The organism is Streptomyces sp. NPDC042002 (assembly GCF_055588305.1).
In genome coordinates, this window is record NZ_JBVJCT010000013.1 from 1 (window position 1) to 57671 (window position 57671).

Genomic DNA, 57671 nt, shown 5'->3' on the forward strand with positions numbered 1-57671 from the left:
CCCCCACGCGCACCACCACGAGGCAAGAACGACTCCAGCCGATCCCACTCCGCATTCGTCAGATCCCCACGACCCATACCACCAGCGTGACCTCAACACCCCAGCCCCGTCAGGAGATCCGAGAAACAGCGCCTAGCACCGCCGGCACGGCAACCTGTCCATAGGAACGCCGCCGAACCCGCCCGGGTTACCGCGGTCACGACCACAACCGTGCGCCGCACCGCGACCTGACGGCCCTTCGGCATTCCGCCGACCTCCACGCGACCGTCAGCGCGTTGCGGGTCTGCGACGTGGTGCTCTGGATGCATCACCGTACGGATCATCAACAGAGAAGCTGCATCGGGACCTGAAGTCCGTCGGTCGCACTTGAGAGAGCCTGCCGCCCGGAGGGCAGATGGCTCCGAGCGTCCGGTAAAAAACACCCTGTGACCTGCGGTGTACCAAAGTGCCAACTATCTCTCTGATTCCGGGCGTCGGCCTGCTGCAGCTACTTGGCATCAACACAGGTCACGAACGTTCCCTGGTGCCAACTATCGATCCTGGTCACACGAATGTGACGAGGCATTCCAGTTGGCACATAGGCTGGATAAATGGCATCGGCTCGGGCGGTCGGGGGTTGGTTGTGGGCGGCGGAAGCACCGGTGGGCCCGCCATTTCGGAGTACGCGGTCACGACGGCCGCAGCGTCGAACCGCCACCGTCGACGGCCGTCCGGGTCCTCGGCCAGATGGTCGGCGACTTCGTCGGCCACCGCTTCCGCCGAGGCGTACGGCCACGCGCGCTCGATCCGTACGCGCATCCTCGGATCCCGCGAACGAGGAGATCGTCATCGTCCGGCGAGCCTGCTCGTGCAGCCCTTCAGGGGCCAGGCCGACCGACGGATCCAGGAGCGCCAGCCTTCCCACGCGCTCTGGCGCCGTGCGGCAGAGCTGAAGGGCAACCAGTCCTCCGAAGGAATGTCCCACCAGATCGACCTGGGGAACGGCCAGGTCGTCCAGCACGGCCGGCACATCCGCCACATGACGTTCCAGACTCCACGGCGGGCGCCAGTCGGAGCGGCCGTGCCCGCGCAGACCGGGGGGCAACGACGTACGTGTCGGGCAAGTGCTGTTCGGCGAGCCGTCGCCACCGCGCGCCGTGTCCCCCGATTCCGTGAAGGGCCAACAGCGGGGTGCCCGCTGGAACGCCATAGCGATGCGTGTGCAGACGTCCCAAGACCATTGCCGCACCCTGACGGGCTGACCCGCGATCGATCTTGGGCGTGTTGCCCTGCGGTTCGGCTCGGTGGTGGTTCAGCAGGCCGTGGTGCGGACGTAGCGTACTCACCGACCAAGATCAATCGCACGTCGGCCCAATAGGGTCGGAGGCATGACGACACCCCTTGCCGGCAGCGCCTTCGACTCGCTCCGCCTCGACGCCGTGCCCGACCAGGAGGCGCTGCGCCGGGTCTACGAACTCCCCGGCGACGCGGCCGTGCGCAAGCAGATGACCGAACTCACCGAACAGACCCAGCGGTTGATCGGATGCTCATCGCTGGTCCTGGTCGCCAGCGCGGACGCCGAGGGCAACTGTGACGTTTCCCCGCGCGGCGGCCCCGCCGGGTTCGTCGCCGTCCTGGACGCACAGACGGTGGCGATACCGGACGCGACCGGCAACAAGCGTCTGGACACCCTGCAGAATGTCGTCGCTACCGGACGGGCCGGGCTGCTGTTCCTCATCCCGGGGCGCACCACGACGCTCAGGGTGAACGGCCGGGCCTGCGTCTCCACCCACCCGGAGCTGCTGTCGCAGCTGACCGCCGTGGGCAAGCCGCCGGCCAGTGCCCTGGTGGTCGGGATCGAGGAGGTCTACCCGCACTGCCCCAAGTCGCTCCTGCGCAGCGCGGCCTGGAAGCCGGAGCAGTGGTTGTCGGCGGACGCCCAGCCGACCTCTGCCGAGGTGACGCTGGCCCAGCTGCGGATGCCGAAGCTGACGATCGCCGACATCGAGCAGGCGGAGGCGGACTCGCTGAAGTACCGGTACGAGTAATGGGCCGACCAGCGGCTGCTGAATCACCAACCCCGCCGAACCCTCGGACCAGCCGTCCCGGGACCAATCGCGGGGCGTCCTGTAATTGACCTTCTGCGCACCCCGGTTGACCGGTGCATCGGGGCCGCCCGGATACGGTCCTGCGGAGGTGATGCCGTCACGGTCGCGCGGCTTCCCCTCCGCCGACGGAGCTACGGCCACAGCATGTGGCGTTCCCACGAGCTGTGGCGATCAGAGCGTTCGTAGCGCAGCCGGGTGTGGAGACGGTCCTTGTCCGCCTGCCAGAACTCGACCGTGCCTGGAACGAGAGTGCACAGGGTCCACTCGGGGCTGATCAGAGCGGGATCCGACTCGATGCGGGCCAGCGCCGGATGGAAGGCGCGGTCGCGCTCTTCGGAGCTCTCCAGGCGCTCGCTCTGGCGGCCCAGCAGCACTTCGGCGCGAGCGGAGGGCGCCCTGGCCAGCAGATCGGCGGCGCTCTGCTCGGGGGACTCGCGCTCCACTGTGCCCCGTACCCGCACTTGGCGGCCCAGGAGAGGCCAGTAGAAGGTGAGCGCCGCACTGGGCTGACCGGCCAGCTGGCGGCCCTTGGGGCTGCCGGCGTGCACGGCGAACTGCCAGCCATGGGCATCGACGTTCTTGAGGATGAGAACCCGGGCATCGGGGCTGCCGTCCTCGGCGACGGTCGACAGTGTCATGGCATGGGCATCGGGCACACCTGCGGCAACAGCCTCCCTCAGCCAGCCGACGAACAACTCGACGGGCTCAGCCGGGGCGTCGGCCGGATCGAAGTCCGCGAGCGGACCCGCGAACACCTCCAGACTCCGCAGCCACTCCCGCACGCTCCCGGTCTCCCGAGCATCATCGTTCGCGTCCATTGCGCCCCCATGATCGTCAGTACCTCGGACCGGAATCCCCTCGACCCTATAGAGCCGGGGTCCGTGAAACAGCCCCGCAATTGACTGACCGGCCTGGATCGTCAGACTGCCGCAGCTACAGCTGGACCCTGCAATCAACACAGGGAGGAGCTCTGTGACGTGAAGCCGCTCTCCGTCGAAGGATTTCGGTTGCTGGAGATCAATGCCTGCTCCTACGGTCGGCTCCATGGCGGATGACGAACTCACGCGCGCGACACGGTTGCTGGACGCCCAGGCGAAGGCCGCACTGCTCTTCGCGGAGATCGAGGAGCGCGGGCTCGTGGTGCCCGGCGCAGGCGAACGGGAGGTCAGCGACCGGATCCGGGACCTGGCGAACGAGATGTTCGGCACGACCAAGCACTGGCACAAGCGGATCGTACGGTCGGGGCCGAACACGCTCCTGCCGTACAAGGAGAACCCGCCGGACCGGGTGATCGGCGCGGACGACATCGCGTTCGCCGACTTCGGGCCCATCTTCGAGGAGTACGAGGCCGACTTCGGCCGGACCTTCGTCCTCGGCGGCGACCCGGTCAAGCACCGCCTGCGCGACGACCTGCCCCGGGTCTTCGCGGCGGGCCGGCGCTTCTTCGAGGCCGACCCGGACGTCACCGGCAAGCGGCTGTACGACGAGGTCGAACGGCTCGCCACGGAAGCCGGATGGGAACTGGGCGGCTGGCACGCCGGGCACCTGGTCGGTGAGTTCCCGCACGAGACGATCGACGGTGCACGGGTCGAGTCCTATGTCGTGCCGGACAACGACACCCCGCTGCGGCGCACCGACAAGGCCGGGCGCCGCAGCCACTGGATCCTGGAGGTCCATCTCGTCGACCGCGGCCGCGGGTTCGGCGGCTTCTACGAGGAGTTGCTCGACCTCGGCTGATCCGTCACGCCCGCTTGGTGCAGGGCGAGCCATACCCGGTCGCGGGTCAGCGGGAGTTGAGTGAAGCGGACGCCGGTCGCGTCCCGCAGGGCGTTGGCGAAGGCGGGGGCGACCGGGTTGAAAGGGCTCTCGCTCATCGACTTGGCGCCGAGCGGCCCGATCGCGTCCGCCGTTTCCATGAAGTGGACCTCGGTGCGCGGGATGTCGGCGTACTGGGGGAGCCGGTAGCGGCGGAACGCGGCTGTCCCGACCGCTCCTTGCTCATCGATGCGTACGTTCTCGAAGAGGGTGGCGCCGAGCGCCTGGGCGACGCCTCCCTCGACCTGGCCCCGGCACTGCATCGGGTTCATGACCTTTCCGGCGTCGGCCGCGTGGACGCTGCGCAGGATGCGGATCTCGCCGGTGCCGGGGTCGACGGCGAGACGGAACCACTGTGCGTTGAAGGCGACCGAGCGGGGAGTGCCGCCGAAGTGCCCGTCGGCGATGAAGGAGACCCCGACCGCGCGCGCTGCCTGGTACAGCTCCTTGAGGGGGAGACGGCCGCCGGGGTGGAGCACCGCCTCCTCCGCGAGGCGACATTTTGTGCGTGGTAGGCGCAGGTGGGCCGCGGCGAAGTCGAGGAGCAGGTCGGCGAGGGCGCGAGAGGCCCGCAGGGTGGCCTTGCCCGCGACGACCACACCCGTGGAGGCGAAGGCGCCGGTGTCGTGCTTGACGACGTCGGTGTCCGACTGGCGGACGGTGATCCGGTCGACGGTGGTGGCGAGTTCACCCGCCGCGATCTGGCGGTGCACGGTGGTGGTGCCGTTGCCGAACTCCGCGGTGCCGACGGCGAGATCGAAGCTGCCGTCGGGGAGGAGGGAGGCCTTGGCGTCGGCGATGTGTCCGCCGGGCGGACCGGTGGCGATCATCGCGAGGGCGGCACCCTCGCCTACCAGCCAGCCGTCCGGGACGGGTTCGGCCACCGGGTCTACGGGCTCCGCCGGCGCGCGGCGGACGATGTCCAGGCACTGGTCGAGTCCGTAACTGGCGATGTGGAGGTCTTCCTCCTCGCCGCTCGCCGTGACCATCGGCTCTCCCGGTCCGATGATGTTCATCGCCTTGAACTTCATTGGCTCCAGGCCGAGTCGGCGGGCGAGTTCGTCGAGGGCGGACTCCGTGGCGAACATGACCTGGCCGAGCCCGTAGCCGCGGAAGGCGCCCGCCGGGACGGTGTGCGTGTAGACGGAGAAGGCGTCGACCTTCTTGTTCGGGGCGCGGTAGACGGCCATGGACTCGCCGACGCTGTGGAACATGACCGCCGGACCGTGATTGCCGTACGCGCCCGTGTTGGACACGACCCGCAGCTGAACGGCGGTGAGGGTGCCGTCGCGGAGGGCGCCGAGCTTCACGCGGATCGTGAAGGGATGCCGGGTGGTCGCCCCGTAGAACTGCTCGGCTCGCGTGTATTCCAGCTTCACCGGGCGGCGCAGCCGCAGCACCGCGAGCGCCACGATGTCCTCGACGAGCATCTCCTGCTTGCCGCCGAAGCCTCCGCCGACCCGGCCCGCGACGACCCGGACCTTGTCCTGCGGCAGGTCGTACAGCGCGCACAGGGCGCGGCGGGTGAGGAACGGGGTCTGGGTGCTGGAGCGGACGTTGAGCCGGTCGTCCTCGTCGAGCCAGGCCACGGCGCCGTGCGTCTCCAGGCTGGCGTGCTGGACGCGCTGGGTGCGGTAGGTGCCCTCGTACACCTCGTCGGCCTGCGCGAATCCCGCCTCGACGTCGCCGATCTCGCCGTGCGCCTCTCCTACGACGTTGTCGCGGGGGCGCGAGATCCGGGCCGTGGCCGCGTCCTTGTCGTGCACGACGGGTGCGCCCGGCCGCATCGCCTCCTCCGGATCGACGACGGCCGGCAGTACGTCGTACGTCACCTCGATACGACGGCAGCCCTCCTCTGCGGCGGCCTCGCTGTCCGCGACGACGGCGGCGACGCGCTGGCCGATGTAGCGGACGGTGTCGTCGAGGACGCGGGTGTCGTCCGGGTCCTCGGTGGGGTGTTCGTGGCGGGCGGTGGAGAAGTGCCGTTCGGGTGCGTCGTGGTGGGTCAGGACGGCGTGTACGCCGGGGACGCGCAGGGCGGCGGAGACGTCGATGGCGGTGATGCGGGCGTGGGCGTGCGGGGAGCGCAGCAGCTTCATGTGCAGCAGGCCGGGGACGTCGAGGTCGAAGGTGTAGCGGGCGGTGCCCGTGACCACCTGGGGTCCGGCCGGGGCGGGCAGGTTGCGGCCGACGGACTCGCCGGCGCCGGGCGCCTCCACGTGGCAGACCCCGCGCACCGCGTCCTCGATGGCCCGGTACCCGGTGCAGCGGCACAGGTTTCCCTTGAACGCCCTGGGCAGGTCTGCGAGTTGGTCCTGGTCGAGTGCCGCGGTCGTCATCAGGAATCCGGCCGTGCAGAATCCGCACTGGAAACCCTGCGCGTCGAGGAACTTCTGTTGCACGGGGTGGAGTTCGCCGTCGGGCGCGGCCAGCCCCTCGACCGTGGTGACGCTGCGGCCGTCGGCGCGGAAGGCCGGGTACAGGCAGCTGTGCACCGGCTCGCCGTCCACATGGACCGTGCAGGCACCGCAGTCGCCCGCGTCGCACCCCTTCTTCACCCCGAACCAGCCGCGCTCGCGCAGATAGGTACGCAGACACTGCCCAGGCCGGGGCTCCTCCTCGAAGGACCTGCCGTTGACCTCGACCTTCATCGTGCGGCCTCTTCGAGCTCCCGGCGGATCTCCTCCGCGAACCGGTAGGTCATGTGCCGCCGCCACTCGGGCAGTCCGTGGATGTCGTCGAACCACTCGTCGTCGGCGACAGCGGAGGCGATGGCCGCCCGCAGGGTGTCCGCCGTCGGCGGCAGGGGGAACCACAACCGCACCGGTCGTACGGTCGAAGCGGTGACGGTGACCGCCAGCGAGCCGTCGAGGGGGTCGAGCGTGCCGATGACCAGCACCCCTGAGCGGCCCAGCCCGTACAGCGACGCCTGCCGGAACGCCGTACGGCAGCCGAGCGCGCGGGCGGGCAGGCTGACGGACCGCAGCAGTTCGCCGTCGGCCAGGTCCTTGCGGCCCGCGCCGGTCACGAAGTCCGCGACGCGAACCCGGCGCCGTACACCGTCCTGGGCCATCAGCAGACACTCGCCGTCCAGCGCGGCGGTGAGGGAGATCATCGGTCCGGCCGGGAGGGCGTTGCAGAGGTTCCCTCCCACGGTGGCCATGTTCCAGATCTTGAACGAGGCGAGGAAGGCCCGGCAGCACTGCTCGAACAGTGGCGCCGCCTCTCTGGTGAGGTCCTTCGCGAAACGGGAGAGCTGGGCGATCGTGCAGGTGGCGGCGATCTCCAGCGAGCCGTCGGCGTGGAGCTCCACCGGTGTCCAGCCGGTCCGACCCAGGTCCACCAGGCGCCGCAGGTGCGGCTGTGGCTCGGAGAAGAGGTACGTGCCGCCGCCGAGCCAGGCGTCGCCCGGCCGCCAGGGCGCCGACACGCGAGCGTCCCGTGTCTCCACCACCGTGTTCAGGTCCATGACCGTCAGTGAAGCAAGGCGACAGGTGCCGGGACGACTGGTTCACCACACGGAAACGCCAACTTATCCGGCCCGAACCATGGAGTATCAACCAAGAGGCATATCGACCGTCTGGTCTTGCATTTACCATGCAATGACTCGTATCCACCTGGTGAATGCGAGATGCCGGGCGCGCGCCCCGTGCCCGGCAACCGCACAGGGAGCCAGAGCGCACATGCACGTTGAACACCTCCTGAGAGACGAGACGCTCGGCCTGCGCCTGCTGTGGGCCGAGGACCCACTGCTGCGGCGGGAGATCAACGGCGTGACCGTCACCGACCTGGAGGACCCCGCCCGCTTCGTCCGCCCGGGAGAGGCCGTACTCAGCGGACTCGTGTGGTGGACCCCGGAAGGGGCCGGGGACAAGGCCGAGCGCTTCGTCTCCGCACTCAAGGAGGCCGATGCCGCCGTGCTGCTGGCCGGTGAGGAGACGCACGGCGCCGTGCCCGACAGCCTGGTCGAGGCATGCGCACGACACGGCATACCGATAGCGGGCGTGCCGGACCACGTCATGTTCCGCACCATCACGGACACGGTGTACCTGCGCCACTGGGGCGAGTTGAGCCGCCACCACGCCCTTCCCGAGGTGGTGCGCGGAACGCTCACCCGGCTCCTCGCGCGGGACGCGGGCCCCGACGCCATCCTCGCGGCCGCCGTCGCCCACCTCGACCGGGCCGTCGCGTACGTCTTCACGTCTTCGGGGCGGACCGTCGCGGCCACAAAGGGCGCCTCACCGGTCCGGGCCGACGAGGCCGTGGCGCTGATCGAGGCGGGCACCGTGCCGGTCGAGGCCGACGCCGTCTCCCCGTACGAGCGCTGGCACCTTCACCTGCCCGACCTGGACGCCGTACCGCCCCGGATGCTCCACGAGGTGGCGGCGATCCTGGGCCGCTGCCAGGAGTCACAGGCCCGGCGCCGGGCCGAAACCGACCAGGCCTCCGACGAACTCGGCGCACTGCTCGCCCGGACTGGGGAGGGCGATGCAGCCGTGGCAGCCGGCCTGCGCGCCTGCGGGCTCCCGGCGGAGGGCCCGTACCGGGTGATCGTCGCCGATACCGGAGCCCGGCGGGCGGGACCGGCGGAGGGGGCGCTCGCCGAAGTGGTGGCCCACTTGGGGCCGGTGCCCGCCGCGGTGGGGCGTCTCCCGGAGGGCACCGCGTTCGCGGTTGTCCTCGATGCCCACGCTGTGGCGCTGGGGGAGGCCTGGTCGCTCGTCGCCGCCTGCGAGCCGTCCCTGCCCCTGCCCGGCGGTGCCGCAGCGCCCGCCGCCGAACCGCCCGACCTGGCCGGGGCGCTGGCCGAGGCCCGATACGCCCTCGCCTCCGCCCGCAGCGCGGCCCCGGACACCTCGCACCTCACCGACGCTCGGACCCTCACCAGTGTCGGCGAGCTCCTGTCCGGAGTTCCGGCGGAGGTCCGCACCGTCTACTGCAGGTCCGTCCTCGGCTCACTGCTCGACACCGGAAACACCTCTTCAGCCCCCTTGTTGGAGACGCTGAGGGCCTTCCTCTCCTGCGACGGATCCTGGACGCGCACGGCCGAGGTCCTGCACCTGCACGTCAACACGGTCCACTACCGCGTCCAGCGCATCGAGCACTTCACCGGCCGCGACCTGTCCCGCCTCGCCGACCGTTTCGACCTGTGGACCGCCCTGCTGTGCCACGACAACCTGCCACCGTCGGATACGAACCTGCCCGCCGCGCGCCCTCGACGTGCACGCTCGTCGAGCTGAACCTCACGCACCGGGCGGAGCGGGAGTGAGCGGCCCGTGGCACGGTGGCAATCGCGGGTGCCGCACCCGGTAAAAGAGCGGCGCCAGGCTCTCGCCATGACCGTTCTCGCGCCCGCTGCCCTGTCCGTAGCCGCGCTCGCCTCTCGCCGAGACGTGCCGTGGGCGAGCGCACGCGAACTCGCCCACGCGGCGCCGAATCCGCTGCCAGCCCGGCACGTTCCACTCACGCAGGCCGCGGGGCTGACCCTGGCCGATGTCCTGCGCACCCCCCAGCCGATGCCGGGGTTCGAGACCGCCGCCATGGACGGCTACGCGGTCGGTCCCGGGATCGGACCCTGGCGGGTTCGGGGCGCGGTGCGGGCGGGCGGCGCCTGGACGGGCGGCCCGCTGGGCGCGGGCGACGCGGTAGCGATCTCCACCGGGGCACAGGTCCCGGCCGGTGCGCGAGCGGTGGTTCCGCTGGAGCAGACCGAACGGACCGGCGCACTCGTCTGCGGACCGGCTCCCGCCGACGGCAAGCACATTCGCCGCACCGGCGAGGACGCCCCGGCCGGCGCGTTCCTGGCCCCGGCCGGCACCCGAATCGGGCCCGCGCTCCTCGGACTGGCGGCCGCCTGCGGTCAGGACGCCCTGTCCGTACGACCCCGCCCCCGCGTACGGGTTCTGGTCACCGGCGACGAACTGACCCACACCGGCCGCCCCGCACCGGGCCGGGTGCGCGACGCACTGGGCCCGCTGCTGCCACCCCTCATCCAGACCCTGGGCGGTGAGACCACCGGCGTCCACCACGTCCCGGACCGGCCCCACGGATCCCTGGCCGCCGCCGTGCACACCCTGTCGCACGACGACACGGACGTGACCGTGGTGACCGGCTCCACCTCCGTCGGCGCCACCGATCAACTGCGGCTGCTGCTGGCGGAGGCGGGAGCCCGGTGGGTGGTCGACGCGGTCGCCTGCCGCCCCGGACACCCGCAGCTGCTGGCCCAACTCCCGGACGGTCACTGGATTCTGGGCCTCTCCGGTAACCCGTACGCCGCACTGACCGCCGCCCACACCCTGCTCGCCCCGCTGCTGGCCGGCCTCACCGGACGCACCCTGCCGGTCCTGCCCCGCATCCCGTTGACCGGGGACGTCCGCACCGCCCCCGGCCGCACGCGCCTGATCCCGGTCACCTGGGACGGCGCCACCGCCCGCCCCGCCGGTGGCCACCGACCCGCTTTCCTGCACGGGGCGGCGCTGGCGGACGCACTCGCGGCCGTCGCGGCCGACTGGCGGCCCGGGCAGCCGGTGCCGCTGATTCTGCTCACGGGGTGAGGCATGACGTGCGCGCCATAATCGATCTATGGGAATCGTGACGGCGTTGTACCGGTATCCGGTGAAGTCGATGCTGGGCGAGTCCGTGATCGCCGTGGCGGTCACGGAGGGTGGGCTGTCCGGGGACCGGGCGTACGCCGTGCTCGACCGGACGGGCGCGGTGGGCAGTGCCAAACACCCAAGGAAGTGGGGGGTGTTGCTGCGCTGCCGGAGTCGGATGGACGATTCCGGCGTGGTCCGGGTCGTGCTGCCCGACGGGACCGACCTTCCGGTCGAAGAACCTGACCTGGACGTGCGGATGTCCAAGCTGCTGGGCCGTCAGGTGTCCCTCTCGGCCGTCGTACCGGAGCACAGCAGGCTGGAGCGCGCCGTGCCCGAGTACGAAGGCGGTGTCCCCGAGGCCGCGCGGGAGTCGGCATCCGTCGATACGACCGGGGAGAGCATCACGTCGGGCAGCGTCGCCCCGGGGACGTTCTTCGACTTCGGCAAGGTCCATCTCGTCACCACCGCATCCCTGGACCGGATGCGCACCGTGTATCCCGCCGGGGACTTCGACGCGCGCCGCTTCCGGCCGAACCTGGTCGTGAACACCCACGGAGGGCCAGGCTTCCCGGAAGACGCCTGGCTGGGGTCCCGCTTGCGTGTGGGGGAGGCACTGTTCCGGGTTGTGGTGCCCACACCGCGCTGCGTGATACCCACCCTCGGCCATGACGAACTGCCGCCGGACCCCGGCATCATGCGTGCGGTGGCCCGCGATCACCGCGTCCCGGTGTTCGACCTGGGCCGACTGTCGTGTCTGGGTGTGTACTTGGACGTCGTGGAAGCAGGGACGGTCCGCGTGGGCGACTCGATCACGTCGCAGGAGGCGTCGTGACCGCGCGCTGAGAACGTGAGTCCACGACTGCGTCCCGTCGATCGGCCCGCGCCGATGGATTCGGGATGGGGCGCGGGTGTCTGACAGAACGACGATTCCGTCGCTTCGTTCGACACCGTAGGCCGTGCGTTGGTTCGGCTTCGGCTTCGGCTCGCGTTCCGGGTCCTTGTGTCGGCCGCCACGCTCGGCCCGATGTCGTCCGGGGTGGGGCTGGAGGCTGGGCGGCCCGAACCCGTCCATGCTGAAGACGGTGCCGGGTCTGACACGCCTCGTGACCTGCGGTGTACCAAAGTGCCGACTAACTTGCTGATTCCGTGTCTCCTCTTGCTGGCACTACTTGGCATCAGCGCGGGTCACAGACGTTGGCTAGTGCCACCCATCGAGCCTGGTCACAGCGAATCCGGGCCGCGAGGTACACGACACGGGCGGCGTACGCCGGGCATGACCCGGTTTGCCCGGTTACCGTGACGTGACCTTGATGATCTGTCTCCCCGGCCTCGCACCTGATCACGACGGGCCGGGAGGGCGACCATGTGACCGGCCCGGACACCGGGCGACCCTTGAGGAGAGCCTTGTGATGACCCGTGCCGCGCGCCGGACCCGTCGTACTCGCCGGACTCTGCAGGCGGTCGGTGCGGGAGCCGCCGCGCTGCTGGCCCTCGGCGCCTGCTCCTCGTCCTCCTCCTCTTCCTCTTCTTCCTCCGGCGCTTCGACGAAGGCGGCCGCTCCCGCGTCGGCGTCCTCCGCCACGAAGCTGTCCGGCACGGTGACCGTGTTCGCCGCCGCCTCGCTCCAGGAGACGTTCACGAAACTCGGCAAGGAGTTCGAGAAGGAGCACCCGGGTACGAAGGTGACCTTCAGCTTCGGCGGCAGCGACTCCCTCGCCGCGAGCATCACCGGCGGCGCCCCGGCGGAGGTGTTCGCCGCCGCCAGCCCCAAGACGATGAAGATCGTCACGGACGCGGGGGATGCCTCCGGGACCCCGGCCACCTTCGCGCGCAACCAGCTGGAGATCGCCGCGCTGCCGGGCAACCCCGACAAGATCGCCTCCCTGGACGACCTCACGAAGCCCGGCCTCAAGGTCGTGCTGTGCGACAAGGAGGTGCCGTGCGGCGCCGCCACGCAGAAGGTCCTGGACGCGGGCGGCGTCAAGCTGACCCCGGTCTCCTACGAGCAGGACGTGAAGGCCGCCCTGAACAAGGTGGTGCTGAAGGAGGCCGACGCGTCCATCGTCTACAAGACCGACGTGAAGGCGGCGGGCGACAAGGTGTCCGGCGTGGAGTTCCCCGAGTCCAAGGACGCCATCAACGACTACCCGATCGTCGAGCTCAAGGCCGCGAAGAACGCCGAGGCCGCCAAGCAGTTCATCGCCCTCGTGCGGTCCGACCAGGGCCAGAAGGTCCTGACCGACGCCGGATTCCTCAAGCCCTGACGGCCGGGGCCGGTGGGCCGTGCCGGTGACCCGCCACGTGTGCCGACTGTCGATCCTGGGCACACCTGACGGAATGGATCTCACCGCAGCCGCTGACCCGGGGTTGTTCGGGCCCGATTCGGTCACTTGGCAGATGCATGGCGACCCCATGATGTGGATCGCCGGGATTCGCGCGCTTTACCTTCAGGCTCTTCACCCGCGTGTCGTAAGCGCCGTCGTGCAGAATTCCGACTTCCGGAATGACGCCTGGGGCCGGCTGAAGCGCACCGCGAACTTCGTCGGGACGACGACGTACGGGACCGTCGAGGCGGCGGAGCGGGCGGCGGCCCGGGTCCGGAGGATCCACCGCATGCTCACCGCGACCGACCCGGACACCGGTGAGCGCTACGGAGCCGACGATCCCGAACTGCTGCTGTGGGTGCACTGCGCGGAGATCGACTCCTATCTGCACGTCCTGCGGCGTTCCGGCTTCCGGCTCACGGACGCGCAGGCCGACCGCTACATCGGGGAACACCGGGTCGGCGCGCGGCTGGTGGGGCTCGACCCCGACCAGGTGCCGGTGAACCGGGCCGAACTGGCCGCGCACTTCGAGAAGATGCTCCCCGAACTGGCCGCTGGACCCGGGGCCCACGAAGTGGACGACTTCCTCCAGCGGCCGCCGGTCCACCCGCTGTTCGTACCGGCGCGCGCACTGTTGTGGCGGCGCGTGGCCGGGCTCGCGTACGCCGCTCTGCCGCCGTACGCCCACGCGTTGTACGGCAGGCCGGCGCCGCCGCCCGACGCGGTGAGCCGGCGGTTGCGCGTCACGGGCACCACACTGCGCTGTGTCCCCGCACGGCTGCGCTGGCAACTCCCGCCCAAACACATTCTCTCGGCCGTGTCACGGCTCGGCCCCGGCTCGCGTCCGGCACCGTACAAAGTCGGCAGATAGCTCGTCATACTGGGCGGGGGCCGGGGGCGGGCCCGGGGCTGAGCAGTGACGGGGGCGATCGCACGAGATGGCGGAGAGCAGGCTGATCCAGGGCCGTTACCGGCTCCTCGATCCGATCGGGCGCGGCGGTATGGGCGAGGTGTGGCGGGCGCGGGACGAATCGCTGGGCCGCCAGGTGGCCGTCAAATGCCTCAAGCCGCTCGGCCCGCATCACGACCCGTCCTTCACCCGCGTCCTGCGCGAGCGGTTCCGGCGCGAGGCCCGGGTCGCGGCGGCCCTTCAGCACCGCGGGGTGACCGTCGTCCACGACTTCGGCGAATCCGACGGTGTGCTGTACCTGGTGATGGAACTGCTGGAGGGACACAACCTCGGCCAGCTCCTGGAGGAGAACCAGCACCGTCCGCTCGCGGTCGCCGAAGTCGTCGACATCGCCGAACAGGTGACCGCCGCGCTCGGGTACACCCACCAACAGGGCATCGTCCACCGCGACTTGAAGCCGGCGAACATCATGCGGCTGACCGACGGCACCGTGAAGATCTGCGACTTCGGCATCGCCCGCCTCGGCCACGACATCGGATTCACCTCGCGGCTCACCGGCACCGGCATCGCGATGGGCACCCCGCACTACATGTCGCCGGAGCAGATCGGCGGCTCGGAGGTCGACCAGCGCAGCGACCTCTACTCCTTCGGTTGCGTGCTCTACGAAATCGCCACCGGGGCGCCGCCGTTCGACCTCGACGACGCCTGGGCCGTTCTCGTCGGCCACCGCGACACGGTGCCCGAGCCGCCGCGCAGCCACCGGGCCGAAATCCCCGAGTACCTGGAGCGGATCATCCTCGACCTGCTCGCCAAACGGCCCGAGCGGCGCCCGCAGGACGCCCGCGAACTCGCCCACCGCATCAGCGCCGGGCGCACCACGCCGATGTACGTTCCGACGGTGGTCGCCCCGGCCCTGCCGAGCCCCGCCGCGGGACAGCGCTCCCCGGCGCCCCGGGTCCCGTCCCGGCCGGGACGGCCGCCCTCCCGCGAACCCCGGCTGCCGTCCTGGACCCAGGGCATGACCACCGGCCACAAGGCCGGCGCGACCCTGCGCGGCACCCCGCCGGACGCCTCCGCCGGACTCACCGGCGAGTGGATCGCCCGCCCCTCCACCGCCGTCTCGCCCCTGCCCGGCCGCGCTGAACGGCCCACCCCCGCACCGGAGTCGCTCGCCGCCCTGGCGGGGCGGCACAACGCCGGACTGAGCCTCGGGCGGCTCGGCCGGTGGACCGAGGCGGGAGAGGTCCACCGCTCGGTCGCCGCCGAACGGGAGCACCTGCTCGGCCCCGACCACCCGGACACGCTCGCCAGCCGCTACGAGGTCGGCTTCACCCTCAGCCGCACCGGACGCCCCGCCGAAGCGCTCGGCGAGTACGCGCGCGTCGCCCAGGCCAGAGAGCGGGTGCTCGGCGCCGACCACCCCGACACCCTGGCCGCGCGACAGGAAATGGCCTACGTTCTGGGCCAGTTGGGCCGTCACTTCGAGGCGCACCAGGCCTATACGTCGGTGCTCGCCGCCCGGGAGCGCGCGATGGGCCCCGACCATCCCGACACCCTGCGCTGCCGCCACAATCTCGCCTTCAACCTCAGCAGGCTCGGACGCCTGGAGGATTCGTACCGCATGGCGAGCGAAGTCGCCGCCGCCCGCGCCCGGGTCCTCGGCCCGGCCCACCCCGACACACTCGTCACCCGCTACGAAGTGGCCTATGCCCTCGGACAGTTGGGCCGCTGGCCCGAGGCGCTGGGCACCTATCAGGAGGTGGCCGGGGCCCGCGCGCAGGCCCTGGGCCCTGACCACCCGGACACGCTCGCCGCCCGCTACGAGGTGGGCATCAGCCTCGGCCGGCTCGGCCGCAGCGCGCAGGCACTGGAGCTGTACCGCTCCCTCGTCGACGACCGCACCCGGGCCCAGGGCGCCGCGCATCCCGAGACGCTGCGCGCACGGCACGGGCTCGGCGTGAACCTCGGCCGCCAGGGCCGCTGGGAGGAGGCTCTCGCCGAGTCCCGCGACGTGTGCGCCATCCGCGAGCGCGTGCTCGGCGCCGACCACCCCGACACCCTCGTCAGCCGCCGCGAGGTCGCCGTCGGGCTCGGCTGGCTCGGCCGCTGGGCCGACGCCCTCACCGAGTACCGGCGCGTCGCCGCCGCCCGCGACCGCGTGCTCGGCGCCGGCCATCCCGACACCCTCGCCAGCCGCAACGACGAGGCGCACTGTCTGGAGCAGCTCGGCCACGGGCAGGAGGCGGCGGAGCTGTACCGCAGGGTGGCCGCCCTGCGACAGCAGCGGGCGGCCCAGGGACGCTGACCGCGCGGGCGACGGCGGCAGCGATCCGGTCAGCGGACTCGGTCAGCGGACCGGGCAGCGGGGGAGGGCTCCCCTCGGCTCAGCCAGGAGAGTCGGAAAAATCTCGGACGGCGATGTCGAGAACCCGTGGCCCGCTCCGTCCCAGCAGTGAACGCGACCACAATGGATCGCACCAGTACCGAGGAGAAACACGATGGCCAAGTACCTGCTGCTCAAGCACTACCGTGGCGCCCCGGCTCCGGTCAACGACGTGCCCATGGCCCAGTGGACGCCGGAGGAGATCTCGGCCCATGTGCGGTACATGAACGACTTCGCGGCCGGGCTGGAGAAGACCGGCGAGTTCGTCGACAGCCAGGCGCTCGCCCCCGAGGGGACATTCGTCCGGTACGACGGCGAGGGACGCCCGCCGGTCACCGACGGCCCGTTCGCCGAGACCAAGGACCTCATCGCCGGCTGGATGGTGATCGACGTCGACACCTACGAGCGCGCCGTCGAACTGGCCGGGGAGCTGTCGGCCGCCCCCGGGGCGGGCGGCAAGCCGATCCACGAGTGGCTCGAGCTGCGCCCGTTCTACGGCGTGTCGCCCACCATCACGGAGTGACCTCTCCGGTGAACGAGGTCCTGCTCCGGAACCTCACACCGAGTGTCCTCGGAATCCTCGTCCGCCGCGGAGCCGACTTCGCGGCGGCCGAGGACGCCGTGCAGGACGCGCTGGTCGAGGCGGTCCGCGTGTGGCCGGACGACCCTCCGCGGGACCCGAAGGGCTGGCTGGTCACCGTGGCCTGGCGCCGGTTCCTCGACGCGACCCGGGCGGACGCAGCCCGCCGCCGGCGCGAGGACCTCGTCGACGAGGAGCCGGCGCCCGGACCCGCGCCCGCGGCGGACGACACGCTCCAGCTCTACTTCCTGTGCGCCCACCCCTCGCTCACGCCGTCGTCCGCGGTCGCGCTCACCCTGCGCGCCGTCGGCGGGCTCACCACGCGCCAGATCGCCCAGGCCTACCTGGTGCCCGAGGCGACCATGGCGCAGCGCATCAGCCGCGCCAAGCGCACCGTCTCCGGCGTTGGGGTATCCCCTGCTCAAGCGAAGCCGAGAGCGGGGGGAAGGTTCGACCAGCCAGGCGACGTCGCCACCGTGCTGCGGGTCCTCTACCTGGTCTTCAACGAGGGCTACTCCGGCGACGTCGACCTCGCCGCCGAGGCCATCCGGCTCACCCGGCAGCTCGCGACCTCGATCGACCACCCCGAGGTGGCGGGACTGCTCGCCCTCATGCTGCTCCACCACGCGCGGCGCGCCGCCCGGACCGCGCCCGACGGCAGCCTCGTACCGCTCGCCGAGCAGGACCGCGGCCGGTGGGACACCGGGTCGATCGCCGAGGGCGTCGGGATCCTGCATCCGGCCCTCGCCCGCGACCGGCTCGGCGAGTTCCAGGCCCAGGCCGCCATCGCGGCACTCCACGCCGACGCGCCCACCGCCGAGGAGACCGACTGGGTACAGATCGTCGAGTGGTACGACGAGCTCGCGCGCCTGACCGACAGCCCGGTCGTCCGGCTCAACCGCGCGGTGGCCGTCGGTGAGGCGGACGGACCACGGGCCGGCCTGGCCGCGCTCGCGGCGCTGCACGACTCCCTGCCCCGGCACACCGCGGTGGCGGCGTATCTCCACGAGCGCGACGGCGACCTCGTGGCGGCGGCACGGCTGTACGCCGAGGCGGCGCGGAAGGCACCCAATCTCGCCGAGCGCGATCACCTGACACGCCAGGCCGCCCGGCTCAACGCCCGTCGGCCCCGCTGAAGGGCCGCGTGAGCAGGCGGGTCGCGGTCCGGGACGCCCGCGCCCCCTCGTACGGACGCCCGCCGCTTGCCGCGCACCCCTGGCCGACGTAGATCATCACGTGCTACGAAGAACCATGCCTGTACACGAGGGATATGACGCCGTGATCGTCGGCGGAGGCCACAACGGACTGGTCGCCGCCGCCTACCTGGCGCGGGCCGGGCGGTCCGTGCTCGTGCTGGAGCGCCTGGGGAACACCGGCGGCGCCGCCGTGTCCACCCGGCCGTTCGCCGGAGTCGACGCGCGGCTGTCGCGCTACTCGTACCTGGTGAGCCTGCTGCCCCGGAAGATCGTGCGCGACCTGGGGCTCGACTTCCGGGTCCGTGGCCGTACGGTCTCCTCGTACACGCCCGTCGAGCGGGACGGGCGGCACACCGGACTGCTCGTCGGCGGCGGCGAGCGGCGCACCCGCGAGGCGTTCGCCAAGCTGACGGGATCGGAGCGCGAGTACGAGGCGTGGCAGCGTTTCTACGCGATGACCGGCCGCGTCGCCCAGGGTGTGTTCCCGACGCTCACCGAACCGCTGCCCACCCGCGAGGAGTTGCGGGCGCGTGTCGACGACGAGGAGGCCTGGCGGATCCTCTTCGAGGAGCCGGTCGGCACGGCCGTCGAGGAGTACTTCGCCGACGACCTCGTACGCGGTGTCGTCCTCACCGACGCGCTGATCGGCACGTTCGCCGACGCCCACGACCCGTCGCTGCGGCAGAACCGCTGCTTCCTCTACCACGTGATCGGCGGCGGCACCGGAGCCTGGGACGTGCCCGTCGGCGGGATGGGCGCCCTCACCGACGCGATCACCGGCGCGGCACGTGCCGCGGGCGCCGTGATCGCCACCGGTCATGAGGTGCTGCGGATCGACACGGACGGCGAGTCCGCCGAGATCACCTACCGGACCGCCGACGGCGAGGGTGTGGTCGCGGCCCGTCATGTCCTGGTGAACGCCTCGCCGCAGGAGCTCGCGCACCTCACCGGAGACGAGCCGCCCACCCCCGCCGAGGGTGCCCAGCTCAAGGTGAACATGCTGCTCAAGCGGCTGCCGAGGCTCCGCGACACCTCCGTCGACCCGCGCGAGGCGTTCTCCGGGACCTTCCACATCGCCGAGGGCTACGAGCAGTTGGCGGTCGCCCACGCGCAGGCCGCGGCCGGTGAGCTGCCCTCCGCGCCGCCCTCCGAGATCTACTGCCACTCGCTCACCGACCCCAGCATCCTCGGCCGGGAACTCGTCGAGCAGGGCTATCAGACCCTCACCCTCTTCGGCCTCCACACGCCCGCCCGGCTCTTCGAGCGGGACAACGACGCCGTACGGGACGAACTGCTGAAGTCGACGCTGGCCCAGCTGGACGCGCACCTCGCCGAGCCGCTGGCCGACTGCCTGGCCACCGACGCGGACGGGCGGCCCTGCATCGAGGCGAAGACCCCGCTCGACCTGGAGCGCGACCTGCGCCTGCCCGGCGGCAACATCTTCCACCGCGACCTCGCCTTCCCCTACGCCCAGGAGGGCACCGGCCGCTGGGGCGTCGAGACCCGGCACGCGAACGTGCTGCTGTGCGGGGCGGGCGCGGTACGCGGCGGCGGCGTGAGCGGCGTACCGGGTCACAACGCGGCGAAGGCCGTACTGGAGTCCCTGGGCCGGGCAGGCTAGGCCGACGCCGCGCCGTCGGCGGGCTTTGCTCGGTGCTGGGTGAGGTTCGGTGTCCCACCACAGCGCGCAGCGAAGACGTGTCGGCCCGGCGACGGTGTCGAGTGCGGGCAGTGGCAAGGGGCGCCGTCGTCACGCCGGCCATTCCGGAGAACCAGGACGCACGACCGCGCGCCGGGCGCACGGCGACGGCCCGCGCCGGACCGGTCCCAGCGGTGACACGGGGAGCAGATCCGGGCCGCCGATCGCGCACGGGACGGACGGAGTTGCCAAGGACGATCAGGAAGGAGTCGGTCGTCGGGTCGAGGACGAGCTACGTGCCGGTGTGGCCGGCGGTGCGCGGTGTCGGAGCAGCCAACGTTCTACGGGCCGGGCTGGTCCGTCGCCACGCCGAACCGGCATAGCGAGAAGCCCCGTTCTTCAGGACGGGGAGGAGTCACACGGGCGGGCCTCCTTGGTGGCGGCGATCTGCGGCTTCCAGGAGGCGGGCGGCTCCCGTCAGGGCAAGCGTGTCAACCTTCCCGGGCGAGGCTCAAGAGATCTGACGGAGTATCAGAAAAGGCCTTCCCTCGTCCGGAGGTCTGCGGCATCCTGCGCCCATGCAGACGGAGCTGAGCAAGGAACTGGGAGTCGAGCACGCCATCTTCGGCTTCACGCCGTTTCCCGCCGTCGCCGCGGCCATCAGTCGCGCGGGCGGATTCGGTGTGCTCGGCGCGGTCCGCTACACCGCCCCCGCCGACCTCGAACGCGACCTCGACTGGATCGAGGCGAACGTCGACGGCAGGCCCTACGGCCTGGACGTCGTCATGCCCGCGAAGAAGGTCGAGGGCGTCAGCGAGGCCGACGTCGAGGCGATGATCCCCGAGGGGCACCGGCAGTACGTCAAGGACACCCTCGCCAAGTACGGTGTCCCCGAACTCGCCGAGGGCGAGGCGGCCGGCTGGCGCATCACCGGCTGGATGGAACAGGTCGCCCGCGGTCAGCTCGACGTCGCCTTCGACTATCCGATCAAGCTGCTCGCCAACGCGCTGGGCTCACCGCCCGCCGATGTCGTCGACCGAGCCCATGCCCAGGGCGTGCTCGTCGCGGCCCTCGCGGGCAGCGCCCGGCACGCGCGCAAGCACGCCGAGGCGGGCATCGACGTCGTCGTCGCCCAGGGCTACGAAGCCGGCGGCCACACCGGGGAGATCGCCTCGATGGTGCTCACGCCCGAAGTCGTCGACGCCGTCGGCCCGTTGCCCGTCCTGGCGGCGGGCGGAATCGGGAGCGGACAGCAGGTGGCCGCCGCGCTGAGCCTCGGGGCACAGGGAGTGTGGCTCGGGTCGGTCTGGCTGACCGTGACCGAGGCCGACATGCACTCGCCCGCCGTGACCCGGAAACTGCTCGCCGCCGGCTCCGGCGACACCGTCCGCTCGCGGGCCCTGACCGGCAAGCCCGCACGCCAGTTGCGCACCGAGTGGACCGACGCCTGGGACGACCCGAACGGGCCCGGCACGCTCCCCATGCCGCTCCAGGGCCTGCTGGTCGCCGACGCCGTCTCCCGCATCCAGAAGTACGAGGTGGAGCCGCTGCTCGGCACACCGGTCGGGCAGATCGTCGGCCGGATGAACAGCGAACGCTCCGTCCAGGAGGTCTTCGACGACCTGACCCGGGGCTTCGAGCGCGCCGTGGACCGCGTCAACCGCATCGCGGGCAGGGGGGAACAGGCGTGAGCACATCACCCAACGGTTTCTGGGCCCAGGCCGCCGCCGACCCCGGGCGCGCCGTCCTCGTCACCCCCACCGGCGAGGAGTGGACCGCCGGACGCCTGCACGCCGCCGCCAACGGGCTCGTCCACGGACTGCGCGCGGCCGGCCTCCGGCGCGGCGACGCCTTCGCGGTCGTGCTGCCCAACGGCGTCGAGTTCCTCGTCACCTACCTCGCCGCCTCGCAGGCCGGTCTCTATCTCGTCCCGGTCAACCATCACCTCGTCGGCCCCGAGATCGCCTGGATCGTCTCCGACTCCGGAGCCAAGGTCCTCATCGCCCACGAACGGTTCGCCGACGCCGCCCGGCACGCGGCCGACGAGGCGAAGCTTCCCGCGGCACAGCGGTACGCCGTCGGCGGGATCGAGGGCTTCAGGCCGTACGCCGAACTCCTCGAAGGGCAGCCCGAGTCGGCGCCCGCCGACCGCACCCTCGGCTGGGTCATGAACTACACCTCGGGCACCACGGGCCGCCCGCGCGGCATCCGGCGCCCGCTGCCCGGCAAGCTCCCCGAGGAGTCGTACCTCGGCGGCTTCCTCGGCATCTTCGGCATCAAACCGTTCGACGACAACGTCCACCTCGTCTGCTCGCCGCTCTACCACACCGCGGTGCTCCAGTTCGCGGGCGCGTCCCTGCACATCGGCCATCGGCTGGTGCTGATGGACAAGTGGACGCCCGAGGAGATGCTGCGTGTCATCGACGCACACAACTGCACCCACACCCATATGGTGCCGACCCAGTTCCACCGCCTGCTGGCCCTTCCCGACGAGGTGAAGGCCCGCTACGACGTCTCCTCCATGCGGCATGCCATCCATGGCGCGGCCCCGTGCCCCGACCATGTGAAACGGGCCATGATCGCGTGGTGGGGCGAGTGCGTCGAGGAGTACTACGCGGCCAGCGAGGGCGGCGGAGCCTTCGCGACCGCCGAGGACTGGCTGAAGAAGCCCGGCACCGTCGGCAAGGCGTGGCCCATCAGTGAGCTGGCCGTCTTCGACGACGACGGCAACCGGCTGCCGCCCGGTGAACTCGGCACCGTCTACATGAAGATGAGCACCGGCGGATTCTCGTACCACAAGGACGAGACCAAGACCCGGAAGAACCGCATCGGCGACTTCTTCACCGTCGGAGACCTGGGCTGTCTCGACGAGGACGGCTATCTCTTCCTCCGCGACCGCAAGATCGACATGATCATCTCGGGTGGGGTCAACATCTACCCCGCCGAGATCGAGGCCGCGTTGCTCTCCCACCCCGCCGTCGCCGACGCGGCCGCCTTCGGCATCCCGCACGACGACTGGGGCGAGGAGGTCAAGGCCGTCGTCGAGGCCGCCCCCGGCCACGAACCCGGTCCGGCGCTCGCCGCCGACATCCTCGGCCACTGCGAGCGGCAACTCGCCGGGTACAAGCGGCCCAAGAGCGTCGACTTCATCACCACCATGCCCCGCGATCCCAACGGAAAGCTGTACAAGCGACGGCTGCGCGATCCGTACTGGGAGGGCCGCACCCGGGCGATGTGACCTGGTTCGCCTTCCAGGGCTGTCGCGCCACGCCGCCTCACTTGACCTCGCTCTTCCGTGGATCGAGGATCACGTGTCATGAAGCCTGGACACGGCAGTACGGTCGACGGGGTGCTGCGCCGCAGTGCCCGGCGCACACCGGCGCGGCGCGCCGTCGACTACCGAGATCGCTCCTGGACGTACGCGGAACTCGACGAGGCCGTCTCCCGCGCGGCGACCGTCCTCCTCGACGAGGGGCTGTCCCCCGGGGACCGCGTGGGCGCCTACGGGCACAACTCGGACGCCTACCTGATCGGCTTCCTCGCCTGCGCCCGCGCCGGACTCGTCCATGTGCCGGTGAACCAGAACCTGACCGGCGACGACCTCGCCTACATCGTCGGCCAGTCGGGAAGCGTCCTGGTCCTGACCGACCCCGACCTCGCCGGCCGGCTCCCGGAGGGCGTACGGACCCTGCCGCTGCGCGACACCGACGACTCGTTCCTCGCGCGGCTGGACACGGCGATCCCGTACGACGGTGACGAGCCGCGCGGCGACACGCTCGTGCAGCTGCTCTACACGTCGGGCACCACCGCACTGCCCAAGGGCGCGATGATGACGCACCGCGCCCTGGTGCACGAGTACCTGAGCGCGATCACCGCCCTCGATCTGAGCGCCGGGGACCGGCCGGTCCATTCGCTGCCGCTCTACCACTCGGCGCAGATGCATGTGTTCCTGCTGCCCTACCTCGCGGTCGGAGCCTCGAACACGATCCTCGACTCGCCGGACGCCGGTCAGCTCTTCGACCTGATCGAGGCGGGCCGCGCGGACAGCCTGTTCGCCCCGCCCACGGTGTGGATCGGCCTGTCGAACCACACCGACTTCGCCGACCGCGACCTGAGCGGTCTGCGCAAGGCGTACTACGGGGCGTCGATCATGCCGGTCCCCGTCCTGGAACGGCTGCGCGCGCGGCTGCCGAAGCTGGCCTTCTACAACTGCTTCGGGCAGAGCGAGATCGGCCCCCTGGCCATGGTCCTCGGACCCGACGAGCACAAGGGCCGGATGGACTCGTGCGGACGCCCGGTGCTGTTCGTGGACGCGCGGGTGGTCGACGAGGACGGCAAGGACGTGCCGGACGGGACACCGGGCGAAGTCGTCTACCGCTCACCGCAGTTGTGCGAGGGCTACTGGGACAAGCCCGAGGAGAGCGCCGAGGCGTTCCGTGACGGCTGGTTCCACTCGGGCGATCTCGCCGTGCGCGACGCCCACGGGTACTTCACGGTCGTGGACCGGGTGAAGGACGTCATCAACTCCGGTGGTGTCCTGGTCGCTTCGCGGCAGGTCGAGGACGCGCTGTACACCCATGAGCAGGTCGCCGAGGTGGCCGTCGTAGGGCTTCCCGACGAGCGCTGGATCGAGGCCGTCACCGCGGTCGTCGTCCGCCGGGGCGAGGTCACCGAGGACGAACTGATCGCCCACGCACGGGAGGAGCTCGCCCACTTCAAGGCGCCCAAGCGCGTCCTGTTCGTGGACGAACTGCCCCGCAACGCCAGCGGGAAGATCCTCAAGCGCGAACTGCGGGACCGGTTCGGCGACGCGTAGCCCCCGGCGGGGACGACGTCCGCTACCCGCGAGGGTCCTGGCGCCGGCTGTCGTTCCGATGCTCCGCGGCCTCCGGCGCTTCCCCGGCCGCGGACCCCTCCTCGTGGGACAGGCGGTAGGCCACGGCGAGTCCCCAGGGGACGCTCAAGAGGAGGACGAGGGCGAGGCCGAGAACGAGTGGAGCCGGGCGCGCGGCACCGACTCCCGCACACACGACGGCCACGGCGACGCAGGTGCGGGCCAGCGGCCGGTAGAGCCCGCGGTCCTGGCGCCAGACGCGCAGGGAACTCGCGAGCACCATCGTCGCGCAGAGCACGACGGCCGCGCCCCCGCAGATCACCCAGGCCGTGGCGGTGGGGGTACGGCTGTCGTGGGCGTGCTTGACGAGGCCGACCATCGCGGCACCCATGGCGGCCACCGCGGCGGTGAGCGGCAGATGAACCAGCATCCACCGCACGGTGCTCGCGCGGGTGGGCCTCGGCCGCCGGTGTCCGGCGAAGTCGAAGTACGTCCACCAGGCACCGAAGCCGACGACGACGGCGACGAGCCCGACGGCGAGGGTGAGCGCGTCGGTCGGCTCGTGGGTCAGTCCGTCGACCACTCCGGTCACGGTCTCGCCGAGCACGATGATGATGAGCAGCCCGAACCGTTCGGTGAGCGCGCCTGTCACGCTGAGCGCGACCGCGTGGACCGGGGTGGCCGTACCGATCATGACCGCGAACCCCGCCAGGTAGGTGACGGCCAAAAGGCCCCACGTCAGCACGCGGGCGTCCGCGGGCAGGGCGGAGCTCGCGGCCAGGACGACGGCGCAGACGGCCGTCCCGGTCACGAACAGCGTGCTGGGGCGGCGGAATTCGGGGCTGTCACCGCGTGCGGCGAGCAGCCACAGCCCCGCCAATACCGCGAACAGCACCCCCGCGTCCACGGCGAACGCGAAACCGCGTGCGCCGCCCGCCTCGGGGATGAACGCTCCCAACGGCACGAGCACCAGGATCTGCAGCAGGAACACGCTCCGGCCGCGAGCGTCCTCGTGCCCGTGCAGTTCGTGGTGGAGGGTGCCGTTGAACCAGGCGATCCACACCAGCGCGAAGACCACGGCGAACTCGCCCAGACCACGCCAGGTGAGGTGCCCGGCGAAGTGGTGGGCGGCCTGGGCGACCAGCACGACCACGACCAGGTCGTAGAACAGTTCGAGCGGTCCGACCACCCGCTCGCGCGGCTGCTCTCCGTGTGCGCGCGGAGGCTGCCACAGCCGACGGCGCAGCCGGGCCCACCGCTCGTGTCGTGAGATCACGCCGGAAGCGTAGGACGTCAGCGGACGAGGGAGTCGGAGACGGCCCACAGCCGGGCCGCGTTCTCCGTGTCCAGGGCGTACGGCGCGACGCCGGCGACGGCGCCTGCGCGTCCGGTGACCGGCTCGGCCTGGGCGCAGTCCTCGAAATAGCGGCCGCTGATGCCCTCCACCGTCGGCGAGGCGGCGAGCAGCACCGAGGTCGCGGCGCCCTGCTCCACCGTCTTCTGGGGCGGCAGCGCGAGTTCGCCGGACGCGATGAACGCGGCCACCTGCTTCATGTCCACATGCCGGGCCAGCGAGGTGTCGGCGATGTTGCCCGGCATCAGCGCGTTGGCCGTGATGCCGTCGTCGGCCCATCGCCGGGCGGCACCGACGGCGAACAGGGCGTTGGCGGTCTTCGACTGACCGTAGGAGGTCCAGGGGTCGTAAGGGCGGAAGCGGTAGTCCAGGTCGTCGAAGACGACCGGTGAGAAGAGGTGACCGATGGAACTCACCGAGACGATCCGCGCTCCGTCCGCCGCCGCGAGTGCCGGATGGAGGCCGCAGGCGAGGGCGAAGTGCCCCAGGTGGTTGACGGCGAACTGCGTTTCCCGGCCGTCAGGCGTGCGGGTGAGTTCCGGCGGGGCCATCAGTCCGGCGTTGTTGACCAGGATGTGCAGCGGGCCGTTCCAGGCCGCCACGAACGCCGTGACCGTGGACCGGTCGGAGAGGTCGAGCCGGCCCACCGTCACCTGTCCCGATTCCGGCGGCAGCTCTGCCTCCAGGCGCGCCGCCACACGGGCACCGGCCTCGGTGTCCCGTACGGCCAGGGTGACGTCGGCGCCCGCCGTGGCGAGCACCCGGGCCGTCTCCACCCCGATTCCGGAACTGGCTCCGGTCACCACGGCCCAGCGGCCGTGCAGGTCGACGCCGTCGGTGACCTCGGCGGCTGTTGTGCTCGCCCCGAACAGGTGGGGTGTCTGGGGTACGGACATGAGGTGAGTCTCCTGATTCGTCCGGCTTCGGTGAGAGCGACCTGGCCGAACACGTCGTCCGGGTGGTGCCCGGCGGCGATCATGGTGCCCGGCCGCTGCGCCAGGGGCTTGAGGTGTGAGGGACGGGCGTTTCGGCTCTTCGAGGGACTTGGTGAGGCGTCGGCCGGTGTCAGCCGTTGAGCGTCCCCATGAACTCGGGTGCGTAGCGGTCCCCGGTGACCACGCCGTGCGGGGCGACCGCCTCGATCGCGGCGATGTCGTCGGCGGTCAGGGTCGCCTCGGTCGCGGCGATGTTCTCTTCGAGGTAGCGGCGGCGCTTGGTGCCGGGGATGGCGACGGCGCCCTGGTGCTGGACCCAGGCGAGCGCCAGCTGGGAGGGCGTGACGTTCTTGGCGTCGGCGATGCGGCGGACCTCGCGGACGACGGCCAGGTTGCGGTCGAAGCTCTCGCCCCGGAACCGGGGGTCGCTCCGGCGCCAGTCGTCCTCGGCGAAGTCGTCGGGGCTGGTGATCGCGCCGGACAGGAAGCCGCGCCCCAGCGGGGAGTAGGCGACCAGACCGATCCCCAGCTCCCGCAGGGTGTCGCGCACTCCGTCGTGCTCGATGCCGCGCTCGAAGAGCGAATACTCGGTCTGGACGGCGGCGAGCGGGTGCACGGCATGGGCCCGCCGGACCGTGTGCGCGGAGGCCTCGCACAGCCCGATGTGGCGGATCTTGCCTTCGGCGACCAGCTCGGCCAGGGCGCCGACGGTTTCCTCGATGGGCGTCTTGGGGTCGACGCGATGCAGGTAGTACAGGTCGACGTGGTCGGTCCCCAGGTGCCGCAGCGAGCGTTCGAGGGCCCGGCGGACGTACTCGGGCCGGCCGTTGAGATCGAGCGGCCGGCCGTCGTCGGTGATCTCGAACCCGGTCTTGGTGGCGACCACGGCGGCCTCCCGGCGCCCCGCCAGCGCTTTGCCGAGAAGCTTCTCGTTGATGAAGGGGCCGTAGCTCTCGGCGGTGTCCAGCAGGGTGACACCGAGCTCCAGGGCACGGTCGATGGTGGCCAGCGACTCGGTCTCGTCGGTGGCGCCGTAGAAGGCGCTCATGCCCATGCAGCCGAGGCCCTGGGCTCCGACGGTCAGGCCCTGGCCACCCAGTGCGCGGTGTTCCACAACAGCTCCTCCACTACGTAACTAACTGGATATATACATGACGGTAGACCCGCGGGCCGACTGTGTCAATAACTAGATAGTTACTTGCTAGGGTGACGGCCATGCCACGGGACTCCAGCGCCACCAAGGCCCGGCTGCTCGACGCCGCCTTCACCGAATTCGCCGCCTACGGCATCGCCGGGGCCCGGGTGGACCGGATCGCGGAGGCCGCGGCGGCGAACAAGCGGCTGATCTATGCCTACTTCGGCAACAAGGAGCAGTTGTTCGACGAGGTGTTGCGACGGGCGATGACAGCGGGTGCGGAATCGGTGCCCTTCGACGTCGGGGACCTGCCCGGGTACGCCGGCGCGATCTTCGACCACCTCGTCGCCCGGCCGGACCTGATGCGCCTACGCCTATGGAAACTGCTGGAGCGCCCCTCCGCCACCGGACTCGAACCGGACGCCTTCCGAAGCAAGGCCGCCGAAGTGGCCGAGGCGCAACGGCGTGGCGAGGTGGCCCGGGGGATGGAGCCCGACGATCTCCTGACCATGGTCCTCGCCGCGGCTCAGGCGTGGTTCTGGGCAGCCGAGGGCGCCGACCCCGGGGAGGCCGGCCGGTCCTGGTCGCCGCGGCGGCTGGCCCTGCACCGCTCGGCAGTCGTCGAGGCCGCCCGCCGGATGAGCGAGCCGAAGCCCGCCGGCGAGTAGCGGCCTCACGGGCTCGCGGCGCAGGGCGAGCCCGTGTCTCTCAAGACGGCAAGACAAGCGGGGCGCACGGTCGGCCGCAGGTTCCGACCGGAAGAGGGCGTGGCGTGTGACGGGGCGGCCAGGCGTCAGCCTGTTCCGGCCCACCGTCCGCCAGGCAATTCATACCTGAGGCGATGGGCCGGTCCCTGATGGGTTGGACCCGTGATGGGCTGGCCCGCGTTGGGTCGGACCCGTGTTGGACCGGTCCGCTGGGTTGGGCCAGCGGCTGGCCGGTCCGCGGTGGGTTGGACCACCGGGTGGCTGGTCCACGGGGGGTCGGGCCTGCGACGGACCGGTCCGAGATGGGTTGGGCCAGCGGTCGGCCGGAGTCGTGTTCGCCGCGTCCGCGTGGGGGGCGAGCGGCCGGTCACGGTCGCGGGCGCAGGTCCACGATCCGCTTCAGCTTGCCCACCGACCGTTCCAGGGACTCCGGTTCGACGATCTCCACCGTTACCGAGACGCCGATCCCGTCCTTGATGCCCGCGGTGATCGCCCGCGCGGCCGCCTCGCGCGTCTCGGGCGTGGCGCCGGACCGGGCCTCGGCCCGTACGGTCAGGGCGTCGAGGCGGCCCTCGCGGGTCAGCCGGAGCTGGAAGTGCGGGGCGACCCCCGGAGTCCGCAGCACGATCTCCTCGATCTGCGTCGGGAAGAGATTGACCCCCCGCAGGATCACCATGTCGTCACTGCGCCCGGTGATCTTCTCCATCCGGCGGAAGACCCGGGCCGTGCCGGGCAGCAGCCGCGTCAAGTCCCGTGTCCGGTAACGGATCACGGGCATGGCCTCCTTGGTGAGCGAGGTGAAGACCAGCTCGCCCTCCTCGCCGTCCGGCAGCACCTCACCCGTGAAGGGGTCGACGACCTCCGGGTAGAAGTGGTCCTCCCAGATGTGCAGACCGTCCTTGGTCTCCACGCACTCCTGGGCGACTCCCGGGCCGATGACCTCGGAGAGGCCGTAGATGTCCACCGCGTCGATCGCGAACCGCTCCTCGATCTCGCGGCGCATCTCCTCGGTCCACGGCTCGGCCCCGAACACACCGACCCGCAGCGAGGTGCCGCGCGGGTCCACGCCCTGCCGCTCGAACTCGTCGAGCAGGGTCAGCATGTACGACGGCGTCACCATGATGATCTCGGGCTTCAGATCCTGGATCAGCTGCACTTGACGGGCCGTCATGCCGCCGGACGCGGGGATCACCGTACAGCCGAGCCGTTCCGCGCCGTAGTGGGCGCCGAGCCCGCCCGTGAACAGGCCGTAGCCGTAGGCGATATGGACCTTGTCGCCGGGTCGGCCGCCCGCCGCGCGGATCGAACGGGCCACCATGTCGGCCCACATGGACAGGTCGTTCTCCGTGTAGCCGACGACCGTGGGCCGCCCGGTCGTCCCGCTCGACGCGTGGATGCGCCGGATCCGATCCTGCGGCACGGCGAACATCCCGTACGGGTAGTTCTCGCGCAGATCCGCCTTCACGGTGAAGGGGAACCGTGCCAGGTCGGCGAGCGAGCGGCAGTCGTCCGGGCGCAGCCCGGCCTTGTCGAAGGACTCCCGGTAGAAGGGGACGTTCTCGTACGCGTGCCGCAGCGACGCGCGCAGCCGCTCCAGTTGGAGCGCCCGCAGTTCCTCCGCGTCGAGCCGCTCGCCCGCGTCGAGCAGGCCCTTCGGGTCCGTCGAGCCCGCCATCGCGCCCACTCCCTCGCCAACCGTGCTATTCCGGACGACCGATCATTCGGTCGTGCTGTTCCGGATCAGTAATTCAGGTGTCCCGCCTCAGGGCAAGGGGTCCGCGAACGCTTTTTGCGGGGCTGTGAGGCGGCGGTCAGCGCACCAGTGCGGGACGCTTGGCGTCGAACTCCCAGCCGGGGACGAGGAAGCGCATGCCGACGGCGTCGTCCCGGGCGCCCAGCGCCTCCTTCAGATAGAGCTCGTGCGCAGCCAGCAACCGGTCCATGTCCAGCTGGACGCCCAGGCCGGGGGCGTCCGGAAGCGCGATCTCGCCGTCGACGATGCGCGGCGGGGCGACCGTGAGCCGTTCCAGACCCTCCTGCCAGATCCAGTGCGTGTCCAGGGCGTTGTACGCGCCCGGTGCCGCGGCTCCGCAGTGCGTGACCATGGCGAGCGAGATGTCGAAGTGGTTGTTCGAGTGGCAGCCCCAGGTCAGGCCCATCGCGTTGCACAGCTGGGCCACGCGCACCGAGCCCCGCATGGTCCAGAAGTGCGGGTCGGCCAGCGGGATCGAGACCGACTGGAGCGCCAGGGCATGGGTGAGCTGCCGCCAGTCCGTGGCGATCATGTTGGTGGCCGTCGGCAGTCCCGTCGCCCGCCGGAACTCGGCCAGGATCTCCCGCCCCGAATAGCCGTCCTCGGCGCCGCAGGGGTCCTCCGCGTAGGCGAGGGTGCCCACCAGGGGCTCGCACAGCTCGATCGCCTCGCGCAGCGACCAGGCGCCATTGGGGTCGAGCGTGATCCGGGCCTCGGGGAAGCGGTCCTTCAGCGCGCGGACGGCCCGGACCTCCTCGGCACCCTCCAGCACACCGCCCTTGAGCTTGAAGTCCCGGAAGCCGTACAGCTCGTGGGCGGCCTCGGCCTGCCGGACGATCGCGCCGGGCGTGAGGGCCTCCTCGTGCCGCAGGCGGTACCAGTCCACGTCCGAGTCGCTCTCGCGGGCGTACGCGAGATCCGTGCGGTCCGGGTCGCCGACGTGGAAGAGATAGCCGAGCACCCGTACACGGTCGCGTTGCTGCCCGTCGCCGAGGAGGGCCGCGACCGGCACGTCGAGGTGCTGGCCGAGCAGGTCGAGGAGGGCCGACTCGACGGCGGTGACGGCGTGGACGGCCGTCCGCAGGTCGAAGGTCTGGGCACCGCGCCCGCCGGCGTCGCGGTCGCGGAAACGGTCCCCGATCTCGCGCAGGACGCGCTGGTGGTCGCCCACCTTCGCGCCGAGGACGAGGGGTTCCGCGTCGCGCAGCGTCCGGGTGATCTTCTCCCCGCCCGGCACCTCGCCGAGCCCGGTCCGCCCCTCGGAGTCCTTGAGGACGACGACGTTGCGGGTGAAGTAGGGGCCGTGGGCGCCCGACAGGTTCAGCTCCATGCAGTCCCGCCCCGCGACGGGATAGACGGCGAACTCGGTGATCGTCGGTTGCTGACTCATCATCAAAATCCTTGTGTACGAGGGTGACCGGGGCCGGTGATCACAGGATGACGGCGACGGGCCGGGCGAGGGGGCGGCCCGCCCTGAGCCCGATGGGCCGTCCCCCGCGTGCTTCAGGCGGGTGGGCGCGTGGCTCCGACCAGAGCCAGCCCGGTGTCGAGGATCCGCTCCAGAGCGGCGAGATCGTCCGGGCCCGGATCGGTGAGCGGTGCGCGCACCGGGCCGACGGGAAGCCCACGCAGCCGGGCCGCGGCCTTGACCAGGGAGACGGCGTACCCGGGCACCTTGTCGCGGAGTTCGACGAGCGGGACGTAGAAGTCGCGCAGCAGCTTGTTCACGGTCGCCTCGTCGCCGGTGCGCAGCGCGGTGAAGAACGCGCCGGCGATCTCGGGAGCGAAGGCGTGGACGGCCGACGAGTAGGCGGGGACGCCCACGGTGGCGTACGCCCGGGCCTGGATCTCGGCGGTGGCGGCTCCGTTGAAGAAGAGGAAGCCGTCGGGCGCGGCGAGCGTGAGGCGCTGGAGCCGGTCGAGGTCGCTGTGTCCGTCCTTGAGCCCGATGACGGTGGGGATCGCCGCGACGGCCCGCAGCCCCTCGGGGGTGAAGGCGACCGGGCCGCGCTGGTAGGTGATGAGCGGCAGCCGCGTACCGGCGGCGATCCGGCGCAGCTGCTCGACCAGGCCCGCCTCCGGTGCCTCGACGAGATAGTGGGGCAGCACGAGGAGGGCGTCCGCGCCGGCCTCCTCCGCGATCCGGGCGAATCGGAGCGCCTGTGCCCATCCGTAGCCGACGCCCGCGACCACGGGCAGGCGGCCGTCGGCGATCTCGACCGTCGCGGTGACGACCGCGCGGTACTCGTCCTCGTCCAGCGCGCTGAACTCGCCGGTCCCGCAGGCCGGGAACACCGCGCCCGGCGCGGTGGCCAACCGGTCGGACAGATAGGCCCGGTAGGACTCCAGATCGAGGTCGCCGGCCTCGGTGAAGCTCGTGAGCGGGAAGGACAGGACCCCGCTCGCCATGCCGTCCCGCAGCCGCTGGACCACGTCCTCCGGATCCGCGTTGAACCCTGCCATGAATCTCATCCCTGTATGCAGACGGCGTCTATGTATGAGAACTCAGGTTAGATTCGTGAACCCCGGGGGTCAATGGCTGGGTCCTACGGATCTGCGGCCGTCGGATTCATCGGCGCTCGACACAGCGCGGCGGGCCCGCAGCCGGGGAGGCTGCGGGCCCGCTGAGTTCGGACCGGGATGTCCGCCGTTCGGGCGGGGATCCCCTGCCCGAGCGGCGAGGGCGCCCGCTCGGCCGTAGGACCGTCAGTGCGATGCGGCCGAGGCCGCCGTGCCCGGATGCGGGCCGTACGCCGTCATGAAGTGGTCGCGGAACTTGTCCATCCCCCACACCGGCGCGTTGTCCGCGGGCTTGAGCCCCTCGGTCCAGCCCCAGTCGGACACGCGGTCCAGCACCTTGGGGTCACGGGCGACGATGGTGACGGGCACGTCCTTGTCGGCGGTTCCCCCCGTGACCGTCGGGACGGGCTGGTGGTCGCCGAGGAAGACGAGGACGGTGTTGTCGTCGCCGTAGCGCTGGACCCACTGGGTCAGGCTGTCCAGGGAGTACTGGATGGCCTTGCGGTACTCGGTCCGCACCCGCTTCGAGCTCTTCCAGACCTCCGTGGGGTTCGTGCCCTCCTTCTTGATCTTGTAGAAGATCTTGCCGTCCCCGAGGTCCTTCCAGTCGATCGTGTGGGCGATCGGGGACCAGGGGTTGTGGCTGGAGGCGAGGATGATCTCCGCCATGATCGGGTCGCGGTTCTTCTTGCCGTGCTCCAGCTTCTGGAAGGACTCCAGGCTGAACTGGTCCGGCACCGGCGTCCAGCTGAAGTACGGGCCCTGATAACCGAGGTGTGTCGAGTCGTAGATGTGGTCGAGGCCGAAGTACTTGCCCTCGGGCCAGGCCAGGCGCACGCCGGGGACGATGCCGACGGTCCGCCAGGCGCCGGTCTTCTGGAAGTAGCTGGTGAGGGTCGCGCGCTTGCTGGTGGTCAGAGACCGGTACCGCTGCTGGTTCTTGACCCATGTGCCGGACAGGAACGTCGAGTGGGCGAGCCAGCTGCCGGCGCCCGTCACGGGCGACCTGAGCCAGCCGCTGCGCGCCGAGAAACCGGCCGCCTTGAGCCGGGCGTCGCCCGCCTTGAGCGTGGCGTCGACCTCAGGTCCCATCACCGGATCGTCGATGGCCACCCGGCCGTAACTCTCGATGAAGGTGAGCATCACGTCCTTGCCGCGCAGCCCGGTCAGCAACTGGTCGGACGGGGTGTGGGCGAAGGCGTCGACGGCCATCTGCTTCTTGTAGACGTCGGCGTCACCGAGGCCGTCGCGAACGTACTGCACACGGTTGGAGAGGTACTGGGCGTAGCCCTTGGTGGCGATCGTGACTCCGCCGGACTGCACGCCCAGGGTGAAGCAGATGATCCACGCGACGCCGAGGACGAGCGTGGAGCGCACGGCCCCGGTGCGGTGCCGGGCCAGCACGTTCGCCAGCCGCGTCATCGCGAGCACGCTCAACGCGAGTACGGCGATGACCAGGACGATCACCCCGACCACCGCGGATATCTCGCCCGAGCGCCCGAACGAGTCCTTCACCCAGTCCGCCCCGTCGCTCAGCAGAACCCAGTCGAAGACCAGGTCGAACGGCCGGGCCAGGGTCTCGCGGAAGCCCATGTCGAGGCACTTCAGGATGGCGGACAGTCCGAGGACCACCCCCAGGACTCCGGCTGTGATCCGCCGCGCCTTCGCCGGCAGTACGAGCAGGACGGCTGTGAGGAAGACCGCCTCGACCGGGAGGCGGAGAAACGCCCGGACGCTCATCCAGTCGAGGCGGTTGGGCACGAGGAGGACGGTGAGCACCAGCGCACCGGCCAGGACGCTCGTGCCCGCCCGCACGACACGCACGGCCCGGGGGTAACGACGGCGCCAGCCGAACCAGCCGGGGCGGGCGGCGGAGGCGGCGTTCGCGGCGGGTTCGGCTTCGTCCGGGGACGCGGGCTCGGACGGATGCCGGTCGGCGGCCTCGGGGGCGGCTTCGTCGTCGGTGGGGTGCGGGACGGTGGCTTCGGGGGCGGCTTCGTCGTGGGTGGCGGGGTGCGGGTCGGTGGGTTTGTCCTCGGTGGTGGGGTGCGGGACGGTGCCGTTGTCGTCGGTGGTGGCCTGCGAGACGGTGGGCTCGTCACGGGCGGAGGCGTGCGAGACGGGGGCTTCATCCTCGGGGTGCGGGACGGTGGCTTCGTCGTCGGCCGGGTGCGAGGTGGTGGTTTCGTCGTGGATGGCGGGGTGCGGGACGGCGGTCTCGCGGCGCTCTTCGTCGCCGGCCGCCCCATCCGCCCGCTCTTCCGTTCCGGGGCTCGCGTTCGCCCCGGTCTGGTCGGCTGTCCCGGAGTCCCCCCGGCTCCCGTCCATCGCCGTCGCGTCGGGGTCCGGACCCACGTCAGCGTCCGTGTCCGGCAGTTGGCGAGGAGGCGTGTGGTGCGACACCCGAAGGTCCTTCCGTGCGTAACCCGGTGCTGGCGTGACGGAGGCTTTTCCGTCACCCCCCATACGGCCGGCCGTCACCTCCGGTTCAACGGCGGAGGCCGACCGCGCACACAGTACGGGGCCAGGATCACCCGGATGACACCGCCGGGGGCTACCGGTCCGCCGCCACCGCCACCTCCCGCGCCCACCTGTAGTCGGCCTTGCCGCTCGGCGACCGCTGGACGGAGTTCGTGATCACCAACTGGCGCGGGATCTTGTAGCCCGCGAGGTGGTTGCGGCAGTGGGTCTGGATGTCGTCGAGGGACGGCTGCGGCGCGCCCTCGCGGAGTTGGACGACCGCCGCCACGTGGTTGCCCCACTTCGGGTCGGGCACTCCGGCGACCAGGGCGTCGTACACGTCCGGATGCGACTTGAGGGCCTGTTCGACCTCCTCGGGATAGACCTTCTCGCCGCCGGTGTTGATGCACTGCGAACCGCGGCCGAGGACGATGACGATGCCCTCCTCGTCGACCGTGGCCATGTCGCCGAGGAGCACCCAGCGCTCGTCGCCCTTGCGGAAGAACGTCTCGGCGGTCTTCTTGGGGTCGTTGTAGTAGCCGAGGGGTACGTGGCCGCGCTGTGCGACCCGTCCCGGCTCGCCGACCGCGACCGGCTCGTGGGTGGCCGGATCCACCACCTGTGTACGGGCGTTGACGCGAATGCGGAAGCCGCGCTCCGGGCCGGAGTCAGCCGTCGCGGTGCCGTTGAAGCCGGACTCCGAGGAACCGAAGTTGTTGAGCAGCATCACGTTCGGGACGAGCGCCTGGAACTGTTCGCGCACGGTGTCCGACATGATGGCGCCGGACGAGGACACGCTGAACAGGGCGGAGCAGTCCGTGCCCTTCAAAGGGCCGTTCAGTGCGTCGACGAGGGGCCGCAGCATCGCGTCGCCGACCAGCGACACGCTGGTCACCCTCTCCCTCTCGATAGTCCGCAGGACTTCCTCGGGTACGAACTTGCGGTGGAGTACGACGCGTTGGCCGAAGTTGAAGGCGATGAAGGCGGTGAGGGTCGAGGTGCCGTGCATCAGCGGGGGAGTGGGGAAGAAGGTGATCCCGGCACCGCCGGCCGCGACGCGCTCGGCGAGCTCCTCCGGCTTCGTGACCGGATCGCCGGTCGGCGCGCCCCCGCCGAGGCCGGCGAAGAAGAGGTCCTCCTGCCGCCACATCACGCCCTTGGGCATCCCCGTCGTGCCGCCGGTGTAGATGATGAACTGGTCGTCCGCGGACCGCGCGGGGAAGCCGCGCCCGGGCGACCCGGCACCCTCGGCGTCGGCGAAGTCGACCGCGTCCGCCGCACCCTCGGCACCCACCGGGTCCACGGCACCCGCCGCGCCCGCCCCGGACGCCGAGGCACCCACCCGCACGAGGTGCCGCAGCCGTGGGGCGCGCGGCCGTGCCGCCGCCACCCGGTCCGTGAACTCCGCGTCGAAGACCAGTGCCGCCAGGTCGGCGTCCTGGTACAGGTACGCCAACTCCTCTTCCACGTAGCGGTAGTTGACGTTCACCGGGACGATGCGCGCCTTCAGGCAGGCCAGCACCGTCTGGAGGTACTCGACGCCGTTGTAGAGGTAGAGGCCGAGGTGCTCGCCGGGACGGATTCCGCTGTCTATCAGATGGTGCGCCACGCGGTTCGCCGCCGCGTCCAACTGCGCGTACGTCAGGCGGCGTTCCGCGCCCGTGCCCGGGTGGTCGATGTACACGAGCGCCTCGCGGTCCGGGACCACGTCGACGACCGACTCGAACAGGTCGGCAAGGTTGTACTCCACCGCTCCTCCTGACCGTGCACGTCCGTCTACGTCCGTGGTCGAGCGCTCCCGGGGCCGTCCACCCCGGGCTCGACGGTCATCAGAGCAAAGCCCGACCCAACTGTGAAGGGTCCCGGCACAAGAAATCTGACTGACTGTCAGAAAACCCTTGTACTGGCTGGACGCCTCCTGCAACCTGTTCTCGCATCCGAGACGGGAGGACGGCAATGGGTGGGACGGAACACCTCACCGTGCAGCGCGAAGGCGCCACACTGGTGCTCACGCTCAACAGGCCCGAGGCCAAGAACGCGCTCTCGCTGCCGATGCTGGTCGGTCTGTACGACGGCTGGGTCGAGGCCGACGAGGACGACGCGATCCGCTCGATCGTGCTGACCGGCGCCGGCGGTGCCTTCTGTGCCGGGATGGACCTGAAGGCGCTGGCCGGAAAGGGCATGGAGGGCGAGCAGTACCGGGACCGGCTCAAGGCCGACCCCGATCTGCACTGGAAGGCGATGCTGCGCCACCACCGCCCGCGCAAACCGGTGATCGCGGCCGTCGAGGGGTACTGCGTCGCGGGCGGTACCGAGATCCTCCAGGGCACCGACATCCGGGTCGCCGGGGCCTCCGCGACCTTCGGGCTCTTCGAGGTCAGGCGCGGACTCTTCCCGATCGGCGGCTCGACGGTCCGGCTGCAACGCCAGATCCCGCGCACCCACGCCCTCGAAATGCTGCTGACAGGACGCCCGTACACCGCCCAGGAGGCCGCGGGCATCGGTCTGATCGGCCATGTCGTGCCCGACGGCACCGCGCTCGACAAGGCCCTCGCCCTCGCCGAGCAGATCAACGCCTGCGGCCCGCTCGCCGTCGAGGCGGTCAAGGCGTCCGTGTACGAGACCGCCGAGCTGACCGAGACCGACGGCCTCGCCGCCGAACTCCGGCGCGGCTGGCCGGTCTTCGACACCGCCGACGCCAAGGAAGGCTCCCGGGCCTTCGCCGAGAAGCGCCCGCCCGTCTACCGGCGCGGCTGACCCGCAAACCCGGCCCCGGACGCGACCCGCCCGCCCCCTGGACACAGCGCGTCCGGCCGTTGGAAGGAGAGATCCGGGATGCCCGAAGTCCTCAGAGCCCCCCTCGTCGTCGAGTTCCCCTTCACCCGCTCGCTCGGCCCCGTGCAGAGCGCCTTCCTCACGGGCCTGCGCGAACGGGTCGTCCTCGGTGTACGGACCGCCGACGGCCGGACCCTCGTCCCACCCGTCGAGTACGACCCCGTCACCGCCGAGGAGATACGCGACCTCGTCGAGGTCGCCCCCACCGGCACTGTCACCACCTGGGCCTGGAACCACGAACCCCGCCGCGGCCAGCCCCTCGACACCCCCTTCGCCTGGGTCCTGGTCAAGCTCGACGGCGCCGACACCGCCCTGCTGCACGCCCTCGACGCCCCCGGCCCCGACGCCGTGCGCACCGGGATGCGCGTCCGCGTCCGCTGGGCCCCCGAACGCTCCGGCGCGATCACCGACATCGCCTGCTTCGAGCCGCACGACGGCGCTCCCGGGCAACTCACGGGCCACGACGGCCGGTTCGAGGACATGGTGACCGGCATCGTCGCCCCCGCACGGCTCGACTACGTCTACTCACCGGGCCGCGCCCAGTCCGCCTACATCGCGAGCCTTTCCCGACAGCGGACCGTCGGCGAGCGCTGCCCCTCCTGCCACAAGGTGTACGTCCCGCCCAAGGGCGCGTGTCCCACCTGCGGGGTGGCCACCTCCGAACAGGTCGAGGTCGGCCCGCGCGGCACCGTCACCACGTACTGCATCGTCAACATCAAGGCGAGGAACCTCGACATCGAAGTCCCGTACGTATACGCCCACATCGCCCTCGACGGCGCCGGCCTCGCGCTGCACGGCCGGATCGGCGACATCCCCTACGACAAGGTCCGGATGGGCCTGCGCGTGGAACCGGTCTGGTCCGAGGGCGGTCGCTACCCGGACCACTACCGGCCCACCGGGGAACCGGACGCGGACTACGAGACGTACAAGGAGATGCTGTAGATGCGGCCCCTCAGGGACATCGCCGTCGTCGCCTTCGGGCAGACCGACCACCGGCGCACCTCCGACGAGCTCTCCGAGGTGGAGATGCTCCTCCCTGTCCTGCACGACGTCCTCGACCGGACGGGCCTGCAGACCAGTGACATCGGCTTCACCTGTTCCGGCTCCAGTGACTATCTCGCGGGCCGCGCCTTCTCCTTCACGATGGCGCTCGACGGCGTGGGCGCCTGGCCGCCGATCTCCGAGTCGCACGTCGAGATGGACGGCGCCTGGGCGCTGTACGAGGCGTGGACCAAACTGCTGACCGGCGACGCCGACACGGCTCTCGTGTACGCGTACGGCAAGTCGTCACCCGGCTCCGTACGCGACGTCCTGACACGGCAGTTGGACCCGTACTACGTGGCCCCGCTGTGGCCCGACTCGGTCGCCCTCGCCGCGCTCCAGGCACAGGCGCTCATCGACGCGGGCGAGACCGACGAACTCGCGCTCGCCTCCGTCGCCGCCCGCAGCAGGGCCTCCGCGACCGCCAACTCCCACGCGCAGCTCCGTGGTTCGGTGCCGCAGGGCGACTATCTCGTACGACCGCTGCGCACCGGAGACTGCCCGCCCGTCGGCGACGGCGCCGCCGCCGTGATCCTCGCGGCCGGGGACCGGGCCCGCGACCTGTGCGAACGGCCCGCCTGGATCCGGGGCATCGACCACCGCGTCGAGGCGCACTCCCTCGGCGTACGCGACCTGACCGACTCGCCGTCCACGCGACTGGCCGCCGAACGCGCCGGAGCCTTCGAACGGCCCGTCGACACGGCCGAGTTGCACGCCCCCTTCACCTCCCAGGAAGTGGTCCTGCGCAAGGCGCTGCGGCTCGGGAGCAGCGTGCGGGTCAACCCGTCGGGGGGCGCGCTCGCCGCCAACCCCGTCATGGCGGCCGGGCTCATCCGCATCGGCGAGGCCGCCGCGCGCGTCCATCGCGGGGAGTCCGACCGGGCACTCGCCCACGCCACCTCGGGCCCCTGCCTCCAACAGAACCTGGTCGCCGTACTCGAAGGGGATGCCCGATGAGCAAGGAGCCCGTGGCCGTCGTAGGCATCGGCCAGACCAAGCACGTGGCGGCACGGCGGGACGTGTCCATCGCGGGACTCGTCCGCGAGGCAGCCCAACGAGCTCTGGATGACGCTGAGTTGACGTGGGCCGACATCGACGCCGTCGTGATCGGCAAGGCGCCCGACTTCTTCGAGGGCGTCATGATGCCCGAGCTGTACCTCGCCGACGCGCTCGGCGCGGTCGGCAAGCCGATGCTGCGGGTGCACACGGCGGGCTCCGTCGGCGGATCGACGGCCCTGGTCGCCACCAACCTGATCGCGGGCCGCGTCCACGGCACCGTCCTGACCCTGGCCTACGAGAAGCAGTCCGAGTCCAACGCCATGTGGGGCCTGTCCCTGCCCATCCCCTTCCAGCAGCCGCTGCTCGCCGGCGCCGGCGGCTTCTTCGCACCGCACGTACGCGCCTACATGCGGCGGACCGGCGCACCCGACACCGTCGGCTCCCTCGTCGCGTACAAGGACCGCCGCAACGCGCTGAAGAACCCGTACGCGCACCTCCACGAGCACGACATCACCCTGGAGAAGGTCCAGGCCTCACCCATGCTCTGGGACCCGATCCGCTACTCGGAGACCTGCCCCTCCTCCGACGGAGCCTGCGCGATGATCCTCACCGACCGCGCGGGAGCGGCCCGTTCACCGCGCCCGCCCGCCTGGATGCACGGCGGCGCGATGCGTAGCGAACCGACCCTCTTCGCAGGCAAGGACTGCGTGTCCCCGCAGGCCGGCAAGGACTGCGCGGCGGACGTGTACCGGCAGGCGGGCATCGCGGACCCGCGCCGCGACATCGACGCCGTCGAGATGTACGTGCCGTTCTCCTGGTACGAGCCCATGTGGCTGGAGAACCTCGGCTTCGCCGACGAGGGCGAGGGGTGGAAGCTCACCGAGGCGGGGGTGACCGAACTGGAGGGCGACCTGCCCGTCAACATGTCGGGCGGGGTCCTCTCCACCAATCCGATCGGCGCCTCCGGCATGATCCGCTTCGCCGAAGCGGCACTCCAGGTGCGCGGCCAGGCCGGAGAGCACCAGGTCGACGGGGCTCGCCGGGTGCTCGGCCACGCCTACGGCGGCGGATCCCAGTTCTTCTCGATGTGGCTGGTCGGGTCCGCGCCGCCCGCCTCCTGAAACCGTCCCCCTCACATGGCCTGTGCGCGGCACGGACCGATCGCTAGGCTGGCCGCGGACGACGAACCGGGAGGAGCACGGACGTGGCCGAAAGCACCATCGAGCAACACCCGCTCGCGGGCTGGGACAAGCCGGAGCTGGACCTCAGCAACGCCGAATGGCAGTCCAGCAGCCGAGGGCGGGGAGATGTCCAGATCGCCTTTGTCGAGGGCTTCATCGCGATGCGCAACAGTGGCCGCCCGCACAGCGCTTCCTTGATCTTCACTCCCGCGGAGTGGGGGGCCTTCGTATCGGGAGCCCGCGAGGGCGAGTTCGACCTGACCTGAACAGAGGACCGCCGGGCCTTCCCGCCCCGCCCCCGCGCGGGGAAGGGGCGGCGGCCCGAGCCCCCGTGCCCAGGGGGCTGCTCACCGTCCGGTCCTCCGGCAGCCGCGCTGCCTCGACGAGGTTCCGACCAGGAGCGCGCGAACGGGCTGCCCCGTGGATGATCGGGGCGTACGCTGAGGTGCCTGGACGTCACGGTGCGCATCCGCTCCCCGCGCGGGCGCGCGATCGTGGCAGGGGGTGATCATGGGGCAACGCAGCCTGCGCAGCCGTCGGACGCTCTTCGAGCGCGAGAGTGAACTGTCCGCCGCCGACGAGGCGTTGAGCGACCTCGTCGGGCTGCGCCGGGACACGGGCGAACCACCGGGCCGCCCCCGCGGCGCGCTCCTCGCCTTCGCCGGACGCGCCGGAATCGGCAAGACGACCCTCCTCGCCGAGGTCCGCAGGCGCTCCGCGGCCAAGGGCTGCACCGTACTGAGCGCACGCGGCGGTGAACAGGAACAGCGCGTCGCCTTCCACGTCGCCCGCCAGCTCCTGCAGCCACAGCTCGCCGGATTCTCCGAGGCCGAACTCCGCTCCTCCCTGGGGAGTTGGTACGCGATCGTCGGCCCCGCACTCGGCCTCTGCGCGCCGTCCGAGGGCGCCCCGCCCGACCAGCAGGGCCTGCGCGCCGGACTCGACTGGGTGCTCACCCACCTCGCCGTGCAGCGTGCCCCCATGGTGCTCCTCCTCGACGACGCGCACTGGGCCGACGCCGAATCACTCAGCTGGCTGGCCGCGTTCGCGCCCCGCGCCGAGCAACTCCCGCTGCTGCTCGTCGTCGCCTACCGGCCCGACGAACTCCCCGAACACGCCGAGGCGTTCAGAGGGCTGCCAGGCCGCGCCGGACAACGCCCCCTCGGCCTCGAACCGCTCAGCGCCGCGGCCGTCGCCCGGCTCGTCCGGGAAGACCTCGGCACCCAGGCCGACGACGCCTTCTGCCGCGAGTGCTGGGCCGTCACCGCCGGCAACCCGTTCGAAGCCGTCGAACTGACCGCGAAGGTCCGCGACCGCGGCCTCACCCCGACCGAGGACGGAGCGCATCTCCTGCGCGACCTCGCCGCCGCCGTCAAGGGCAGCGGCATCGTCGCCCGCCTCGAACGCCTCGGCACCGCGACCGTCCGCTTCGCCTGGGCCTGCGCCGTGCTCGGCACCGAGATCCACCCGACGCTCGCCGCCGCCGTCGCGGGCCTCGGCTCCGAGGAGGCCGCCGACGCGGCGGACGCCCTGCGCACCGCCCGGATCCTCACCGGCGCCGACCCCCTCGAATTCGTCCACCCACTGATCGCCACCGCCGTCTACCGGGACATCCCCGGCAGCGTCCGCGTCGCCCTGCACGGCCAGGCCGCCTGGTGCGTGATCGACGAGGGCCTCGGCCCGGCCGCCGCCGCCCGGCACCTCATGGAGACCCACCCCGACGGCGACACCTGGATCGTCCAGCAGCTGCGCGCCGCGGCCCGCGAGACCCAGCGCGCCGGAGCCCCCGACGCGGCCCGCCGCTACCTCGCCCGAGCCCTGCGCGAACCCCCGCCCTTCGAGGACCGCGCCGCCGTCCTGTACGAACTGGGCTGCGCGTCCCTGCTCACCGAACCGACGACCACGGTCAACCATCTGCGCGCCGCCCTGGAAGAGCCCATCACCGACCCCGAGCTGCGCCACAACATCGTCTACCGGCTCTCCCAGGTCCTCGCGCACAGCGACCGCCTCGCCGAGGCCTCCGAGACCCTCGCCCGCGAGATCCCGGTCACCGGCGACCCCCGGGTACGGCTGCGCATGCAGTCCGAGCAGTTCATGTGGGACGCCTTCCGCGCCGACGAACCCGACTCGCCCGCCCGCTCCCGCCGGCTGACCCGCCTCGCCGACCGGCTCACCGGCCACGACCTCACCGAGCGCTATGTCATCGGACTGCGCGCCTGGGACGCCACCCTGCGCGGCGAACCCGCCCACATCGCCCTCCACCACGCCGAACGCGCGCTGGCCGGAGGCCTCGGCTGGGCCGAGGCCGACCGCGGCTTCGAGGTCCCGGTCCTGGTCGCGATGACCTTCATGTACGCCGACAGGCCCGGCCGCACCGAGGAACTCTTCGCCACCGGAATCGCCGACTTCGAATCCCAGGGCTGGCACGGCGCCCACCTCTCCTTCGGCTACACGATCCTCGGATACGTCCGCTTCCGCCGCGGCCGTCTCGCCGAAGCCGAGGACTTCGTCCGCGCGGGCCTCAGGCTCGCCGAACGCGTCGGGCCCGGTACGCCCGTCCACTGGTACGCGGTGGGCACCCTCATCCAGGTCCTGCTCGCCCGGGGCCAGGTCGAGGAGGCCGCGCGGACCGGCGAGGCCTATGCCTTCCGCGCCCCCTTCCCGGCCGCCGTGACCTTCCCTGACGCCCAGACCGTGTACGGCGAACTCCTGCTCGCCCGCGGCCTCACCAAGGACGCCGCGATCGAGCTCGCCTCCGCGGGACGCCGCCTCGACCCGCGCGGTATGCGCAACCCCGCCTGGTGCCCCTGGCAGCTCCACCTCGCCCGCGCCGAGAGCCACGACGCTCCCGAGCGCGCCGTCGCCACGGCACTCGAAGCGGTGAACCGCGCCCGCCAGTACGGCGCCCCCTCCGCGATCGGCCAGGCGCTGCGCGTCGCCGCCGAGGTCTCCCCTGGCCCGGCCCGGGTCCCCCTCCTCGAAGAGGCCGTCGGCCATCTGGAGCGCTCCCCGGCCGCCTACGAACTGGCCTGCGCCCTGGTCGCCCTGGGCACCGGACTGCGCCGCGCCGGACGCCCCAAGGAAGCCGCCGAGCACCTCTACCGCGGCCTCGACGCGGCCGTCCAGTGCGGTGCCGACGGGCTGATCGAGGACACCCGTGACGAGCTGGCGGCGGCGGGACTGCGGCCGCGCCGCCTGCACAGCACCGAGACGGACACCCTGACGGCCCGCGAGCGCACCGCCGCCGCACTCACCGCGCGGGACCGGACCCCGGCCCAGATCGCCGAGGAACTGAACACCGACGAGCACGCCGTCGCCCGGCTCCTGTCGGCGGTCTACCGCAAGGTCGGCACGGACCGCAGGGGACTCGCGGCGGCGCTGGGGGAACAGGCCATTTCCTGACGCCGGCGGGCCGTCTCAGGACCCCGCGAGGACGGTGCCCGTGGGGCCCGGTACGCGCCCGTGCACGTACCATTGCGGCATGTCCTTCCTCCGCCGCCGCAGCGCCACGCCCGCCGGGCCAGACTTCGACGTTCTGGCCATGGATCCGGGCGACTGGCCCGGCAATCTCGGTGCCGGCCTGCTGCCCGCCCCCGACGGCAGCTGCCAGGGCGTCTTCCTGCGCTACGACCTGTTCGGCGGCCGCGGTCCTGCGATGATCATCGGCAATCTGCCGGAGGGTTCCCAGGCCCGTGACGTCGCCGAGGGCGAGGTCCCCTTCGAGGTGGCCCAGCTGCTGATCGCGCTGGAGAACGACGAAGAGGTCACCGTCACCGGGACCGAGGACATGCCGGTGATGCAGGGCGACAACCTGTTGATCGTGCGGCGGCTCAAGCTCTCCGAGACCCGGATCGCCTGCGTCCAGTTCGACCGCAGCGACAACGTGCTGGTGACCATCGCCGCCTGGGACCGTCCGATCACCGACGACCTGTACGCCCTGCTGAAGCCGCTCCCGGCGGAACTCTTCCAGCAGGATTGAGGCCCAACACCCCTCCAGGCGTCAGAGTTTGAGGGTGAACCAGGTGGTCTTGCCCGCGTCGGTCGGACGTACGCCCCAGCCGTCGGCGAGCGCGCGGACGAGGATCAGTCCCCGTCCCGACTCCTCGTCCTCGGTGGCCATCCGGGGATGCGGCAGCTGCGGGCTGTGATCGCTGATCTCCACGGTCAGATCGGTGGCGGTGCGGGACAGGTGCAGGCTGATGGGCCCCTGGGCGTGCTGCACGGCGTTCGTGAGGATCTCGGAGAGCAGGAGCCGGGCGTCGTCCGCGAAGGGCACACAGTCCCAGGCGGTCAGCGCCTTGCTGAGGAAGGCGCGGCCCTCCGGCACCGATTCGGGCGCCGCGGGCAGGTCGGTGCTGATGGCGGCCAGGGGTCCGTCGGGGAGCCGGGTGAGCAGCAGTGTGACGTCGTCGTTGTGCCCGTCGGCGTCCGGCAGCAGGGTGGCCAGCACATGGTCGGCGGCCATCTCCAGGTCGGGCGCGGTGGTGAACAGGCCGGTGAGGGTGGTGGTGAGCTCGGTGAGCTGGTCCTCGATGTCACTGCCGGGCGTCTCGATGAGACCGTCGGTGTACAGGACGAGCGTCGCCCCCGGCGGTATCACCGAGGTCGCCTGCTCGTAGAGGATGTCGCCGACACCGAGGGGCGCGTTCACCGGCGCGGGAAGCGGCCGGGCGTCGGCGCCGGGCGTCGCCACCAGCGTCGGCAGATGCCCGGCCGAGCAGACCGTCACCTCGCCCGCGTCGGCCGAGATGACCAGATAGCAGCAGGTCACGAGCTGGTCGGGCACGTCCAGATCGCCGACGACGGCCTCCAGGGCCTGCATCAGCTGGCGGGGCTGCATGCCGGTCTTGGCCAGGGCGTGCGCGGCCGACCGCAGTTGCCCCATCACGGCGGCGGCGTCCAGACCGCGGCCCATCACGTCACCGATCAGGACCCCGACCCGGCCGGCCCCCAACGGGATCAGGTCGAACCAGTCGCCGCCCACCCCGGCCCCCTGCGTGGCGGGCCGGTAGCGGCTCGCGGTGGTCAGACCGGGAATGGCGGGCGGGGTGCCCATGAGACTGCGCTGAAGGGTGAGGGCGATGTGCCGCTGCTGTTCGTAGAGGAAGGTCAGCTCCGCCTCGGCCTTCTTGCGGTCGCTGATGTCCCGGACGATCGCGCACGCGCCGATCACCGAGCCGTCCGTGCCACGGGTGGGCCACAGCGTGATGTCCACGTTCAGCAGGTCGCCCGAGCGCGTCAGCCGCAGCGTCTCGAAGTGCTCGACCTTCTCACCGCTGCGCAGCCGGTCCATGAGCAGGTCGATCTCGTCCCGCCGCTCGGTGGTGGCGAGCAGCGACACGTGCCTGCCCATCACCTCGGCCCTGCTGTAGCCGTACAGCCGCTGGGCCGCCGCGTTCCAGTACGTGATGTGGCCGTCCAGGGTCTTGGCGAGGATCGCGTCCTGGGAGGACTCCACCAGACCGGCCAGCTCGTTGATCTGCGCCTCGGCGCGCTTGCGGTCGCTGACGTCCCGGACGGCGGCGGAGACGAGGAGGCCGTCCGCGGTTTCGAGCGGGCTGAGACTGATCTCGACCGGGAATTCGGTGCCGTCCCTGCGCAGACCGTGGAGTTCGAGTTCCGCGCCCATCGGGCGGACTTGGCGGTTGTCGGCGTAGCCGTCGCGGTGCTGGTGGTGGTGGCCGCGGAAGCGGCCGGGTACGAGGAGTTCGACGGGGTGGCCGAGGAGGTCCTCGCGCTGGTATCCGAAGAGGGCTTCGGTCTGTGCGTTGACGAGTCTGATGGTTCCGCTGTCGTCGACGATCACCATGGCGTCCGGCGCCGCCTCCAGCAGCCCCCGAAACCTTTCCTCGGCGGCCTTGCGGTCGCTGACGTCCCGGACGGCGGCGGAGATGAGGAGGCCGTCCGCGGTTTCGAGCGGGCTGAGACTGATCTCGACCGGGAATTCGGTGCCGTCCCTGCGCAGACCGTGGAGTTCGAGTTCCGCGCCCATCGGGCGGACTTGGCGGTTGTCGGCGTAGCCGTCGCGGTGCTGGTGGTGGTGGCCGCGGAAGCGGCCGGGTACGAGGAGTTCGACGGGGTGGCCGAGGAGGTCCTCGCGCTGGTATCCGAAGAGGGCTTCGGTCTGTGCGTTGACGAGTCTGATGGTTCCGCTGTCGTCGACGATCACCATGGCGTCCGGCGCCGCCTCCAGCAGCCCCCGAAACCTTTCCTCGGCCCCGGCCGGCGCGCTCTCGCGTGATGCGCCACCGCACCGGCATTGCCGGGGGTCCGCCGCATCGGCGGGCCGCGTTGAAGTCTCTTTGACGAAATCGCCCATACCCGCCCCAGATGTGCCGCGTACCGTGAGCGACCCATCTGAGCGCACATCGATCGGGCGCGCGGTTACATGTCGTTAACTGGCCCTACCGAGGTCGAACCTGTCCTAGGCGGCACATTCCCTGGTCGGTTGCCCGCGTCATTGTCGTCAGGACCGACGGAAGCCGGGCCCGCTCCGCGCGGACCCGGCCTCCGGAACAGCGAATCCGCTACGGAACGAGGTCCACGTCAGCGGCCCGCACGAACTCCACCCGGTGCCCGAACTGGATCTCGTAGTACATGTCCGTACCGATCACGACCCGGTGCGGTGTCGTGTCGAAGGTCGGCGCGTAGAAGTACTCGCCGGGCACCTTGTCGCCGGCCGCGTACCGCTGGCCGGCGAGGATCTTGTAGGGCAGCGGTGAGACGGCCTGGACGGGCACGCCCGCCGGGTAGGCCTCCTTCTCGGGGTACGCCCTTCCGTAGACAGGGATCTGTGCGAGCCCCTCCTTGGGTGTCACGACGGGCCCCCGGGCGTTCACCGCCGTCGGCTGCTTCCTCGGGTTCTTGAACCAGGCCTTCTGGCCCAGGTACCAGATCGCCGTCCAGTCACCGTCCCGTCCGGCGAGCGCGTACCGCTGTCCGGTGGAGACGCGCGAGGCGACGTCGTTCACGCCGGTCGTCGAGGCGTCGCCCTTCGGGTACAGGCCGATGTCCTGGATGAGCGGCGAGCTCTCGTCCGGCTGGGAGTAGAGCCGCACCTCGCTGGAGCCGTGCGCGGCACAGGGCTGGCCCGCGGTGACGCAGCCCGTGTACACCGGCTGGTTCGCGTCGAAGTCGGGCAGGACGGTCACCAGGTCGCCCTTGCGGAACGAGCGGTGGAAGGGGTGCCCGAGGAGAGCGAAGTAGTGCTGCCAGTCCCAGTACGGGCCCGGGTCCGTGTGCATGCCCGGAATGGTGGACGTCGTGGGGCCCGGTACGTTGTCGTGCCCCAGGATGTGCTGCCGGTCCAGCGGGATGTCGTACTTGCGGGAGAGGTACTTCACCAGGCGGGCGGAGGCGCGGTACATCTCCTCCGTGTACCAGGCGTCGGGCGAGGCGAGGAAGCCCTCGTGCTCCAGGCCGATCGACTTCGCGTTGATGTACCAGTTGCCCGCGTGCCAGGCCACGTCCTTGGCCTTCACATGCTGGGCGATGTACCCATCCGTCGAGCGCAGGGTGTAGTTCCACGACACATAGGTCGGGTCCTGGACGAGGTTCAGCACCCCGTCCCAGGTGCCTTCCGTGTCATGGATGACGATGTACTTGATGCTCTGCGACGCGGGCCGGTCGCCCAGGTCGTGGTTGCCGTAGTCGCCATCGCCGAACTCCGCGTACGGGGCCGGGATCCACTCGCAGGACACCGTCCTCGGGCATTCCGTGCCGTCGGCGGAGGCGGTCCGCAGTCCCGCGCCGCGGAGCTGGGCGGTGTCGGGGTTCAGCCGGGGCTGAGCGGCGAGTGTGACCCGCTGGCCGGCGTCCGTGGTGCGCTGCTCGCCGGCCCGCATCACGCCGTACGCGTCGTCGGCGTAGGTCGCCGCGGTGGTGCTGTCGTCCGCTCCCGAGAAGCGAGCCACCGCTCCGTACCAGTCGGCGGCGTCGTCGCTCAGGGGCTCGCCGAGGTCCCGCTGCGCGGCGGCGAGGAGTGCGGCGCCGCCCGCGACGTTCGCCGCCGCGTCGGTGCGCAGCCGCTCCGCCGGCAGGCCGGTGAGCTCGGCGGCCTTCGTCAACGTCTTGAGCCGGGACGGGAGTTGGGAGTTCGTGGGCACCGGCGTGTCAGGCAGGAGAGCGGGACGCGAGCTGTCGCCGCGGGCGTCCTCCGTGCCGTCGCTGTGATGCGGGGTCCCGGCGATCGCCGTCCGGGCGTCGGTCAGGTGCATGGGACCGTAGCCGCCGGTGACGCTCGGAGCCCCGGCGTGCGCGTCCCAGCGGGACTGCAGATAGGAAACGGCGAGCAGCACGCTCTGCGGAACGTGGTACTCGGTGGCCGCGGCGGCGAAGGCCCGCTGCAACTGGGCGGTGGGCACCTCCTCGGCGGAGCTCGAAGGGGCCGCGCCGAGCAGCGGCAGCAACAGCGCCGCCGAGGCGACGGTTACCGCTGACCTGCGCGCGCGTCTGTGCCCGGTGGTGCCCTTGGGTTCGGTGGCGGACCAGTGCAATGCAGCCTCCTGGGACGGTCGAGCGCGGTGGGGCGTGCGAGGGCCGAACGCGTCAGTGCTACCGGCTCTCCGACGATCCGTCAATCATGCCCAGAGGAAGGCGATTTCCCATGTCAACGCGGGGCGAAGGGGTTTCGTGGCGAGGGCTTCCCGGCCTGCGGGGCGTCAGTGGCATGGACCAATGCTCGGAACGGGGGCCGCACATGAGGGAGGTCCACGGGGCGCCGATGTCCTGGCGTCACCGCGGACCTCCGTCCCCCTTCAGCGAGTGCCGACCGCCGCGCGAACGGCCCGGCGGGCCATCTGGCAGTCGTCGTGCAGCCGCCTCAGCAGCAGCCGCTGCTCCTCGCCGGACGGCGCGGCGGCCGGGTGGGCCGGACCCGCTGCCGCCGGGGCCGCGTCGTGCAGAGAACGCTGCACGGCCATTTCGTACGTACGGATCTCGCGCGTCAGGACGATCATCAGGTTCACCAGGAAGGCGTCCCGTGCCGCCGGGCCGGCCGACTGCGCGAGCTGGCTGATCTGACGGCGTGCCACGGGAGCGTCACCGAGGACCGCCCACAGCGTCGCCAGGTCGTAGCCCGGCAGATACCAGCCCGCGTGCTCCCAGTCCACCAGCACTGGACCGGCCGGTGAGAGAAGGAGGTTCGACAGGAGGGCGTCGCCGTGGCAGAACTGGCCCATGCCCTGGCGGCCTGACGAAGCCGCGATGCCGTGCACCAGCTTCTGCAGATCGCCCATGTCCCGATCGGTGAGCAGCCCCAGATCATGGAAGCGGGAGATCCGTTCCGCGTAGTCCAGCGGGGCGTTGAAGGTCCCCGCCGGTGGCCGCCACGCGTTCAGCCGGCAGATGGCGCTCAGCGCGGCGCGGATGTCCGCGCGGGGCGGTGCCTCGAGCGGATGGCGCTGGAGCGCGGCCACCCGGCCCGGCATCCGCTCGATCACCAGTGTGCAGTTGTCCGGATCCGCCGCGATCAGCCGGGGCACCCGCACGGGCGGGCGGTGCCGGACGAACAGACGGTACGCAGCTATTTCGTGCCGGATCCGCTCGGCCCAGACGGGGGAGTGGTCCAGTAAGCACTTGGCGACGGCCGTGCTGCGTCCCGTCGTGCCGACGAGGAGCACGGAGCGTCCGCTGCGCCGCAGCACCTGGACCGGAGCGAACTCCGGACAGATCCGGTGCACCGACGCGATCGCCGTGCGCAGCTGGGCGCCCTGAGGGCCGGACAAGTCGAGTCTCCCGCTGAGCGGTTGGGCGCCGATCCCCGGCACGCGCCGCGGCCGGCCGGCGCCGAGCACGGGAGCCGCCTGACGCGCGGGGTCGAGGTAAGGGCCGCTGCCCACCGGGCGGGAGTGCAACGACCGGGGCGGAGCGGACACGGAGGACGATGCTGTGTACATGGGCGAAACAGATCCCTTCGTGTGCCTGCAAGTTGCCGCGCTGCCCGCCCCGGCCGCCTGGTTCATCCTGGGGAATGTCCCTGGCAACCGGGTCGGGGTGGCGCGTTCCTACCTGACACCCGACGTCCACTGGCACACCATCTGGCGCACCCTGGCGAACCCTGGCGAATAGTCGCTCAGCAACTGACAGGCGGTTACTGTCGAAATCAGCCGAGAACCTGGGGGCTTGACGTGAACGGACAACCCAACACTCGTCTGTCGGACCTGTTCGGCCTGGCCGGCTGGTCCAAGGGCGAGCTCGCGAGAATGGTCAACCGGCAGGCGGCGGCCATGGGCCACCCCCAGCTGGCGACCGACACCTCGCGGGTGCGGCGGTGGATCGACATGGGAGAGATCCCGCGCGATCCGGTGCCGCGGGTGCTGGCGGCTCTGTTCACCGAGCGTCTCGGCCGTGTCGTGACCATCGAGGACCTCGGTCTGGTCAGGCACGGGCGCGCGGGGAAACGGCAGGGCGGCGGGAGTGTGGAACATCCCGACGGTGTGCCGTGGGCGCCCGAGCGAACCGCCGCGGTCCTCACCGAATTCACGGGAATGGACCTCATGCTCAACCGACGCGGCTTGGTGGGCGCGGGTGCCGCGCTCGCCGCGGGCTCCGCACTCAGCACTGCCATGCACGACTGGCTGCACACCGATCCGGCCCTGACGGCCGACGCTCCGCAGTTCGAAGACCCCCTGCACGCCGACCTCGCCGGGTTCGACCGCTATGAGGCCGCCCCCATCGGGTCGCAGGAGATCGAGGAACTGGAGCGCTCCGTCGAGGTGTTCCGGGCCTGGGACGCGGCCCGCGGTGGCGGGCTGCAACGCAAGGCCGTGGTGGGCCAGCTCAACGAAGTGGGAGGCATGCTCTCCTACCGGCACCCCGACCATCTCCAGCGGCGCCTGTGGGGCGTCGCCGCCAACCTCGCCGTCCTCGCGGGCTGGATGTCGCACGACGTCGGCCTGGAGCCCACGGCTCAGAAGTACTTCGTCATCGCCGCCCACGCGGCCCGAGAGGGCGGCGACCGGCCCCGCGCCGGGGAGGCGCTCTCCCGGGCGGCTCGCCAGATGGTGCACCTGGGCCGGCCCGACGACGCGCTCGACCTCATGAAGCTCGCCAAGTCCGGTTCCGGCGACGAGGTGCTGCCGCGCACCCAGGCCATGCTCCACACCATCGAGGCCTGGGCACAGGCGTCCATGGGCAAGGGCCAGGCCATGCGGCGGACCCTCGGTGTGGCGGAGGACCTGTTCGTCTCCGACCGCGGTGACGTACCTCCGCCCAGTTGGATGCAGTTGTTCGACGAGGCCGACATGCACGGCATGCAGGCGCTCGCGTACCGCACCCTCGCCGAGCACGAGCCGGCCGCCGCGGCGACCGCGCAGCGTCATGCCAAGGAGGCGCTGAAGCTACGGGAGTCGGGCCGGGAGCGGTCGAAGATCTTCGACCACATCTCCCTCGCGTCGGCCTGCTTCATCGCCGACGATCCCGAACAGGCCGACCGCTACGCGCGACTGGCCCTGACGTCGATGGGTTCCAACTCCTCCCATCGAACCTGGGACCGGCTGCGCGAGATGTACCGGCTCACCGGGCAGTACTCCAGTTATCCGAAGATCAGCGATCTGCGTGAGGAGATCAAACTCGCCTTGCCGAAGGGTTCGTTGAAGCCCAGGCGCGGCAACAGCGCGCGGGTGTGAGGGGCTTGCCCCCGCGTCCCCGTGCTCCGGCGTCCTCGTACGCCTGCATTCCCCCGCGCGGGTCGGTGTTCGGGGCGGGTCGCGCTGCGACGTGCCGCGCCGGATCGGCTGACAACGACGTCAGCCGTCAGGGGCCGATGCCCGTCCTGACCGACTCACCGTCGCGTCGGGCTCGGATGCCCTCGGTTTCCGGTGCCGGCAGGGCCGGCCTCACCGACGTCAGGAGCCGATCCGGGCGATGAGCACGCAGGCGTCGTCCTCGCGCTCTGTCCCGCCGAATTCCTCGACGACCATCCGTACACAGTCCTGTGCCGTACGGGCCTCGCCGAAGCGCGGGGCCAGGCCGAGCAGCGTCTGGACGGCCGCCGTTCCTCCCCGGCTCCCGGCTTCGCCCGGGTCCGGAGAACCCGATCGCCGGGGCACCAGTGCCTCGGTGTGCAGGAGCAGCAGGTCGCCCACCTGGAGGCTTTCCTCGGCCTGCCCGTAGACGGCACCGGAGGTGGCTCCGAGCAGTACACCGTCCGGTGCGGCCAGCGCACGCCCCGTCCCGTCGCGGAACAGCAGCGGGGCGGGGTGTCCCGCCTGCGCCCAGCTCAGGGTGCGGGTCGCGGGCAGGTAGCGGCAGCAGACGGCACTGCCCAGGGCGGGCTGCACGGTGGCGTCGAGCAACTGATTGAGCCAGGAGAGGAGTTGACCCGGCTGGGTGCCCGCCACCGCCATACCGCGCAGGGCACCCAGCAGCATCGCCATGCCCGAGGTCACGGTGACCCCGTGACCGGTGAGGTCACCGACGCTCAACAGGGTTTCCCCGTCGGGGAGTTCGAGTGCGTCGTACCAGTTGCCGCCGATCAGCGCGCTGGTCGAGGACGGCAGATAGTGGGCGGCCACGTCCAGTGCCCGGGGGCCCTGGCGCGGGAACCGCAGGGAGCCGCGCCAGGGCGGCAGCACGGCCTCCTGGAGCTCGACCGCGAGCCGGTGCTCGGTCTGTGCGACGTGCTGCCGGCGCTGGAGCGATTCACGGGTCTCGCCCACCGTCCGCTGACTGCGGCGCAGTTCGCTGACATCACGCAGCACGGCCCACATCGAGGCGGTACTGCCGTCCGTGTCGAGCACGGGTTCGCCCATCATGTGCACGGTCCGCACTCCGCCGTCGGGGCGCACGATGCGGAACTCGCCGTCGATGGGCTTGGCGTCGATGAGGCAGTCGGTGACCATCGTCGTCAGCATCGGCCGGTCCTCGTCGAGGACCAGCGAGGGCAGTTCGTCGAGGGTGAGCGGGGGAGCGGCGGCGTCGCGGCCGAGGATCTGGTAGAGCTCGCCGGACCAACTGGCCTCGTCCGTCCGCAGGTTCCACTCGGCGCTGCCGACCCTGCTCAGCAGCGAGCCGTGTCCGGCCGGCGCGGTCCGGGCGGTGGGCGCGGCCGGGCCGGCCGCGGGCTGGACGGGCACGGCCGGCGGTCCGTCCCGCAGTTGGGCCAAGTGCTCGTCCAGGTCGTTCAGTTGATGCAGTGCCAGATCGCACAGAGCGCGTTGCCAGCGTCCCTGCGCGTCCTCGTCGTCGGCGGGTGCCTCGCGCCGTACGGCGTCCACCTCGCCGCGCAGGCGCCGCGTCTGCGAGATGAGCGCGTCGACCGTGCCGCGCGGGGGCGGCTGAGCGGCGGGGCGGTCCGCAGAGAGATGGGGTGGCATGGCGTACTCCGATGCGGGGACGGTACGACCTAGGCTGACGGAAGGACCGTTACGACTGTCGCACAGCCCGCGACGCGCTGTAAGGGATTTGGCAACACCCGATACGGTCGTGCTTCCGGTATATGCCGCAGTCCTCCCGGAGCGGGCGACTGGTCCCGATGCGGTAGGTGTGGTTCGGAGGCAAGTCGTAGACACCGTACGCGACTTGAGGGTCGGCGATGGGCCCGTGCCAGCTTTCATTCTGCTGTTCGAGGGGCATGTGTGCGAGCCCCGGTGAGGGAATTCGCCTCCGTCTCAGAGCGGGCGCGCGAAGTCCGTCACCTCGGCCTCGTAGAGAAAGGACGGATCGATGCCCATCGAGGCGAAGTTGCCCTCGATCTCCAGGGCGACGATGCCGTGCAGATGGGCCCACAGCATCGTCGAGCGCGCGGCGACCGCTTCCGGGACGCCCTCGAAACCGTGCCGCTCCTGCCACTCCCGGAACTGCGCCGCCGCGCCTTCCGGGACCCGTGCGTCCGGCTCGGCCAGCGCGGTCACCGCGTCCAGGAGCACGTTCATGGCGGGCTGCGAGGCCTCGACCAGGCTCGCGGACTGGGCGTCGTAGCCCTGGAGCGGGGCCCTGAAGAGCAGACGGTAGCGGTGCGGCTCGGCCAGTGCCCAGGCGCGGTAGGCGTGGCCCAGCTCGGTCAGCCGGGTGATCGCGTCCCCCGCGCAGGCCTCGGCGGTGCCGGAGAGGGTCGACGCCAGGTCTCCGTAGGCGTCGATGACGAGTTCGGTCAACAGGCTGTCGCGGTTGGCGAAGTAGCGGTAGAGCGCGGGTCCCGTCATGCCCAGCTGCTTGGCGATCGCGTTGAGCGACAGCGCTTCCGGGCCGCCCTCGGCGAGCTGGCGCAGCGCCGCCGTCTTCACTTCCCGGCGTACCTGCGCGCGGAACCGGTCGCGCGGGCCCGTCCCGGTTCGGGTCTCAGCGGCCATGTCATCGCCTCTTCGTATCGGGTGCGGAGGAGTCTGATGGTTAGAGACTATCACGGACGCGATAAGCAGTAACGAAACGGCCTCGCGCAAGCGGTACCGGGCGCGCGGGGGCCTTGCTGCGGACGGCTCAGCCGGGATGCGGCCGTGATCACCCCATGCCACGGTGATCACGTGAATCCCGGGCTCGGCCGGGACCCCGAGTACCGCGGGACGATCACGGCCTTCGCCATGGGCCGAGACCGTCACCTCATCCACCCCTCTCCGCCCGGAGCCGCTCCCCGAGAGCGGCGTACCGCGCGGGAGGCCGTGAACCAGGTCCTGTTCCCGGTACGGAGGAGAACGACCGCCGAGACCGGACGAAAACGCCGAGGGCCCCACGCGACCGCAGCCGACCGGCACATGCGCATGCCCGGACCCCGGCCTCTTGAAGGAGCAGAAGTGAAGGTTCGTCTCGGCACCAGCCGTGGGAAGGCCCTCGCCGCTACGGCGCTGGCCACGATCGTCGCCTCCACCGTCCCGGGAACGGTGTCCGCCGTCGCGGACGGCAACCGGGTGGCGCAGTCGCAGCACTGGGGTGTGATCACCCGCAACACCATCGGCTCTCCCGTGGCCGTCCTGCGGGACGGCCCGTTCGTGACGGGAAACGCCGGCAGTCCGCCCTACGGCAACGGCAGCCTCGGCATCGAGGTGGCGGACAAGTCCACCTCGGACACCAATCCCGCCGAGAAGGTCGACTTCGGCAACGAGGTCGACTTCCGCGGCGAGAACTTCCTGCAGCTGGACAGGGTCGGGTTCCAGGTCTTCCAGACCAGCGAGAACGTCGGTTACGGCGGCGGAACCAACCTGCCGGGCCTCCGGTTCGAGATCGATCCGAATCTGAGCTCGGTGACCGACAACTACTCCGTCGCCGTGTGGCAGCCGGACGCGGTCCCGATCACGTCGCTGAACCGCTGGAGCCCGTACCTCGACGCCACCACGAGCGGCACCTGGTACCTGACGGGCGGTGAGACGCACTGCACCCAGGCCACCCCGTGCAACTTCGCGGATCTGCAGGCCTCGCTCGACGACGGCGGCAGCACGCCGAGCATCCTCACCGTCGCGGTGAGCAAGGGCCGTGACAACCTGTGGGCCGGTGCCGTCGACGGCCTCCGGCTCAACCAGTACGTCTACGACTTCGAGGCCAACGGCGTCAACGCCCGCCGCGTGCGGTAGCACGGCACAACGCCCGGGTCCGCGGGACGGCCCGGCAGGAAGCGCCACGACCGCCGCGCGCCGGCCGGTCGATCAGGCGTAGAGGTCCGGGCGCACAGCGAGATCGACGGTCACCCGGCCGCCGTTCTCCAGCGCCCGGACTCCCGCCTCGGCGACGGCGGACGCTGCGTACCCGTCCCAGGCACCGGGCCCGGTGACCCGGCCCGCCCGGGTCGCGTCCACCCAGGCCTGAACCTCGCGGTCGTAGGCGTCGGCGAAGCGTACGAGATAGTCCTGCGCCACCTCCTCGTGCGTGCCGCCCGCCGTCGTCACGACCATGGTGCGCTCGTCCCCGATCCGCGCGCTCCCCGACTCGCACACCGCCTCGCACCCCACCTGGTACCCGAACCCGGAGTTCACGAAGACCTCGACGTCGACCAGCGCGCCGCCGGCCGTCTCGAACAGGACGAACTGGGGGTCGATCAGGCCCTCGGGGGCGTTCGCGGACGGCCGGGGCCGCAGCACGGTCACCGCCGTGAGCTCCTGGCCCAGCAGCCAGCGCGCCGCGTCGATCTCGTGCGAGACGGAGCTGTTGACCAGCATCGCCGAGGTGAAGCCGGGCGGTGAGGCGACATTGCGGTGCGTGCAGTGCAGCATCAGCGGGCGGCCCAGCCGGCCGCTGTCCAGCAGGGACTTGAGGCGCTGGTACTCGGCGTCGTACCGGCGCATGAACCCGACCTGTGCCAGCCGCCGCCCGAGCCGTACCTCCGCCTCCACCACCCGCAGCGCTCCGGCCGACTCCGGTACCAGCGGCTTCTCGCACAGCACCGGCAGGCCGCGCGCGAAGGCCGCGAGCAGGGCCTCCTCGTGCGCGGGGCCCGGGGACGCGATCAGTACGGCCCCCA

43 protein-coding genes and 3 pseudogenes (1 of these 46 running past the window's edge) are annotated in these 57671 nt (G+C 71.3%); 26 read left to right on the forward strand and 20 right to left on the reverse strand.

The features are described from left to right. Positions 1-215 precede the first annotated feature (215 nt). Positions 216-350: pseudogene (locus ACZ6KY_RS20405) on the forward strand (DUF6308 family protein); the annotation flags it as partial. Positions 351-543: 193 nt separating this feature from the next. On the opposite strand, the gene ACZ6KY_RS20410 reads toward ACZ6KY_RS20405, so the two are convergent. After that, the gene (locus ACZ6KY_RS20410) at positions 544-798 is read right to left on the reverse strand and encodes a hypothetical protein (protein WP_469311871.1); all 255 of its coding nucleotides are present in this window, start codon (positions 796-798) and stop codon (positions 544-546) included. Between the two features lies 1 nt (position 799). Next, a pseudogene (locus ACZ6KY_RS20415) lies at positions 800-1189 on the reverse strand (alpha/beta fold hydrolase); the annotation flags it as partial. A 178-nt stretch (positions 1190-1367) separates the two neighbouring features. Here ACZ6KY_RS20415 and ACZ6KY_RS20420 point away from each other — a divergent pair. Beyond that, the gene (locus tag ACZ6KY_RS20420) at positions 1368-2027 is read left to right on the forward strand and encodes an MSMEG_1061 family FMN-dependent PPOX-type flavoprotein (RefSeq protein ID WP_469311685.1); all 660 of its coding nucleotides are present in this window, start codon (positions 1368-1370) and stop codon (positions 2025-2027) included. Between the two features lie 191 nt (positions 2028-2218). Here the strand turns inward: ACZ6KY_RS20420 and ACZ6KY_RS20425 are convergent, their stop codons facing one another. After that, positions 2219-2905: a pyridoxine/pyridoxamine 5'-phosphate oxidase gene (locus tag ACZ6KY_RS20425; RefSeq protein WP_469311686.1), complete on the reverse strand. Its 687-nt coding sequence runs from the start codon at positions 2903-2905 to the stop codon at positions 2219-2221. 226 nt (positions 2906-3131) lie between these two features. Here ACZ6KY_RS20425 and ACZ6KY_RS20430 point away from each other — a divergent pair, with 226 nt between their 5' ends. Continuing rightward, positions 3132-3824 carry a M24 family metallopeptidase gene (locus ACZ6KY_RS20430; RefSeq protein ID WP_469311687.1) on the forward strand — a complete coding sequence of 231 codons (693 nt, stop codon included), beginning with the start codon at positions 3132-3134 and terminating at the stop codon, positions 3822-3824. On the opposite strand, the gene ACZ6KY_RS20435 is transcribed toward ACZ6KY_RS20430, so the two are convergent. After that, a complete protein-coding gene (locus ACZ6KY_RS20435) occupies positions 3797-6553 on the reverse strand; it encodes a molybdopterin-dependent oxidoreductase (protein WP_469311688.1) in 2757 nt (918 codons plus the stop codon). The two genes, ACZ6KY_RS20430 and ACZ6KY_RS20435, sit on opposite strands and share 28 nt — an antisense overlap. Continuing rightward, positions 6550-7371, reverse strand: a complete 822-nt coding sequence (locus ACZ6KY_RS20440) for an FAD binding domain-containing protein (RefSeq protein WP_469311689.1) — start codon at positions 7369-7371, stop codon at positions 6550-6552. The genes ACZ6KY_RS20435 and ACZ6KY_RS20440 overlap by 4 nt, the downstream gene beginning before the upstream one ends. Positions 7372-7585: 214 nt before the next feature. Here ACZ6KY_RS20440 and ACZ6KY_RS20445 point away from each other — a divergent pair, with 214 nt between their 5' ends. The 9 genes from ACZ6KY_RS20445 to ACZ6KY_RS20485 all read left to right on the forward strand — a co-directional run bounded on the left by ACZ6KY_RS20445 (position 7586) and on the right by ACZ6KY_RS20485 (position 19512). Beyond that, complete coding sequence (locus ACZ6KY_RS20445) at positions 7586-9142, forward strand: PucR family transcriptional regulator (RefSeq protein WP_469311690.1); 1557 nt, start codon at positions 7586-7588, stop codon at positions 9140-9142. Between the two features lie 96 nt (positions 9143-9238). After that, positions 9239-10456 (forward strand): molybdopterin molybdotransferase MoeA, encoded by a 1218-nt coding sequence (locus ACZ6KY_RS20450; RefSeq protein WP_469311691.1) that lies wholly within the window; start codon positions 9239-9241, stop codon positions 10454-10456. A 28-nt stretch (positions 10457-10484) separates the two neighbouring features. Continuing rightward, positions 10485-11330 (forward strand): MOSC domain-containing protein, encoded by an 846-nt coding sequence (locus tag ACZ6KY_RS20455; protein WP_469311692.1) that lies wholly within the window; start codon positions 10485-10487, stop codon positions 11328-11330. A 577-nt stretch (positions 11331-11907) separates the two neighbouring features. After that, positions 11908-12762, forward strand: coding sequence for a molybdate ABC transporter substrate-binding protein (modA, locus tag ACZ6KY_RS20460; RefSeq protein WP_469311693.1), 855 nt, complete (start codon positions 11908-11910; stop codon positions 12760-12762). A 73-nt stretch (positions 12763-12835) separates the two neighbouring features. Next, positions 12836-13693, forward strand: a complete 858-nt coding sequence (locus ACZ6KY_RS20465) for an oxygenase MpaB family protein (protein WP_469311694.1) — start codon at positions 12836-12838, stop codon at positions 13691-13693. A 67-nt stretch (positions 13694-13760) separates the two neighbouring features. Then, entirely contained in the window at positions 13761-16037 is a 2277-nt protein-coding gene (locus tag ACZ6KY_RS20470) for a serine/threonine-protein kinase (protein ID WP_469311695.1), read from the forward strand. Between the two features lie 193 nt (positions 16038-16230). Beyond that, entirely contained in the window at positions 16231-16638 is a 408-nt protein-coding gene (locus tag ACZ6KY_RS20475; RefSeq protein ID WP_469311696.1) for a YciI family protein, read from the forward strand. Between the two features lie 8 nt (positions 16639-16646). Further along, positions 16647-17831 (forward strand): RNA polymerase sigma factor, encoded by a 1185-nt coding sequence (locus ACZ6KY_RS20480; protein WP_469311864.1) that lies wholly within the window; start codon positions 16647-16649, stop codon positions 17829-17831. A gap of 115 nt (positions 17832-17946) precedes the next feature. After that, a complete protein-coding gene (locus tag ACZ6KY_RS20485; RefSeq protein WP_469311697.1) occupies positions 17947-19512 on the forward strand; it encodes a phytoene desaturase family protein in 1566 nt (521 codons plus the stop codon). Positions 19513-19554: 42 nt separating this feature from the next. On the opposite strand, the pseudogene ACZ6KY_RS20490 reads toward ACZ6KY_RS20485, so the two are convergent. Then, a pseudogene (locus ACZ6KY_RS20490) lies at positions 19555-19864 on the reverse strand (serine hydrolase); the annotation flags it as partial. Positions 19865-20108: 244 nt separating this feature from the next. Here ACZ6KY_RS20490 and ACZ6KY_RS20495 point away from each other — a divergent pair. The 3 genes from ACZ6KY_RS20495 (at position 20109) to ACZ6KY_RS20505 (ending at position 24346) form a co-directional block, all read left to right on the forward strand. Continuing rightward, on the forward strand, positions 20109-21221 hold the full coding sequence (locus tag ACZ6KY_RS20495) for an NAD(P)H-dependent flavin oxidoreductase (RefSeq protein ID WP_469311698.1): 1113 nt from the start codon (positions 20109-20111) through the stop codon (positions 21219-21221). Continuing rightward, the gene (locus ACZ6KY_RS20500) at positions 21218-22768 is read left to right on the forward strand and encodes an acyl-CoA synthetase (RefSeq protein WP_469311699.1); all 1551 of its coding nucleotides are present in this window, start codon (positions 21218-21220) and stop codon (positions 22766-22768) included. The genes ACZ6KY_RS20495 and ACZ6KY_RS20500 overlap by 4 nt, the downstream gene beginning before the upstream one ends. A 78-nt stretch (positions 22769-22846) precedes the next feature. Further along, the gene (locus ACZ6KY_RS20505) at positions 22847-24346 is read left to right on the forward strand and encodes an acyl-CoA synthetase (RefSeq protein WP_469311700.1); all 1500 of its coding nucleotides are present in this window, start codon (positions 22847-22849) and stop codon (positions 24344-24346) included. Between the two features lie 22 nt (positions 24347-24368). Here ACZ6KY_RS20505 and ACZ6KY_RS20510 read toward each other — a convergent pair whose 3' ends face one another. The 3 genes from ACZ6KY_RS20510 to ACZ6KY_RS20520 form a co-directional block, all read right to left on the reverse strand. Then, complete coding sequence (locus ACZ6KY_RS20510; RefSeq protein WP_469311701.1) at positions 24369-25640, reverse strand: low temperature requirement protein A; 1272 nt, start codon at positions 25638-25640, stop codon at positions 24369-24371. Between the two features lie 17 nt (positions 25641-25657). After that, on the reverse strand, positions 25658-26614 hold the full coding sequence (locus tag ACZ6KY_RS20515) for an SDR family NAD(P)-dependent oxidoreductase (RefSeq protein WP_469311702.1): 957 nt from the start codon (positions 26612-26614) through the stop codon (positions 25658-25660). A 169-nt stretch (positions 26615-26783) separates the two neighbouring features. Further along, positions 26784-27767: an aldo/keto reductase gene (locus ACZ6KY_RS20520; RefSeq protein ID WP_469311703.1), complete on the reverse strand. Its 984-nt coding sequence runs from the start codon at positions 27765-27767 to the stop codon at positions 26784-26786. Positions 27768-27868: 101 nt separating this feature from the next. On the opposite strand from ACZ6KY_RS20520, the gene ACZ6KY_RS20525 reads away from it, so the two are divergent. Continuing rightward, positions 27869-28456, forward strand: coding sequence for a TetR/AcrR family transcriptional regulator (locus ACZ6KY_RS20525; RefSeq protein ID WP_469311704.1), 588 nt, complete (start codon positions 27869-27871; stop codon positions 28454-28456). A 406-nt stretch (positions 28457-28862) separates the two neighbouring features. Here the strand turns inward: ACZ6KY_RS20525 and paaK are convergent, their stop codons facing one another. From paaK to ACZ6KY_RS20550, 5 genes are all read right to left on the reverse strand, one after another. Continuing rightward, a complete protein-coding gene (paaK, locus tag ACZ6KY_RS20530) occupies positions 28863-30170 on the reverse strand; it encodes a phenylacetate--CoA ligase PaaK (RefSeq protein ID WP_469311705.1) in 1308 nt (435 codons plus the stop codon). Positions 30171-30306: 136 nt separating this feature from the next. After that, positions 30307-31638, reverse strand: coding sequence for an enolase C-terminal domain-like protein (locus ACZ6KY_RS20535; protein WP_469311706.1), 1332 nt, complete (start codon positions 31636-31638; stop codon positions 30307-30309). 113 nt (positions 31639-31751) lie between these two features. After that, positions 31752-32711: a 5-dehydro-4-deoxyglucarate dehydratase gene (locus tag ACZ6KY_RS20540; protein WP_469311707.1), complete on the reverse strand. Its 960-nt coding sequence runs from the start codon at positions 32709-32711 to the stop codon at positions 31752-31754. 243 nt (positions 32712-32954) lie between these two features. Beyond that, complete coding sequence (locus tag ACZ6KY_RS20545) at positions 32955-35171, reverse strand: alkaline phosphatase family protein (protein ID WP_469311708.1); 2217 nt, start codon at positions 35169-35171, stop codon at positions 32955-32957. 151 nt (positions 35172-35322) lie between these two features. Then, positions 35323-36978, reverse strand: a complete 1656-nt coding sequence (locus tag ACZ6KY_RS20550; RefSeq protein ID WP_469311709.1) for an acyl-CoA synthetase — start codon at positions 36976-36978, stop codon at positions 35323-35325. A gap of 206 nt (positions 36979-37184) precedes the next feature. On the opposite strand from ACZ6KY_RS20550, the gene ACZ6KY_RS20555 reads away from it, so the two are divergent. The 7 genes from ACZ6KY_RS20555 (at position 37185) to ACZ6KY_RS20585 (ending at position 45263) form a co-directional block, all read left to right on the forward strand. Continuing rightward, a complete protein-coding gene (locus ACZ6KY_RS20555) occupies positions 37185-37985 on the forward strand; it encodes a crotonase/enoyl-CoA hydratase family protein (RefSeq protein ID WP_469311710.1) in 801 nt (266 codons plus the stop codon). 78 nt (positions 37986-38063) lie between these two features. Then, positions 38064-39005: a Zn-ribbon domain-containing OB-fold protein gene (locus ACZ6KY_RS20560; RefSeq protein WP_469311711.1), complete on the forward strand. Its 942-nt coding sequence runs from the start codon at positions 38064-38066 to the stop codon at positions 39003-39005. Next, the gene (locus tag ACZ6KY_RS20565) at positions 39006-40061 is read left to right on the forward strand and encodes a thiolase domain-containing protein (RefSeq protein ID WP_469311712.1); all 1056 of its coding nucleotides are present in this window, start codon (positions 39006-39008) and stop codon (positions 40059-40061) included. Beyond that, complete coding sequence (locus ACZ6KY_RS20570) at positions 40058-41224, forward strand: thiolase domain-containing protein (RefSeq protein WP_469311713.1); 1167 nt, start codon at positions 40058-40060, stop codon at positions 41222-41224. Before ACZ6KY_RS20565 ends, ACZ6KY_RS20570 begins: the two co-directional genes overlap by 4 nt. An 83-nt stretch (positions 41225-41307) precedes the next feature. Then, positions 41308-41550 (forward strand): DUF397 domain-containing protein, encoded by a 243-nt coding sequence (locus tag ACZ6KY_RS20575; protein ID WP_401340740.1) that lies wholly within the window; start codon positions 41308-41310, stop codon positions 41548-41550. A 244-nt stretch (positions 41551-41794) separates the two neighbouring features. After that, a complete protein-coding gene (locus ACZ6KY_RS20580) occupies positions 41795-44686 on the forward strand; it encodes an ATP-binding protein (protein WP_469311714.1) in 2892 nt (963 codons plus the stop codon). Between the two features lie 79 nt (positions 44687-44765). Continuing rightward, positions 44766-45263, forward strand: a complete 498-nt coding sequence (locus ACZ6KY_RS20585) for a hypothetical protein (protein ID WP_469311715.1) — start codon at positions 44766-44768, stop codon at positions 45261-45263. 21 nt (positions 45264-45284) lie between these two features. Here ACZ6KY_RS20585 and ACZ6KY_RS20590 read toward each other — a convergent pair whose 3' ends face one another. The 3 genes from ACZ6KY_RS20590 to ACZ6KY_RS20600 form a co-directional block, all read right to left on the reverse strand. Next, positions 45285-47603 carry a SpoIIE family protein phosphatase gene (locus ACZ6KY_RS20590; protein ID WP_469311716.1) on the reverse strand — a complete coding sequence of 773 codons (2319 nt, stop codon included), beginning with the start codon at positions 47601-47603 and terminating at the stop codon, positions 45285-45287. Between the two features lie 208 nt (positions 47604-47811). Next, on the reverse strand, positions 47812-49779 hold the full coding sequence (locus tag ACZ6KY_RS20595) for an N-acetylmuramoyl-L-alanine amidase (RefSeq protein WP_469311717.1): 1968 nt from the start codon (positions 49777-49779) through the stop codon (positions 47812-47814). 261 nt (positions 49780-50040) lie between these two features. Further along, entirely contained in the window at positions 50041-51180 is a 1140-nt protein-coding gene (locus ACZ6KY_RS20600) for an aminoglycoside phosphotransferase family protein (RefSeq protein ID WP_469311718.1), read from the reverse strand. Between ACZ6KY_RS20600 and ACZ6KY_RS20605 the strand changes: the two genes are divergently transcribed. Further along, entirely contained in the window at positions 51179-51352 is a 174-nt protein-coding gene (locus tag ACZ6KY_RS20605; protein WP_158997174.1) for a hypothetical protein, read from the forward strand. The genes ACZ6KY_RS20600 and ACZ6KY_RS20605 overlap by 2 nt on opposite strands. A 59-nt stretch (positions 51353-51411) precedes the next feature. Next, on the forward strand, positions 51412-52911 hold the full coding sequence (locus ACZ6KY_RS20610; RefSeq protein ID WP_469311719.1) for a DNA-binding protein NsdB: 1500 nt from the start codon (positions 51412-51414) through the stop codon (positions 52909-52911). Between the two features lie 219 nt (positions 52912-53130). Here the strand turns inward: ACZ6KY_RS20610 and ACZ6KY_RS20615 are convergent, their stop codons facing one another. Beyond that, complete coding sequence (locus tag ACZ6KY_RS20615; RefSeq protein ID WP_469311720.1) at positions 53131-54600, reverse strand: PP2C family protein-serine/threonine phosphatase; 1470 nt, start codon at positions 54598-54600, stop codon at positions 53131-53133. Positions 54601-54894: 294 nt separating this feature from the next. Beyond that, the gene (locus ACZ6KY_RS20620) at positions 54895-55575 is read right to left on the reverse strand and encodes a TetR/AcrR family transcriptional regulator (RefSeq protein WP_469311721.1); all 681 of its coding nucleotides are present in this window, start codon (positions 55573-55575) and stop codon (positions 54895-54897) included. Between the two features lie 438 nt (positions 55576-56013). Between ACZ6KY_RS20620 and ACZ6KY_RS20625 the strand changes: the two genes are divergently transcribed. After that, entirely contained in the window at positions 56014-56787 is a 774-nt protein-coding gene (locus tag ACZ6KY_RS20625; protein ID WP_469311722.1) for a hypothetical protein, read from the forward strand. 72 nt (positions 56788-56859) lie between these two features. Here ACZ6KY_RS20625 and ACZ6KY_RS20630 read toward each other — a convergent pair whose 3' ends face one another. Continuing rightward, positions 56860-57671, reverse strand: partial view of a Gfo/Idh/MocA family protein gene (locus ACZ6KY_RS20630; RefSeq protein ID WP_469311723.1) — the 3' portion only. It continues 202 nt past the right edge of the window; 812 of the gene's 1014 nt are visible here — the last part of the coding sequence; the start codon falls outside the window, past its right edge; it ends in the stop codon at positions 56860-56862.

What these genes read in the sequence shown, in the direction of transcription:
- ACZ6KY_RS20555 (WP_469311710.1), top strand. Translation starts at nt 37,185, where the DNA reads ATGGGTGGGACGGAACACCTCACCGTGCAGCGCGAAGGCGCCACACTG.
- ACZ6KY_RS20535 (WP_469311706.1), bottom strand. Translation starts at nt 31,638, where the DNA reads ATGAGTCAGCAACCGACGATCACCGAGTTCGCCGTCTATCCCGTCGCG.
- ACZ6KY_RS20435 (WP_469311688.1), bottom strand. Translation starts at nt 6,553, where the DNA reads ATGAAGGTCGAGGTCAACGGCAGGTCCTTCGAGGAGGAGCCCCGGCCT.
- ACZ6KY_RS20485 (WP_469311697.1), top strand. Translation starts at nt 17,947, where the DNA reads ATGCCTGTACACGAGGGATATGACGCCGTGATCGTCGGCGGAGGCCAC.
- ACZ6KY_RS20440 (WP_469311689.1), bottom strand. Translation starts at nt 7,371, where the DNA reads ATGGACCTGAACACGGTGGTGGAGACACGGGACGCTCGCGTGTCGGCG.
- ACZ6KY_RS20455 (WP_469311692.1), top strand. Translation starts at nt 10,485, where the DNA reads ATGGGAATCGTGACGGCGTTGTACCGGTATCCGGTGAAGTCGATGCTG.
- ACZ6KY_RS20445 (WP_469311690.1), top strand. Translation starts at nt 7,586, where the DNA reads ATGCACGTTGAACACCTCCTGAGAGACGAGACGCTCGGCCTGCGCCTG.
- ACZ6KY_RS20620 (WP_469311721.1), bottom strand. Translation starts at nt 55,575, where the DNA reads ATGGCCGCTGAGACCCGAACCGGGACGGGCCCGCGCGACCGGTTCCGC.
- ACZ6KY_RS20515 (WP_469311702.1), bottom strand. Translation starts at nt 26,614, where the DNA reads ATGTCCGTACCCCAGACACCCCACCTGTTCGGGGCGAGCACAACAGCC.
- ACZ6KY_RS20495 (WP_469311698.1), top strand. Translation starts at nt 20,109, where the DNA reads ATGCAGACGGAGCTGAGCAAGGAACTGGGAGTCGAGCACGCCATCTTC.
- ACZ6KY_RS20475 (WP_469311696.1), top strand. Translation starts at nt 16,231, where the DNA reads ATGGCCAAGTACCTGCTGCTCAAGCACTACCGTGGCGCCCCGGCTCCG.
- ACZ6KY_RS20470 (WP_469311695.1), top strand. Translation starts at nt 13,761, where the DNA reads ATGGCGGAGAGCAGGCTGATCCAGGGCCGTTACCGGCTCCTCGATCCG.
- modA (WP_469311693.1), top strand. Translation starts at nt 11,908, where the DNA reads ATGACCCGTGCCGCGCGCCGGACCCGTCGTACTCGCCGGACTCTGCAG.
- ACZ6KY_RS20450 (WP_469311691.1), top strand. Translation starts at nt 9,239, where the DNA reads ATGACCGTTCTCGCGCCCGCTGCCCTGTCCGTAGCCGCGCTCGCCTCT.
- ACZ6KY_RS20540 (WP_469311707.1), bottom strand. Translation starts at nt 32,711, where the DNA reads ATGGCAGGGTTCAACGCGGATCCGGAGGACGTGGTCCAGCGGCTGCGG.
- ACZ6KY_RS20465 (WP_469311694.1), top strand. Translation starts at nt 12,836, where the DNA reads ATGGATCTCACCGCAGCCGCTGACCCGGGGTTGTTCGGGCCCGATTCG.
- ACZ6KY_RS20600 (WP_469311718.1), bottom strand. Translation starts at nt 51,180, where the DNA reads ATGTACACAGCATCGTCCTCCGTGTCCGCTCCGCCCCGGTCGTTGCAC.
- ACZ6KY_RS20525 (WP_469311704.1), top strand. Translation starts at nt 27,869, where the DNA reads ATGCCACGGGACTCCAGCGCCACCAAGGCCCGGCTGCTCGACGCCGCC.
- ACZ6KY_RS20420 (WP_469311685.1), top strand. Translation starts at nt 1,368, where the DNA reads ATGACGACACCCCTTGCCGGCAGCGCCTTCGACTCGCTCCGCCTCGAC.
- ACZ6KY_RS20570 (WP_469311713.1), top strand. Translation starts at nt 40,058, where the DNA reads ATGAGCAAGGAGCCCGTGGCCGTCGTAGGCATCGGCCAGACCAAGCAC.
- ACZ6KY_RS20615 (WP_469311720.1), bottom strand. Translation starts at nt 54,600, where the DNA reads ATGCCACCCCATCTCTCTGCGGACCGCCCCGCCGCTCAGCCGCCCCCG.
- ACZ6KY_RS20585 (WP_469311715.1), top strand. Translation starts at nt 44,766, where the DNA reads ATGTCCTTCCTCCGCCGCCGCAGCGCCACGCCCGCCGGGCCAGACTTC.
- paaK (WP_469311705.1), bottom strand. Translation starts at nt 30,170, where the DNA reads ATGGCGGGCTCGACGGACCCGAAGGGCCTGCTCGACGCGGGCGAGCGG.
- ACZ6KY_RS20605 (WP_158997174.1), top strand. Translation starts at nt 51,179, where the DNA reads ATGGGCGAAACAGATCCCTTCGTGTGCCTGCAAGTTGCCGCGCTGCCC.
- ACZ6KY_RS20580 (WP_469311714.1), top strand. Translation starts at nt 41,795, where the DNA reads ATGGGGCAACGCAGCCTGCGCAGCCGTCGGACGCTCTTCGAGCGCGAG.
- ACZ6KY_RS20565 (WP_469311712.1), top strand. Translation starts at nt 39,006, where the DNA reads ATGCGGCCCCTCAGGGACATCGCCGTCGTCGCCTTCGGGCAGACCGAC.
- ACZ6KY_RS20430 (WP_469311687.1), top strand. Translation starts at nt 3,132, where the DNA reads ATGGCGGATGACGAACTCACGCGCGCGACACGGTTGCTGGACGCCCAG.
- ACZ6KY_RS20560 (WP_469311711.1), top strand. Translation starts at nt 38,064, where the DNA reads ATGCCCGAAGTCCTCAGAGCCCCCCTCGTCGTCGAGTTCCCCTTCACC.
- ACZ6KY_RS20590 (WP_469311716.1), bottom strand. Translation starts at nt 47,603, where the DNA reads ATGGGCGATTTCGTCAAAGAGACTTCAACGCGGCCCGCCGATGCGGCG.
- ACZ6KY_RS20410 (WP_469311871.1), bottom strand. Translation starts at nt 798, where the DNA reads ATGCGCGTACGGATCGAGCGCGCGTGGCCGTACGCCTCGGCGGAAGCG.
- ACZ6KY_RS20425 (WP_469311686.1), bottom strand. Translation starts at nt 2,905, where the DNA reads ATGGACGCGAACGATGATGCTCGGGAGACCGGGAGCGTGCGGGAGTGG.
- ACZ6KY_RS20505 (WP_469311700.1), top strand. Translation starts at nt 22,847, where the DNA reads ATGAAGCCTGGACACGGCAGTACGGTCGACGGGGTGCTGCGCCGCAGT.